The 56,372-nt window shown below is 40.6% G+C and carries 61 protein-coding genes and 2 tRNA genes (1 of these 63 running past the window's edge); 33 read left to right on the top strand and 30 right to left on the bottom strand.

Annotation, left to right across the window (positions count from 1 at the left end):
• The 3 genes from F565_RS0109260 to F565_RS0109250 all read left to right on the top strand — a co-directional run.
• A protein-coding gene (locus tag F565_RS0109260; RefSeq protein WP_020212943.1) for a hypothetical protein crosses the window boundary here: on the top strand, positions 1-139 show its end. The gene continues 218 nt to the left of window position 1, outside the view; only the last 139 of its 357 coding nucleotides appear in the window; its start codon lies beyond the left edge, outside the window; it ends in the stop codon at positions 137-139.
• Positions 140-339: 200 nt separating this feature from the next.
• Positions 340-1,359 carry a phenylalanine--tRNA ligase subunit alpha gene (pheS, locus tag F565_RS0109255; RefSeq protein ID WP_020212942.1) on the top strand — a complete coding sequence of 340 codons (1,020 nt, stop codon included), beginning with the start codon at positions 340-342 and terminating at the stop codon, positions 1,357-1,359.
• Positions 1,360-1,456: 97 nt separating this feature from the next.
• Entirely contained in the window at positions 1,457-1,822 is a 366-nt protein-coding gene (locus tag F565_RS0109250) for a hypothetical protein (RefSeq protein WP_020212941.1), read from the top strand.
• A gap of 40 nt (positions 1,823-1,862) precedes the next feature.
• Here the strand turns inward: F565_RS0109250 and F565_RS21415 are convergent, their stop codons facing one another.
• A complete protein-coding gene (locus tag F565_RS21415) occupies positions 1,863-2,156 on the bottom strand; it encodes a copper resistance protein NlpE N-terminal domain-containing protein (protein ID WP_020212940.1) in 294 nt (97 codons plus the stop codon).
• A 21-nt stretch (positions 2,157-2,177) separates the two neighbouring features.
• Positions 2,178-2,369: a hypothetical protein gene (locus tag F565_RS22340; RefSeq protein WP_020212939.1), complete on the bottom strand. Its 192-nt coding sequence runs from the start codon at positions 2,367-2,369 to the stop codon at positions 2,178-2,180.
• A gap of 187 nt (positions 2,370-2,556) precedes the next feature.
• On the opposite strand from F565_RS22340, the gene F565_RS0109240 reads away from it, so the two are divergent.
• The 8 genes from F565_RS0109240 to F565_RS0109205 all read left to right on the top strand — a co-directional run bounded on the left by F565_RS0109240 (position 2,557) and on the right by F565_RS0109205 (position 8,678).
• Entirely contained in the window at positions 2,557-2,964 is a 408-nt protein-coding gene (locus F565_RS0109240) for a hypothetical protein (protein ID WP_020212938.1), read from the top strand.
• A gap of 121 nt (positions 2,965-3,085) precedes the next feature.
• A complete protein-coding gene (locus F565_RS0109235; RefSeq protein ID WP_020212937.1) occupies positions 3,086-3,439 on the top strand; it encodes an arsenate reductase family protein in 354 nt (117 codons plus the stop codon).
• A 90-nt stretch (positions 3,440-3,529) separates the two neighbouring features.
• Positions 3,530-4,387: a YicC/YloC family endoribonuclease gene (locus F565_RS0109230; protein WP_035642839.1), complete on the top strand. Its 858-nt coding sequence runs from the start codon at positions 3,530-3,532 to the stop codon at positions 4,385-4,387.
• 110 nt (positions 4,388-4,497) lie between these two features.
• Complete coding sequence (gene gmk, locus F565_RS0109225; RefSeq protein ID WP_020212935.1) at positions 4,498-5,073, top strand: guanylate kinase; 576 nt, start codon at positions 4,498-4,500, stop codon at positions 5,071-5,073.
• Between the two features lie 189 nt (positions 5,074-5,262).
• Positions 5,263-5,844, top strand: a complete 582-nt coding sequence (nadD, locus tag F565_RS0109220; RefSeq protein WP_020212934.1) for a nicotinate (nicotinamide) nucleotide adenylyltransferase — start codon at positions 5,263-5,265, stop codon at positions 5,842-5,844.
• A 13-nt stretch (positions 5,845-5,857) separates the two neighbouring features.
• Positions 5,858-6,391, top strand: coding sequence for a hypothetical protein (locus tag F565_RS0109215; protein ID WP_020212933.1), 534 nt, complete (start codon positions 5,858-5,860; stop codon positions 6,389-6,391).
• Positions 6,392-6,687: 296 nt separating this feature from the next.
• Entirely contained in the window at positions 6,688-7,683 is a 996-nt protein-coding gene (locus tag F565_RS0109210; protein WP_020212932.1) for an NAD(P)H-dependent glycerol-3-phosphate dehydrogenase, read from the top strand.
• An 11-nt stretch (positions 7,684-7,694) separates the two neighbouring features.
• The gene (locus F565_RS0109205; protein ID WP_020212931.1) at positions 7,695-8,678 is read left to right on the top strand and encodes a TerC/Alx family metal homeostasis membrane protein; all 984 of its coding nucleotides are present in this window, start codon (positions 7,695-7,697) and stop codon (positions 8,676-8,678) included.
• A 259-nt stretch (positions 8,679-8,937) separates the two neighbouring features.
• On the opposite strand, the gene F565_RS0109200 is transcribed toward F565_RS0109205, so the two are convergent.
• The 3 genes from F565_RS0109200 to F565_RS0109190 are packed head-to-tail and all read right to left on the bottom strand — an operon-like array spanning position 8,938 to position 13,844.
• Positions 8,938-10,401, bottom strand: coding sequence for a DUF5689 domain-containing protein (locus F565_RS0109200; protein WP_020212930.1), 1,464 nt, complete (start codon positions 10,399-10,401; stop codon positions 8,938-8,940).
• A gap of 6 nt (positions 10,402-10,407) precedes the next feature.
• Positions 10,408-11,013: a choice-of-anchor J domain-containing protein gene (locus tag F565_RS21410; RefSeq protein ID WP_020212929.1), complete on the bottom strand. Its 606-nt coding sequence runs from the start codon at positions 11,011-11,013 to the stop codon at positions 10,408-10,410.
• Positions 11,014-11,024: 11 nt separating this feature from the next.
• Entirely contained in the window at positions 11,025-13,844 is a 2,820-nt protein-coding gene (locus F565_RS0109190; RefSeq protein WP_026299978.1) for a TonB-dependent receptor, read from the bottom strand.
• Between the two features lie 142 nt (positions 13,845-13,986).
• Between F565_RS0109190 and F565_RS0109185 the strand changes: the two genes are divergently transcribed.
• From F565_RS0109185 to F565_RS0109170, 4 genes are all read left to right on the top strand, one after another.
• A complete protein-coding gene (locus tag F565_RS0109185) occupies positions 13,987-15,114 on the top strand; it encodes an endonuclease/exonuclease/phosphatase family protein (protein ID WP_035642834.1) in 1,128 nt (375 codons plus the stop codon).
• A gap of 223 nt (positions 15,115-15,337) precedes the next feature.
• Positions 15,338-15,778 carry a hypothetical protein gene (locus F565_RS0109180; RefSeq protein ID WP_020212926.1) on the top strand — a complete coding sequence of 147 codons (441 nt, stop codon included), beginning with the start codon at positions 15,338-15,340 and terminating at the stop codon, positions 15,776-15,778.
• Between the two features lie 87 nt (positions 15,779-15,865).
• Positions 15,866-16,348, top strand: coding sequence for a septal ring lytic transglycosylase RlpA family protein (locus tag F565_RS0109175; RefSeq protein WP_026299977.1), 483 nt, complete (start codon positions 15,866-15,868; stop codon positions 16,346-16,348).
• Positions 16,345-16,719, top strand: coding sequence for a septal ring lytic transglycosylase RlpA family protein (locus F565_RS0109170; protein WP_020212924.1), 375 nt, complete (start codon positions 16,345-16,347; stop codon positions 16,717-16,719). Before F565_RS0109175 ends, F565_RS0109170 begins: the two co-directional genes overlap by 4 nt.
• A gap of 255 nt (positions 16,720-16,974) precedes the next feature.
• Here the strand turns inward: F565_RS0109170 and trpS are convergent, their stop codons facing one another.
• Positions 16,975-17,946, bottom strand: coding sequence for a tryptophan--tRNA ligase (gene trpS, locus F565_RS0109165; RefSeq protein WP_020212923.1), 972 nt, complete (start codon positions 17,944-17,946; stop codon positions 16,975-16,977).
• A 76-nt stretch (positions 17,947-18,022) separates the two neighbouring features.
• On the opposite strand from trpS, the gene F565_RS0109160 reads away from it, so the two are divergent.
• Positions 18,023-18,766: a lysophospholipid acyltransferase family protein gene (locus tag F565_RS0109160; RefSeq protein ID WP_026299976.1), complete on the top strand. Its 744-nt coding sequence runs from the start codon at positions 18,023-18,025 to the stop codon at positions 18,764-18,766.
• Between the two features lie 70 nt (positions 18,767-18,836).
• On the opposite strand, the gene F565_RS0109155 is transcribed toward F565_RS0109160, so the two are convergent.
• From F565_RS0109155 to F565_RS21405, 3 genes are all read right to left on the bottom strand, one after another.
• Positions 18,837-21,296, bottom strand: coding sequence for a ligase-associated DNA damage response DEXH box helicase (locus F565_RS0109155; protein WP_020212921.1), 2,460 nt, complete (start codon positions 21,294-21,296; stop codon positions 18,837-18,839).
• 213 nt (positions 21,297-21,509) lie between these two features.
• The gene (locus F565_RS0109150; RefSeq protein WP_020212920.1) at positions 21,510-23,114 is read right to left on the bottom strand and encodes an ATP-dependent DNA ligase; all 1,605 of its coding nucleotides are present in this window, start codon (positions 23,112-23,114) and stop codon (positions 21,510-21,512) included.
• Between the two features lie 302 nt (positions 23,115-23,416).
• Positions 23,417-24,454 (bottom strand): ligase-associated DNA damage response exonuclease, encoded by a 1,038-nt coding sequence (locus F565_RS21405; protein ID WP_020212919.1) that lies wholly within the window; start codon positions 24,452-24,454, stop codon positions 23,417-23,419.
• Between the two features lie 218 nt (positions 24,455-24,672).
• On the opposite strand from F565_RS21405, the gene F565_RS0109140 reads away from it, so the two are divergent.
• Entirely contained in the window at positions 24,673-25,131 is a 459-nt protein-coding gene (locus tag F565_RS0109140; RefSeq protein ID WP_020212918.1) for a hypothetical protein, read from the top strand.
• Positions 25,132-25,249: 118 nt separating this feature from the next.
• Entirely contained in the window at positions 25,250-25,741 is a 492-nt protein-coding gene (locus F565_RS0109135; RefSeq protein ID WP_020212917.1) for a hypothetical protein, read from the top strand.
• Positions 25,742-25,894: 153 nt separating this feature from the next.
• Here the strand turns inward: F565_RS0109135 and F565_RS0109130 are convergent, their stop codons facing one another.
• Both F565_RS0109130 and F565_RS0109125 read right to left on the bottom strand, forming a co-directional pair.
• Positions 25,895-27,877, bottom strand: a complete 1,983-nt coding sequence (locus F565_RS0109130; protein WP_020212916.1) for a DUF2075 domain-containing protein — start codon at positions 27,875-27,877, stop codon at positions 25,895-25,897.
• Positions 27,870-28,076, bottom strand: a complete 207-nt coding sequence (locus F565_RS0109125) for a helix-turn-helix domain-containing protein (protein WP_020212915.1) — start codon at positions 28,074-28,076, stop codon at positions 27,870-27,872. Before F565_RS0109125 ends, F565_RS0109130 begins: the two co-directional genes overlap by 8 nt.
• 95 nt (positions 28,077-28,171) lie before the next feature.
• Here F565_RS0109125 and F565_RS0109120 point away from each other — a divergent pair, with 95 nt between their 5' ends.
• Positions 28,172-28,477 (top strand): hypothetical protein, encoded by a 306-nt coding sequence (locus F565_RS0109120; protein WP_020212914.1) that lies wholly within the window; start codon positions 28,172-28,174, stop codon positions 28,475-28,477.
• A gap of 11 nt (positions 28,478-28,488) precedes the next feature.
• Here F565_RS0109120 and F565_RS0109115 read toward each other — a convergent pair whose 3' ends face one another.
• On the bottom strand, positions 28,489-28,728 hold the full coding sequence (locus tag F565_RS0109115; protein WP_020212913.1) for a hypothetical protein: 240 nt from the start codon (positions 28,726-28,728) through the stop codon (positions 28,489-28,491).
• 313 nt (positions 28,729-29,041) lie between these two features.
• On the opposite strand from F565_RS0109115, the gene F565_RS0109110 reads away from it, so the two are divergent.
• Positions 29,042-30,391, top strand: a complete 1,350-nt coding sequence (locus F565_RS0109110) for an ammonium transporter (RefSeq protein ID WP_020212912.1) — start codon at positions 29,042-29,044, stop codon at positions 30,389-30,391.
• Between the two features lie 75 nt (positions 30,392-30,466).
• Positions 30,467-30,985 (top strand): nuclear transport factor 2 family protein, encoded by a 519-nt coding sequence (locus F565_RS0109105; protein ID WP_020212911.1) that lies wholly within the window; start codon positions 30,467-30,469, stop codon positions 30,983-30,985.
• A 93-nt stretch (positions 30,986-31,078) separates the two neighbouring features.
• On the opposite strand, the gene F565_RS0109100 is transcribed toward F565_RS0109105, so the two are convergent.
• From F565_RS0109100 to F565_RS0109085, 4 genes are all read right to left on the bottom strand, one after another.
• Positions 31,079-32,014, bottom strand: a complete 936-nt coding sequence (locus tag F565_RS0109100) for an L-threonine 3-dehydrogenase (RefSeq protein ID WP_020212910.1) — start codon at positions 32,012-32,014, stop codon at positions 31,079-31,081.
• A 222-nt stretch (positions 32,015-32,236) separates the two neighbouring features.
• On the bottom strand, positions 32,237-33,589 hold the full coding sequence (gene trhO, locus F565_RS0109095; protein WP_020212909.1) for an oxygen-dependent tRNA uridine(34) hydroxylase TrhO: 1,353 nt from the start codon (positions 33,587-33,589) through the stop codon (positions 32,237-32,239).
• 92 nt (positions 33,590-33,681) lie between these two features.
• The gene (locus F565_RS0109090; RefSeq protein ID WP_026299975.1) at positions 33,682-34,095 is read right to left on the bottom strand and encodes a type II toxin-antitoxin system VapC family toxin; all 414 of its coding nucleotides are present in this window, start codon (positions 34,093-34,095) and stop codon (positions 33,682-33,684) included.
• Positions 34,092-34,337, bottom strand: coding sequence for a hypothetical protein (locus F565_RS0109085; protein WP_020212907.1), 246 nt, complete (start codon positions 34,335-34,337; stop codon positions 34,092-34,094). Before F565_RS0109085 ends, F565_RS0109090 begins: the two co-directional genes overlap by 4 nt.
• Positions 34,338-34,453: 116 nt before the next feature.
• On the opposite strand from F565_RS0109085, the gene F565_RS0109080 reads away from it, so the two are divergent.
• Entirely contained in the window at positions 34,454-35,236 is a 783-nt protein-coding gene (locus F565_RS0109080; RefSeq protein WP_020212906.1) for a glycerophosphodiester phosphodiesterase, read from the top strand.
• A 193-nt stretch (positions 35,237-35,429) separates the two neighbouring features.
• On the opposite strand, the gene F565_RS0109070 is transcribed toward F565_RS0109080, so the two are convergent.
• Positions 35,430-36,017, bottom strand: a complete 588-nt coding sequence (locus tag F565_RS0109070) for a Swt1 family HEPN domain-containing protein (RefSeq protein WP_020212904.1) — start codon at positions 36,015-36,017, stop codon at positions 35,430-35,432.
• Positions 36,014-36,676: a DUF5343 domain-containing protein gene (locus F565_RS0109065; RefSeq protein WP_020212903.1), complete on the bottom strand. Its 663-nt coding sequence runs from the start codon at positions 36,674-36,676 to the stop codon at positions 36,014-36,016. Before F565_RS0109065 ends, F565_RS0109070 begins: the two co-directional genes overlap by 4 nt.
• A 138-nt stretch (positions 36,677-36,814) precedes the next feature.
• On the opposite strand from F565_RS0109065, the gene recA reads away from it, so the two are divergent.
• The 5 genes from recA (at position 36,815) to pdeM (ending at position 41,572) form a co-directional block, all read left to right on the top strand.
• Positions 36,815-37,819 (top strand): recombinase RecA, encoded by a 1,005-nt coding sequence (recA, locus tag F565_RS0109060; RefSeq protein ID WP_020212902.1) that lies wholly within the window; start codon positions 36,815-36,817, stop codon positions 37,817-37,819.
• Positions 37,820-37,927: 108 nt separating this feature from the next.
• Positions 37,928-38,350 carry a hypothetical protein gene (locus F565_RS0109055; protein ID WP_154652579.1) on the top strand — a complete coding sequence of 141 codons (423 nt, stop codon included), beginning with the start codon at positions 37,928-37,930 and terminating at the stop codon, positions 38,348-38,350.
• 19 nt (positions 38,351-38,369) lie between these two features.
• Positions 38,370-38,912, top strand: coding sequence for an RNA polymerase sigma factor (locus F565_RS0109050; protein WP_020212900.1), 543 nt, complete (start codon positions 38,370-38,372; stop codon positions 38,910-38,912).
• On the top strand, positions 38,909-40,780 hold the full coding sequence (locus tag F565_RS22335) for a hypothetical protein (protein ID WP_020212899.1): 1,872 nt from the start codon (positions 38,909-38,911) through the stop codon (positions 40,778-40,780). Before F565_RS0109050 ends, F565_RS22335 begins: the two co-directional genes overlap by 4 nt.
• Positions 40,781-40,927: 147 nt before the next feature.
• Positions 40,928-41,572: a ligase-associated DNA damage response endonuclease PdeM gene (gene pdeM / locus F565_RS0109040; RefSeq protein ID WP_020212898.1), complete on the top strand. Its 645-nt coding sequence runs from the start codon at positions 40,928-40,930 to the stop codon at positions 41,570-41,572.
• Positions 41,573-41,633: 61 nt separating this feature from the next.
• Here pdeM and F565_RS0109035 read toward each other — a convergent pair whose 3' ends face one another.
• Together F565_RS0109035 and F565_RS0109030 are read right to left on the bottom strand one after the other, a co-directional pair.
• Positions 41,634-42,245 carry a hypothetical protein gene (locus tag F565_RS0109035; protein ID WP_020212897.1) on the bottom strand — a complete coding sequence of 204 codons (612 nt, stop codon included), beginning with the start codon at positions 42,243-42,245 and terminating at the stop codon, positions 41,634-41,636.
• Between the two features lie 98 nt (positions 42,246-42,343).
• A complete protein-coding gene (locus F565_RS0109030; RefSeq protein ID WP_051087086.1) occupies positions 42,344-42,709 on the bottom strand; it encodes a winged helix-turn-helix transcriptional regulator in 366 nt (121 codons plus the stop codon).
• A gap of 115 nt (positions 42,710-42,824) precedes the next feature.
• On the opposite strand from F565_RS0109030, the gene F565_RS0109025 reads away from it, so the two are divergent.
• Both F565_RS0109025 and F565_RS0109020 read left to right on the top strand, forming a co-directional pair.
• Positions 42,825-43,427, top strand: a complete 603-nt coding sequence (locus tag F565_RS0109025) for an FMN-dependent NADH-azoreductase (RefSeq protein ID WP_020212895.1) — start codon at positions 42,825-42,827, stop codon at positions 43,425-43,427.
• A 153-nt stretch (positions 43,428-43,580) separates the two neighbouring features.
• Entirely contained in the window at positions 43,581-44,186 is a 606-nt protein-coding gene (locus tag F565_RS0109020) for a DUF1349 domain-containing protein (protein ID WP_020212894.1), read from the top strand.
• A gap of 114 nt (positions 44,187-44,300) precedes the next feature.
• On the opposite strand, the gene F565_RS0109015 is transcribed toward F565_RS0109020, so the two are convergent.
• From F565_RS0109015 to F565_RS0108975, 9 genes are all read right to left on the bottom strand, one after another.
• Positions 44,301-45,128, bottom strand: coding sequence for an HAEPLYID family protein (locus F565_RS0109015; RefSeq protein WP_020212893.1), 828 nt, complete (start codon positions 45,126-45,128; stop codon positions 44,301-44,303).
• A 198-nt stretch (positions 45,129-45,326) separates the two neighbouring features.
• The gene (locus F565_RS0109010) at positions 45,327-46,322 is read right to left on the bottom strand and encodes an aldo/keto reductase (protein ID WP_026299973.1); all 996 of its coding nucleotides are present in this window, start codon (positions 46,320-46,322) and stop codon (positions 45,327-45,329) included.
• A gap of 137 nt (positions 46,323-46,459) precedes the next feature.
• On the bottom strand, positions 46,460-47,680 hold the full coding sequence (locus F565_RS0109005) for an MFS transporter (protein WP_020212891.1): 1,221 nt from the start codon (positions 47,678-47,680) through the stop codon (positions 46,460-46,462).
• 22 nt (positions 47,681-47,702) lie between these two features.
• Positions 47,703-48,701: an alpha/beta fold hydrolase gene (locus tag F565_RS0109000; protein WP_020212890.1), complete on the bottom strand. Its 999-nt coding sequence runs from the start codon at positions 48,699-48,701 to the stop codon at positions 47,703-47,705.
• A gap of 49 nt (positions 48,702-48,750) precedes the next feature.
• Positions 48,751-49,728, bottom strand: a complete 978-nt coding sequence (locus F565_RS0108995) for a 2-hydroxyacid dehydrogenase (RefSeq protein WP_020212889.1) — start codon at positions 49,726-49,728, stop codon at positions 48,751-48,753.
• Between the two features lie 100 nt (positions 49,729-49,828).
• Entirely contained in the window at positions 49,829-50,779 is a 951-nt protein-coding gene (locus tag F565_RS0108990; protein ID WP_020212888.1) for an aldo/keto reductase, read from the bottom strand.
• A gap of 16 nt (positions 50,780-50,795) precedes the next feature.
• Positions 50,796-51,839, bottom strand: coding sequence for a Gfo/Idh/MocA family oxidoreductase (locus F565_RS0108985; protein WP_020212887.1), 1,044 nt, complete (start codon positions 51,837-51,839; stop codon positions 50,796-50,798).
• Between the two features lie 438 nt (positions 51,840-52,277).
• On the bottom strand, positions 52,278-53,363 hold the full coding sequence (locus tag F565_RS0108980; protein WP_020212886.1) for an NADH:flavin oxidoreductase/NADH oxidase: 1,086 nt from the start codon (positions 53,361-53,363) through the stop codon (positions 52,278-52,280).
• A 3-nt stretch (positions 53,364-53,366) separates the two neighbouring features.
• Positions 53,367-53,762, bottom strand: coding sequence for a DoxX family protein (locus F565_RS0108975; protein ID WP_020212885.1), 396 nt, complete (start codon positions 53,760-53,762; stop codon positions 53,367-53,369).
• Positions 53,763-53,978: 216 nt separating this feature from the next.
• Here F565_RS0108975 and rseP point away from each other — a divergent pair, with 216 nt between their 5' ends.
• The 4 genes from rseP (at position 53,979) to F565_RS22850 (ending at position 56,085) form a co-directional block, all read left to right on the top strand.
• Positions 53,979-55,304 (top strand): RIP metalloprotease RseP, encoded by a 1,326-nt coding sequence (rseP, locus tag F565_RS0108970; RefSeq protein ID WP_020212884.1) that lies wholly within the window; start codon positions 53,979-53,981, stop codon positions 55,302-55,304.
• A gap of 167 nt (positions 55,305-55,471) precedes the next feature.
• A tRNA-Asn gene (locus tag F565_RS0108960) sits at positions 55,472-55,545 on the top strand.
• Between the two features lie 57 nt (positions 55,546-55,602).
• Positions 55,603-55,887, top strand: a complete 285-nt coding sequence (locus tag F565_RS0108955) for a GIY-YIG nuclease family protein (RefSeq protein ID WP_020212883.1) — start codon at positions 55,603-55,605, stop codon at positions 55,885-55,887.
• 114 nt (positions 55,888-56,001) lie between these two features.
• A tRNA-Asn gene (locus F565_RS22850) sits at positions 56,002-56,085 on the top strand.
• 103 nt (positions 56,086-56,188) lie between these two features.
• On the opposite strand, the gene F565_RS21395 is transcribed toward F565_RS22850, so the two are convergent.
• On the bottom strand, positions 56,189-56,372 hold a 184-nt coding region (locus tag F565_RS21395; protein WP_020212882.1), incomplete at its 5' end, for a transposase.

Below are 56,372 nucleotides of genomic sequence, written 5' to 3'. Positions count from 1 at the left end.
TTTTGATTATTTTGATGCTGCCGGATGGCCGCATTATACTGTTAAAGAACAATTACCACCACTAAAGGCAGGTGAACAAAGCATACTCATGAAGGATGCTATTGTAAGCTACTTTTTAGAGAAAGGATTGATAAAGTAATTTATATCCTACAAAATGCAGACTCCGCAGGAATAGTGATGCTTTTCCTGCGGAGTTTTTTATTATATCTGCATTTTATATTACTATAATTGCAGTAAAGCCGTATACCGTTTTATAATATGTTTTACAAATTATACAACAAAAAGTAGTGGCATGGCAATTTTAAAATGCCTAAATTTGCAGACTTTTAGTAAAGAGTAATGATAGACAAGATTAAAGAGTATATAGCCGAAGCCGAAGCATTTTCTACACAAAATAAAGAAGAGCTGGAGGCTTTCAGGATTAAATTTTTAGGTAAAAAGGGAATTTTAAATGACTTTTTTGCCGAGTTTAAAAACGTGCCCAACGACCAGAAAAAGGAATTTGGCCAGGTTATAAACAACCTTAAAAAAACAGCCGAAGATAAAGTTGCCGCTATTGCTGAAGCTTTTGAAACTACGGAAGTAGCTAAAGGGGTTTATGGCGACCTTACCCGTCCCGGCGAACCTTTTACAGTAGGCTCGCGCCACCCTATATCTATAGTTAAAAACCAGATTATCGATATATTTTCCACCATTGGGTTTAATGTATCCGAAGGTGCGGAAATAGAAGACGACTGGCATAACTTTACTGCACTTAACCTGCCGGAATACCACCCGGCACGCGATATGCAGGATACCTTTTTTATCCAGACCAACCCCGATGTGCTTTTGCGTACGCATACATCATCGGTACAGGTTAGGTATATGGAGGAGAACAAACCGCCTATCCGTACCATATCTCCCGGAAGGGTGTTTCGTAACGAGGCTATTTCGTCGCGTTCGCACTGCATCTTCCACCAGATAGAAGGTTTATATGTAGATAAAGATGTATCATTTGCCGATCTTAAACAAACACTTTTGTACTTTACTAAAGAGATGTTTGGTAAAAGCAAGATACGCCTTCGCCCGTCATACTTTCCGTTTACAGAGCCAAGTGCCGAGATTGATATTTACTGGGGGCTTAAAACAGAAACTGACTACCGTATTACAAAGGGTACCGGCTGGCTGGAAATAGGCGGCTGCGGTATGGTAGACCCTAACGTACTTAAAAATTGTGGAATAGATGCTACTAAATATAACGGTTTTGCCTTTGGTATGGGAGTAGAGCGTATAGCAATGCTACAATATGGAATAGGAGACATACGTATGTTCTATGAAAATGATGTTCGCTTTCTGGAGCAATTTAAAGCAAGTATATAATACAGAAACCCACCAAATTTGGTGGGTTTTTTGTTTATGATTTAATAGTGTTATAACAAAAGTACCTGGTTGGCGTTTATAAATAAAGTCTCTATTTATGGAACGAGTATTTAAAATACCTCTAAGTTTTCTTTTTTTGTTACCTCTACTTTCATGGTTGTCAATTTACACATTTGTTTTATTTGCAATTATTACAAAAGGAACTCCACAATTTTATGATATAGATCCTAAAGAAATTGGATTCAACGGCTTACAGGACATTGTTTTAGTATTTACTGTTTCTGGAATAATGGTAATCCCTTTTTTAATTGTAGTATTACTAAAAGATTTGTTACAATATAAAATACAGAAGAGGCAAATTTTACTATTGCCGGTTAAATTGCTTTCTTTTATGGGTGTCGCCCTATTAATTTCGACATTCTTTTTTGATCCGGAACGCTATCTCTTTTGGTTTTTTGATTAAGGCACAAAAAAACTCTTTACCTAAGCAAAGAGTTTTTTGTTTACTGTACTTTATGTAAAAAATATCTTGCAGGTGGGCCTCCCTGTTCTTCCGCGCCGAATTTGTCCAGCTTTTGCAGCATGCCATCGGCTCCATCATCAATGATTTTAAATTTCAGGTGATCGCCTTCAGCATCAAGCGTAATAATGCTTGTTGCTTTGTCCAGGTAATAGGTGCCATTATAAAGAGCAGGTTTCGCATCGCGGCCTATAGCCTGAGATGATAACGCATACGTTTTATCAGCCTTTAATGTAATCTCGGTTTTAATTCCTTTGCAATCGCCGCCGCAGGGCAAAACTCCGGAATAATTACCCAGTCACTTAGGTGCAGTCATGCTGTCTACCGCAACAGTATCCGGCGTAGCAGGTTGCACGGTATCCATAGCTGTGGCATCGGGCAAAGTGCCTTGTTCGGTTTGTTCAACAGTAGGATCTGCAGGGGTGTCTTTTTTACAGCCTATGGCAAAGCTTAGCAGTGCCGATAGGCAAAGTATCTGGATGGTTTTCATGGTTTTAAATTTTAAGATTAATTGTAAAGTTACTAAAAATGGGGGCCGGTGTTTATTAACAAAATCACAAAGGTGTCTTAAACCATTCTATACAAGTGTAGGAATACCCTAACTAAAACAAAAATTTTATAGCTTTGTTACCCCTAACATACCCGGATCATTATTCGGGAAAATAACGCTCAGCAAGATGAAGAAAGATATAATAATACCGCAGGTAGAGAACGTATATGTTGCTGCCGTACAGGAATGGAACGACGATTTTATGCAAAAAACCTGGTATGCCTACCTGGTTAACGATGGCGATTATGACCTGGAGTCGGTCCTGGTGGTAAGCAATGCATCAGGCATTATAGATGGCGAAGAGCGCAAAACAAGTATGCTGCGCCACGCTTTTGTAAAAATAGAAGGTGTAAGTGTGGTAAAAATAGAACTGATAGAAGATAGTGTTCTGGTACTGGATAACTCGTTTATGGTTACCTTTTTTATAGGCAACACCCTGTATGATAAAAACTACGTTTTTAAAGCGGGAACCATTAACGAAAACAATACTGTTGAGGTGCCTATCTTATTTAAAGAAGGAGTAATGATTGGGTAGTTTTTACCACGAATTACACTAATTTCACAAATCATAATACTGCATCAAATTCTACAGAGTACTAACTCATCAAAAAAAATTGGTGTTAATTAGTGCAATTCGTGGCAAAAAAACAAAACCGATGAAAAAAATATACCACTTAGGCACCTGCGATACCTGCCGAAAAATAATTAAATCGCTCCCATCTACAAATGGTGTTGTGCTGCACGATATTAAGAAAGAACCTATGAGCGAGGCTGAAGTAGACCATCTTAAAGATATGGCAGGCAGTTACGAGGCATTATTCAGCCGTAAGGCTACCCTATATAAAGAGCGAGGATTAAAAGACCAACAGCTTAGCGAAGACGATATTAAAAAACTTATCATGGAACATTATACCTTTTTAAGCCGCCCTGTAATTGTTTTGGGTGATAAGGTATTTATAGGTAACAGCCCTAAAACGGTTCAGGCTGCCATAGAGGAAATGAACAAATAAGTTGATCTGTTTATTCGGTAATTCGTCTAATTTGCATCAAATAAAGCCACTCGGTTATTTTTATTATCTTTGTGTTATATAACATACTGAATGATACAGTCGATGACGGGTTTTGGGAAAGCATCCCTGCAACTGCCCACAAAAAAAATTACCGTAGAAATTAAGTCGCTTAACAGTAAAGGTCTCGACCTTAATGTAAGGATGCCTTCTGTTTTTCGCGAAATGGAGCTTGGCCTTCGCAACAAGATCGCACTCAAGCTGGAACGCGGTAAAATAGATTTCTCCCTTTTTGTAGAGGCTACCGGCGAAGAAACATCGTCTAAAATTAATGTGCCTATTGTTAAGGCTTACATTAAGCAGATGAAAGAAGTGGTAGACGGCGATGAGACCGAACTGCTTAAAATGGCAGTGCGTATGCCCGATGCCCTTAAAACAGAACGCGAAGAAATAGACGAGAACGACTGGGCACAAATACAGGGTGTTATAGAAGATGCACTTCAAAACATATACAACTTCAGGGTATCTGAAGGGGTATCTCTTGAAAAAGAATTTTTAGTAAGGATTACAAATATCCTTTCGTTAATGAATGAAGCTGTTGCGCTGGATGGCGAACGTATACAAACCGTTAAAACCCGCTTGCTTGCAAGTATAGAGGAACTTAAAGTTAATGTAGACGAGAACCGTTTTGAGCAGGAACTTATCTTTTACCTTGAAAAGATGGACATTACAGAGGAGCAGGTGCGCCTGCAAACCCACCTTAATTATTTTTTAGAAACCGTAGCGGGTACAGAGGCTAACGGGCGCAAGCTTGGCTTTATAACCCAGGAAATGGGCCGCGAAATAAACACTATGGGATCTAAATCTAACCACGCCAAGATGCAAAAGCTTGTGGTGCAGATGAAAGACGAACTCGAAAAAATAAAAGAGCAGGTGCTGAATGTGCTGTAAGGAAAATTTCAAATAGCAATTTTTAAATACCAAAACAACAAACTAAATAATACTGCAACTATACTCCTCTCTTTTTAAGAGAGGCTGTATGGGTCTATACAATACAACTAATGAAGAAAGGAAAATTATTAGTATTCTCGGCGCCTTCAGGGTCGGGTAAAACCACTATAGTACGTTACCTGTTAGAGCATCCGGAGCTTAACCTGGCATTCTCTGTATCTGCCGCCACGCGCGATGCCCGCGATGGCGAAATTCATGGGGAGCATTACCATTTTATATCGCTTGAAGAATTTAAAAAGCACATTAAGTCGGAAGATTTTGTAGAGTGGGAAGAAGTATACCGCGATAATTTTTACGGTACATTAAAAAGTGAGGTAGAGCGCATTTGGGCCGAAGGTAAAAATGTAATTTTTGATATTGATGTGGCAGGCGGACTGCGTATTAAAAAGAAATTTCCTGAGGAAACCCTTGCTGTTTTTGTTAAGCCACCCAGTATAGACGAGCTTAAAATACGCCTTAAAAAACGCAGTACAGAGAGCGATGATAAAATCAACATGCGTATTGCAAAGGCATCTGTAGAGCTTGCTACAGCACCACAGTTTGATACCATTATAAAAAACTACGATCTTGATACGGCCAAGAAAGAAGCATACGAGCTGGTAAAGAATTTTGTGAGTGGAGATTAGTTTTTAGTCGCAGTAGGCAGTAGCTATGGCAAGCATTACAGTTTAGATAATACTATCAGATCTTCTTTAGGAATTTTTAGACTTCGAGTGTCATTCTGAGCGAAGTGCAACGTAGTCGAAGAATCCCTAATTTAAAGAGATTCTTCCTTCGTCAGAATGACATAAATGCACTTAGGTATTTACATAATTATGAAAATAGGCCTTTACTTCGGGACGTTTAACCCCATTCATGCAGGGCATCTTATTATTGCTAACCACATGGCCGAATACAGCGGCCTCGACCAGATATGGCTTGTAGTTACCCCGCACAACCCGCTTAAAAAAAAGAGCACCCTGCTGGATGACCATCATCGTTTACAAATGGTATTCCTGGCTACCGAAGATTACCCTAAACTTAAACCGAGCGATGTAGAGTTCCGGCTACCGCAGCCAAGCTATACCGTAAATACGCTGGCACATTTGCAGGAAAAATTCCCCATGCACGAGTTTTCGCTTATAATGGGGGAAGACAACCTTAACTCCCTGCATAAGTGGAAAAACTATGAAGTACTACTGCAAAATCATGATATTTATGTATACCCGCGCATAAACACCGAAGTTATTAATCCGGATATTGCCGCCGCTGCACGCATTCATAAAGTAGAGGCACCTGTTATAGAGATATCGTCTACGTTTATTCGCAACAGCATAAAAGAAGGTAAAAATGTGCGCCCTTTATTGCCGGAGAAAGTATGGCAGTATGTAGTGCATAACCTTTTTTATAAGAAGTAATGCTAACACTAATATGAAAAGACTATTATTTTATCTGGCGATATTTGGCTGGCTAAGTTCTGTAACAATAAATATTCTTTCTGTTCAAAATATAGATGTCCAGCAAACTATACCTTTTATTTATATATTATATGTTGGCGCTCTTATAGTAATATCAGCCGTCATTTTAGACCAACAAAACGATCCAGATTATATAGCACACAGGCAATCGGGAATTCTTAACCGCATGAACCCGGTCTCACAATATAAAATTCTATTCAAAAATACGCCTGTCTGGATTGTAATAATTACAATGGCATGCGTTGTATATGCATTTATAAACTTTATACAGTTTGATTTTCATCATAGCGGAGTTGTTCACATAAATAATGGACAATATTGCTTAGAAAATCGAGGTGAACTTATAAGGGTGCTGACGGAAAAAGAATACCACTGGTACAGAGCTCAGCAAACTAAGAGTACTTCTTCCATGTGTATGGTATTTTACGGTGTCGCCGTCGCAAAACTCTTTTCTTATGCCGGAAGAATTCGTGTTGGCAAGGTATAATTATGAAATCCTTATCATAAGTGTACACTGCTTTTAATATCTTTATACTATAAAAGGCACTCATGCAAAACATGAATGCCTTTTAAAAAACACCAAAAACAAAAAATTTACTAACCTTGTTATAATCCTCCAGATTGTAAACAAAATTCTATAGGATAACGCTGTGCAAGAAGTATCATTGTATTTCTTTTCATAATATAATGTTAATATTTATTATGATATCATTGCATATAACAACAGTTTATGGAGTTGTGTTAAATTTGAGTACTTTTGGCCTTTAGAAACAACTTAAAATAATGAGTGATACTCCTAAGTTCGCGGTAATAGGCGGTGGAAGCTGGGCAACGGCAATAGCCAAGATGCTTTGTGTTAATGTAGATAAAATTGCGTGGTATATGCGCAACACATCTGCCATTGAGCATATTAAACTACAAAAACATAATCCTAATTACCTGAGCTCGGTAGAATTTGACACCAATAAACTCCTGCTTACTAACGATATTAATGAGGCAATTGCGTATGCTGATTATGTAATTTTTGCCATACCATCGGCTTTTTTAAGTACCGAACTTGAGAAACTTACGGTAAGCCTGGAAGATAAAATTATATTTTCGGCCATTAAAGGTATTGTTCCTGAAACCAGCCTTATTGTGGGCGAGCATTTTCATGACACTTACAACATTCCATTTGATAATATAGGCGTTATAACGGGCCCATGCCATGCTGAAGAGGTAGCCCTCGAAAGGCTTTCGTACCTAACTATTGCCTGTGGCAGTGAAAAAAAGGCAAGCACAATGGCTAAAAATCTTAACAGCCATTATATTAAAACAAAAATATCCGACGATATTATTGGCACAGAATATGCTGCTATGCTTAAAAATATTTATGCTATTGCTGCGGGTATGGCACATGGCTTGGGCTATGGCGATAACTTTCAGGCATTGCTTATGAGTAATGCCGTGCGCGAAATGAAAAAGTTCATTCGCAAGGTGCATAAAATGAAACGTAATATCAATGATTCTGCTTACCTGGGTGACTTGCTTGTTACGGGTTACTCGGTATTTTCGCGTAACCGTATGTTTGGTAACATGATAGGAAAAGGGTACACCGTAAAAAGTGCCATGATGGAAATGAGCATGGTTGCCGAAGGTTATTATGCCGCAAAAAGTGCCTATAAGCTAAATAAGGAATACAAAGCTAAAACACCAATCATCAACGCCGTATACAATATTTTGTATGAAGGCGGCGATGCCAAGCAGGTGTTTAAAAAACTGACCGATAAACTGGATTAAAACTATAAGCTATGAACCACGACCACCTGATAAACCATCCCGGCATTTTAGCTTTATTTGGCATTACAGTAGTGGTTATGCTGTTGCTCGACCTTGGCGTGTTTAATAAACACAGCCATGTAGTAAGCAGTAAAGAGGCTTTAGCATGGTCTGTAGTATGGATATCACTATCCATGGTATTTAGCGGGGTTATTTATTATGTAATGGACTTTGAAGCCTTTACAAAATTTCAGAGTGCCTACTGGATAGAGAAAGCCCTTTCTGTAGATAACCTCTTTGTTTTTATACTTGTCTTCGGGTTCTTTAACGTACCTAAAGAACTGCACCATAAAGTGTTGTTCTGGGGTATAATAGGAGCCTTATTTTTTCGTGCTATATTTATATTTACAGGTGTAGAGCTTATTAACCTTACCTATTTACCACCAATAACCATCTTTGGCGAAAGCAGGCAAATTAATGCCGTTCTAACCATTTTTGGTATCTTTTTAGTTATTGCCGGTATAAAATCTTGGGCATCTCATGAAGATGATGATGAAAATAAAGACTTTACAAAAAGCCCGGGTGCAAGGGTAATTTACAAGCTTTTTAAGGTTACAAAAAACTATGTTGGCGGTCGCTTTTTTGTAAAAGAAAATGGCATACGCATGGCAACGCCACTGCTTGTAGTGGTTGCTGTTATAGAATTTACCGACCTTATTTTTGCGGTAGATTCTATCCCCGCTATATTTGCCATTGCCCCTAACGACCCGCTTATACTTTATACATCAAATATATTTGCCATACTGGGGCTGCGTGCCTTATACTTCCTGTTGGCAAATTTTATGCACATGTTTAGCCGCCTGCATTATGGGTTGGCGGTAATACTGGCGTTTATAGGCGTAAAAATGCTAATAGGGCCTTTTGTACACATTTCTTCGCCCGTATCGCTGGCAATTGTGGGAGGTATATTAATCGTGTCTGTAATAGCTTCATTTTTATTTCCCGTTAAAAAGTAATCTTAGATTTCAGTCTATTTTGCAGAACCTGACCTCAATACCTAATGCAGGGTTTAGGAGGTAATACCTTTTGACGAAATATTATAATATAATATGTTCAGGAAGGTCACTCAAATATTTAGGCTATTAAAACATTTACACCTGTAGAATAAAATAAAAATCGTATCGTTCTGGCAAATGTAAATCCCGCTATAGCCCTAAAAAATAAGTGGCCGGGATTTCTCCCGGCCACTTTTATTATAATATTGTATATCGCAGTTTAGTTAACTACAATATCATCTATTTGTATTGTAGTAGTAACTGCACCACCACCGGCATATTCTAATACAAAGAAACCATTACCTGTTAAGGCAGCCGGTATGCTATAAGTACCTGCTGTAGTAAATGTACTTTCTGATGCTCCGGTTGCAGGATACGTTAAGCCTGTAAAGCTCGATGTAATGTTTGTAAAAGTATTTACATCTATTACACCTCCGGGAGTATAGTTTGCAGCTGTTGCATAATATACTTTAAACGACTGGCCTGCCATATATCTTATCTCTTTTTTAAAGGTAAAAGTGTTTGCTGCTGTAAAATCAACAGGAACTATAAAGTATGACCTTGTAACAACACCTGGAGAGCTACTGCCTACATAAGAAGTCATCTCTATATATTTATTACCTGTATTTGCAGGGAATTGCTTTACCTGCCAGTACCTTGATGCACCAATAAAATCGGTGATATATTTAGGGTATGTATTTGCGTTTAGCGCATAGCTTTCAAAATTTTCTGTAAAGTTACCGCTGTATGTTATAGCAGTACCGCCAAGAGGGCCGCCAGAACCGGGTGCTATAGGCTCTACAACACGAACAAGCCTTCCTGTTTCGCTAATAACTTTAACATCTTCAGAGTAACGCGGAAGAAACTGGTAAGAATCCCTGTATTTTGTAAGTACGCCTCTTACCTTTAAAATCCCCTGTTTTACTTTATCTCCTGCAAAGTTAGCAAAGCTGCTTGTCCTGAATATTATAGTACGGCCATACTTATCTTCCAGGTTATGGTTTGTACTGCCGCCAATAGTTTGTGGGTTACCCGCTGCTGTAGGCGCAGTGCTGTCATAAAGGCTGTAGCCAAAAGAAGCTGTAGTAAACTGAACGCTATCAAGCTCTATAAGCTTGTTAATATTTTCATCGCGTAAAGCCTGAGTAATAGTCATGTGTTGTACAAGTTCTTCTTCGTCTACTTTTGTACAGCCCACAATGATATTTTTAGCATAATCACCTTCGGCTATCCTGCCTACAGTTGTGTCTTCAAAAAGAGCGCCTACTTTAAGGGCATTATATTCGTTAGCATAATACAGGCTGTCCAGCTTTACAAGTACTTTGCGGCCCGGTGTAAAACCTTTACCAAAAAGACCGTTAGCATCTATGGCAATACTAAAACCCTTAACGGCAGACCCATCTGTAGGTTTTGTTTGTAGTGTTACCACTTTAAAGAAAGAACCCCTCTCATCGCTTGATGTTACATATCCTTCTATGTAATCGCTTGGGGCACCTGCAGGTACTGTATATAATCTTGGTGCCGTTGTAGCGCGCGCAGTAAGTGCGGCAACTGTAACATTTGGCGTTATGCCGGTCTCTACACACTCCTCATAAGGAGTGCTGTAATTATCGTCGTTAGCACATGCAGTAAGCAATAGTGCCGCCGTACCAATAAAAAGCGATTTTATTAAAATTGATTTCATAGTCTTTTATTTTAATATTTTAACGTTGTCTATCTGGTAGGCACCATCAAGAGTTAAATCTGTTCCTGAACCTGTTACTTTAAATGCTATATGCACGTTGCCGGAATATGCAGCAAGGCTTATGCGGCCAGAGCTTACAAATAAATACCAGTCTGTAGCAGCTGTAGGGAAAGTAGCCGTAAGCGGTGTCCATGTTGCAGCAAGAACATTAGTACCATCATAATTTGAAGATACAAGTACCTCAATTTTATTAGCAGGAACCTCAAGGTGGTGCTGTGCCGTTTGAAAGGTAAGTACCTTACTTGTACCGTCTATATTTACTGCCGGTGTAATTAACCACCCTACGTTTACAGGGTCTCCAGATCCAAAAGTACTAAACTCTGCATAACCGTTACCGGTAAATACTTCCTCGTTCCATTTTTTACGCCCGGTTTCATTAAAATTAGTCCATCCCGGTAAATCAAGAGTAGTACCATCTACTGCATCCTGAAAACCTTCAGACCATGCAGGCTCATCAAAAGGAGCAAGTTTATAATCGTCATCTCCTACACAACCCGTAGCCAGTACTGCGGTAAACAGCCCAAGCATAATCGTTTTAATATTCTTTTTCATAGTATGTAAAATTAGAAGTTTATATACAGGTTAACAAAGAAAGTCCTGCCGTAGCCATAAAAATATTTAGAACCAAAAGATGGTGTACCGCTGCTCTGGTCCTGGTCAAGTTGTGTGTAATTTGCATTACGCGACTGCTCAAAACCACCTGTTTTATATGTTTTATCAAACACGTTGTTTACACTTGCAAAGAAACCTACGGTTTGTTTACCTAATCTCCATGATTTACCACCCTGAAGGTTAAACAGGTAAAAATCATTAAAACGCTCTTGTTTTAACAGTTCTCTCGCCCTTGGTGTGTTAGCACCATCTATAGTTTGTCCTGTTACAGGGTCTTTAAAAAAGTTTGCTGTTCTTAATAAAGCAGAAACATCTATATAATTTTGTGCAAGGTAGTTAGCGTTAGCACCTATCCACCAGAAATGAGGGTCACGGTACTCTAAACCTAAAGAGTAAGCCTGTTGCGGCATACCTGCAAGTTTATAATCTTTAAGGTAAGCTTTACCAAAATCTACAATTGTACCGGTATTTGCACCTACTACAGATGTACCATCGCCCTCTACAAGGCCTACAGCAAGGGCATCGTTATTAACACTTACGTTAGGGTTGTTTGTATACGTATACTGGCCAAAAGCAGCAGAAGCGTTTACTTTAATAGTCTGGGTAATGTTGTACTCTATACCAAGTTCTCCACCCATCATTTGTTTATTAATACCGGTTACAGTTTCGGCAATAAATGCGTTACCGCCGTCTCCGCCATTATCATCAAATACACCTTCGCCAAAGAAGAATGAAGTCTCTGTAGAATTTTGTATTGTAGAATAGTAACCTGTTATACGTGCCTTAAGCTTAGGAGTCCTTATAACGTAGCTTAAATCTGCGCTCGATACAAGTTCGCTGCCTATGTTGTCTACGATAACATTATTAAGCCTTGCATTAGGAAAAGTGTTCCTTAATGTAGGAGCTTTAGTCATACGTGCGGCATTAACCACGATCATGTTCCTGCCATCAAGCTTATAGGTTAAACCACCTTTAAAGCCATAGTTCTCAAAAACAGCCTTGTTGCTTTTTCCGTAAGAGTTATTAGCATAAAGACCATTCCTGTAAAGGCCTTCTCTTTGATACTCTGAACGTGAGAAGTTTTGTGCAAGGTAAAAATCAATATTACTGTAGCTAAATTTAAATTGTGTAAAAGCATCAATGTTATTAGCAAACAGGTTATAGTTATAACCATAAGTATCGCCTACCCTTACCGTCCTGTTAGGATTGTTAAGGTCGCTCTGAGAGTAAGAACCAGTGTAGTAATTATCAAAATCTTCAAAGAACTGGCCACCTAAAAGGTCTAACAGGTTCTGGAAATTGTGCGATTTTACATGTTTGTAAGTAGCACCTGCATTTAATGAAATGTGGTCTGATAACTGCGAGCGTAATATAGAGTTTGCTGTAAGCGTTTTATCATCTGTACGGTCTTCATACAATACATAAGCACTACGGCCATTTGCAGTATTGCTGTTAGTTTGATAAAGGTTGTTCCAGTCTATTTGCCTGTTAGTTAAAAAAGGTGCATTTTTAGCAAGTGCAACATTTTCATCACTTCCGCCAATGAAAGTAGCCCCATCATACATAGATGTAAAATAGCTTGGCAGGTTCCTGTAATACGTAGGGTCCGGGTTAGGTGCATTTTGGTAATCCAGCCTGCTGTTACCTATTTTACCAAACTGGTAAGCAACGTTAGTGTTTAATGATGTGCTTTCGCTTATGTTCCAGTAGTGGCTAAGCATAAAGATAGGCTCTTCCACATCCTTATCGCGGGAGTTGCGTTTGTCGCCATTTTGGTAACCCCAGTAAGAGTTATATTTCTCGCCGGCTATACGGGTCATCTCATCAGTATTAGGAGAGTTTTTCCCTCTGCTGTTCTGAGCATAAATACCTGTAAAGTTAATACTGTGCTTGTCGTTTATTTTTTTCTCTACACTTGCAAAAAACGAGTTTGCTTTATAGTCTGTACCTTCAAAATAACCTTCGTTAGCCATACGTGTAGAGGCAGATATTACATAAGCCCACCCGTTCTTATCCATACCGGATGCATACGTAGCCATAGCCCTCCAGTTGTAATTTGTATTAGTACCGGAGAATGATATCCTGCCACCCGGGCGAAATATAGAGGCACGTGTATTAATTTCCTGAGTACCCAATATACTACCAAAAGTATAATCAGATGCTGCAGTACCCATTGTAAATTCCTGGTTACGTGTAGCATCGTTAAGGCCACCCCAGTTGCTCCAGTTGGGCCTGCCATCATATAATTTATTCATGGTAACACCATTTATCATGGTTGTACCATATTCGTTATCTAAACCACGAATCCTAAAGCGCGCCATACCCCAGTTAAAGGCAGCGGCCTGCTGGAAAATATCTCTCGATGCCTGTAAAAGACCCGCTGTATTTTCAGATCCGCTGTTGTCATCACCAAGGTCGTTATCTGTAATGGTAATTAAACTTAATTGCTGTTCAGATGTAATATCATATTCAAGAGATACCACACCAATGTCAAGGGTTTGCCCGGCGGCTACCTCTAAGGTAAAAGTTTGGGTAACAAACCCGGTGCTGCCCACGGTTACAACATGGCTTCCTGCAGCAACATCAGGAAACACAAATACACCTTCGGCATTTGTTAGCGCTGTTGCTCCTGTAGCTTCAAGAGTTGCAACAACATTTTCCACGGGTTTTTGCGATTTAGAATCGACCACCTTGCCCTGTACAGATGCTTGTTGTGCCCAGGCACATACTACCTGCATCACAAATAAAAGACTGAGTACTAGTTTTTTCATAAATAAATTTTAATTATTCCAGTTCGGCATTAAGTTAAATATTTCTTAACGGCGGCAAATGTATAACATTTAAAAATATTATCTACTTTTGGCATCCCGTTTGTTACAAAACTTGATGTTAAATTAATATTTGTTATATATAATGAACAAGACACTCAGTATGCTCTTTTTAATCCTGCTTAGCGTAGCAGGTAATGCCCAGGACAAAAAATTTAAGGTGCATACCATTGCCTTTTATAATGTCGAAAATTTATATGATACCATTAACGACCCAAAAGTTAATGATGAAGAGTATCTTCCAGACGGTAAACAGCACTGGACCAGTGCAAAATACAAAAAAAAGCTGGCAAATTTATCGCGCGTAATCGCCGAGATTGGTACAACAAATAACCCAAATTCGCCTACCATATTAGGCGTGGCCGAAATAGAGAACCGCGGCGTGCTGGAAGACCTTATTAAACAACCGCTTTTAGCCGATAAAGGATATGGCATAGTACACTTTGACTCTCCCGATAAAAGGGGTGTAGATGTAGGCTTGCTGTATCAAAAAAAATCGTTTAAACCTACCAGCTACAAGGCATTCCCGCTTATTATTTATGATGAGGCAGGGCTTAAGGCAAAGAAAAAAGCCGAAGCTGATAAAGTTGCAGGTAAAGAAACTGAAGAGGACAAAGAAACCGAAGGCGTAATTATTAATATTGATAACAGCGGAAGGCGCTATACACGCGACCAGTTACTTGTTACGGGTATGCTTGATGGCGAAGAAGTAAGCTTTATTGTAAACCACTGGCCATCGCGCGCAGGGGGCGAAAAAGTAAGCAGCCCTTTTAGAGAAGCGGCAGCAGCGCTAAACAAAAAGATAATAGATTCTTTATATGGTGTTAACCCCAAAGCTAAAGTTATTACAATGGGCGACCTTAACGATGGCCCTTATAATAATAGCATTAAAGTTGTTCTTGGTGCCAAGGCTCTTAAAGAAGATGTAAAACCGGGCGGATTGTACAACCCTATGGAAGAAATGTCTAAAAAAGGTATAGGTACGCTTGCTTACCGCGATGCCTGGGATTTGTTTGACCAGATGATCATGACAGAGCCACTTGTAGAAAAAGACTACAGTTCATACCGCTTTTGGAAAGCCGGGGTTTATAACAAAACATTTATGACCGAAGTAAGCGGTGCTTATAAGGGTTATCCGTTGCGAAGCGGTAACGGCAAAGTAGGCTTTAGTGACCACTTTCCGGTATATGTTTACCTTATAAAACAAATATAAAAAGCAATATTATGCTTGTAAAAGGTTAGCTTAGGCTAACCTTTTTTGTTTTACCATTTTAGTTAAATGACTTTATGTAATTATTTATTTATCAAAGTATTGACTCTAAAAAACTATCTTTAGATTCATTCTAAACAATGCTTTACTTGCCTTTTAGCATAAGTTTAGTGCACTTTCTATTACAGGTTTTGTTTATATTTGCTTTCTTCAATATCACAAAACTATGTATTCATCCATTAAAGAACTGCACTCTTATTTTGCTTTTGCAGTACTGGGTTTATTAGTACTAACAATTTTAAATTCGTTTGTAGGGTTATCAAGAAAGAGGCCTTTTAACCTGCAGGACAGGCGTATTGCCATGATAACACTTATTTTCTCGCACATGCAACTGGTGTTCGGGCTTATATTACTTTTTACATCACCTTACTTTGATGCTGTTAAGGCAGGTGGTATGGGTGCTGCAATGAAAGACAGCACTTTAAGGCTGTATGTGGTAGAGCACCCGCTTATAAATATTATTGCCATTGCCCTTATAACCATAGGTTGGTCCAAACACAAAAAAACAGAGGAAGACACAAAGAAATTTAAATCTATTGGAGTTTTTTATGTCATAGCATTATTATTACTGCTAAGCAGGATTCCATGGTCACAGTGGTTAAATTAACCTTATAAGCCTCGATAGAGGCTTTTTGCTTATATGGCATATTTGTTGGTAAGTAAAAAAAATACGAACACAAAAAAATATAGTATTATGAGGAATAGTAGTATTATTTTCAGTACAGCCGTATTGTTATTTATTATCTCAGGGTTTTCGCAGGGTAGTACACCTATCCCGCAGAAACCAAAAGGAGTAGTTGCAGCCGTAGCCGCAGACTCCACAGAAACAAATGCGAAAATTACAAAATTAAGCACGCCAAAGCTTACGCTCTATAAAAAAGGCGCATTGGCTACTTACTACGCCGATAAATTTAATGGCAGGAAAACCACCAGCGGTGAACGTTTTCATAATGCAAAATATACTGCGGCCCACATGAAACTGCCATTGGGTACCTTAGTAAGGGTAACTAACGAAAATAATGGCAAATTTGTTGATGTTAAAGTTAACGACCGTGGCCCTTACAGTAAAACGCTCGAAATAGACCTTACCAAAAAGGCATACATGGAAATTGCTTCCAATAAAAATTCAGGCAGCTTTAAAGTAAAAATTGAGCTTTTAGATAAAAAACAGTCATGATAAAAAGGATTGCATTTTTACTGCTTATAGCAGCCGTACTTGTTGCCTGCTCGTCGCGTAAAGGTTCTTTTAGCTCTTACGATAAGAAAGCGGTTGCAAGCTATTATGCCGATAAATTTAACGGCAAAAAAACGGCCAGCGGAGAAACCTTTAGCAATAATAAACTAACGGCTGCGCATAAAAAACTACCTTTTGGCACTAAAGTAAAGGTTACTAATTTAGCAAACGATAAATCGGTAATTGTAGTGGTAAACGATCGCGGGCCCTTTGGCGGCGGGCGCGATATTGATCTTTCTAAAAAAGCCTTTATGGAAATTGCCGACAACAAAAACCATGGCGAGTTAAAGGTGTCTCTTGAGATAGCTAAATAGTGACCGCATAACAGTATTCAGTGGTCAGTCACAGTTTACAGTCGCAGCCACAGTTTTTCCGACCTACATCAAAATAAACAATCCTTTCTTCAGGTGCCGTCATTGCGAGGCACGAAGCAATCTTATTAGTCATCATAGTCAAAACAATAAGCCACGAATTACGATAATTCCACACTTATGTGTGGTAATTATGTAATTCGTGGCTTATTATATTATGGTTGCGGCTAACCGCGACTGATCACTAATCACTATAATTTACTCATACCCCATTTTCTCTCTTACCCTTCCAAGTACTTCATTGGCTACAACAGCAGCTTTTGCAGCACCGGTTTTAAGTAAAGCATCTACCTCGGGTAGGTTATTAATGTAGTAATTATATTTCTCGCGTTCGGTTTTAAACTTCTCTATAATCAATTCGAACAATGCCTGCTTGGCATGGCCATAACCGTAGTTGCCACCCGTATAATTGGCACGCATTTGTTCTATTTGTTCCAGTGTACCTAATAGTTTGTAAATAGCAAATACATTATCGGTATCCGGGTTTTTAGGCTCTTCCAGTGGTGTACTGTCGGTTTGTATGCTCATAACAGCTTTGCGCAACGCTTTATCATCAAGAAAGATATTAATAAAGTTATTGCGCGATTTGCTCATCTTCTCGCCATCGGTGCCGGGAATTATCTTGGTATCCTCATTAGATATTGCTTCGGGCAATACAAACGTTTCTCCCATCTGGTGGTTAAAACGGCTTGCCACATCGCGTGTAATCTCTATATGCTGTAACTGGTCCTTACCTACGGGTACAAACTCGGCATCATATAAAAGTATGTCGGCGGCCATAAGCATGGGGTATGTAAACAAACCTGCATTAACATCATCCAGCCTGTCTGCCTTATCTTTAAACGAATGCGCCAGTGTAAGTCTCTGGAACGGAAAAAAGCAGCTAAGGTACCATGACAGCTCTGCCGTTTGCGGTACATCGCTCTGGCGGTAAAAAACCACTTTATTAATGTCCAGGCCGCAGGCCAGCCAGGTTGCTGCAACGCTATAGGTATTTTCGCGCAGGCTTTTGCCATCCTTAATCTGCGTTGCAGAGTGTAGGTCGGCTATAAACAGGAACGATTCATTTTCGGGTTTGTTGGCCATTTCGATGGCCGGCAGGATAGCACCCAGCAGGTTGCCCAAATGCGGGGTTCCTGTACTCTGAATGCCGGTTAAGATTTTTGCCATTGTTTACAAATAGAATTTGCACAAAGGTAACGGTTTTGATATTATATTAAGGTTTGAATTCTTACATTTGGGCTATATGAAAGTGGTAAAGTATTTTTTATGGACGCTATGGCGCATTTGGTTTTATATAGTTATGGCTATACCCATACTTCTGCTTTCTCCATTTCTTATTTTATCGGTATCGTTTGATGCTACCTATCCCATTTTTTTTGTACTGGCACGCTTTTGGGCAAAGTTCATACTGTATGGTATGGGCTTTTACTATAAAATTGAACGCGAACAGCAAATGGTAAAAGGCAAAAGCTATATGCTGGTGGCTAACCACACCTCTATGACAGATATTATGCTGATGCTTGTAATATCTAAGAACCCATTTGTTTTTGTGGGCAAGGCAGAGCTGACAAAGATTCCCGTTTTTGGCTTTTTTTACCGCAAGAGTTCTATACTTGTAGACCGCAATAACTCTAAAAGCAGGGTAGATGTATTTGCCCAGGCGCAAAACAGGCTAAACCGAGGGCTAAGCGTTTGTATTTTTCCTGAAGGCGGTGTGCCTGAAGATGAAAATGTGTTACTGGACGAGTTTAAAGACGGCGCGTTTAGACTGGCAGTAGACCACCAGATACCTATTGTACCTATGACATTTGCCGATAATAAAAAACGTTTTTCGTTTACCTTTTTTAGCGGAAGCCCCGGCATTATGCGGGCTAAAGTGCATCATTTTATAGAAACTAAAGGTTTAACGACCGACGACAGGAAAGAACTTAAAGAAAAGGTAAGGCAGGTTATTTATAACCAACTTGTGGAATACACAAAGCAATAATTTGAAAATTTGAGGCTTGTTTTATGATAATAAAGAGAATTTGACAAGTTACAAACGCAGCAACCTAAATTTACTTCATATAACTCGCCGTCATTTTTTTAATTCTGTCTGCAAGTGTTTCGCTTGATAATTTTTCGCGAAGCCTGTCAGTAATTACAGGAAAACTGAAAGGTGTGGGCTTTTGGCACGGTTTCCATACAATTTCCTGACGCTGAATGCGCTCCAGTGCCAAAAGCAAACGTCCTTCTTCGAGCTGGTGTTCAAAAGTTTCGCGGTATGCCTGCCGGAATAAAAGATTGTCCGGCTCATAATCCCTGAATACTTCAAATATCAGTTGCGACCCGCTTTGCAAATGTTTCGTTTTAACCACCTTGCCGGGATAACCTGTAAATACCAATCCTGCAATTACGGCAATATCCCGAAACTTTCGGCGTGCCATCTCAGTTGCGTTAAGGCTGTGCTGCAAATCGGCATGCAGGTGGCGGGGTGTAAAAAGGTCGTTATCCAATACCTGCTGCATGTCTATTTCCTGGTCGCTCAGTAATTCAAAACCATAATCATTATATGCCAATGAAAATGTGATGGGAGTAAGCAAACTTATGCGGTAAGCCATTAAGCTCGCCAGCGCCTCATGTACAAAACGCCCTTCAAACGGGTAAAATATAGCATGGTAACCCTCGCGGGTCTTAAACGTTTCAATTAAAAATTGGTCGGCATTGGGCACTATACTTTCTTTGCGCTGTCGGGTAAACATGGGGGTAAGCGCGCGGAGTTCGCGGGTCATGGTATCGGTATTGGCGGCATACAATTCTTCCCGCAGCAGTTCGCTCATTTGTGCAGATAGTGTTAGCCTCCCTCCCATCCAGCTTGCATGCATTGCCTTAGCACCGGGGCTTGCCATGCGTACCAGTACTTCCATATTTTTAACACGGTAAAGCTCCAGTTTTCTTCCGGCAAAAATAAAGGTATCGCCCGGGTTTAGTTTAGATATAAACCATTCCTCTATACTGCCAAGGTAACCGCCGCCAAGAAACTTTACATTCATTACAGAGTCGCCCACAATAGTACCCATTTGCATACGGTGGCGCAGCGCAATGGCCTTGCTGTTTACCTTAAAGGTACCGTCGGCCTCTATCTCTACCTTCTTGTATTCGTCATACGCCTGCAGGCTCTGGCTTCCCTGCGTTATAAAGTTGAGGCAAAACTGCCAGTCATCTTCGTTCATCCCCTGAAAGCAGAAGGTACTTTTTACTTCATGAAATATCTTATCGGGATAAAACCCGTCCGACACTGCAAGGGTAACAAGGTACTGCACGAGTACATCCCAGCTATTAAGGTAAGGCACGCGGTCTTCTACTACCGTTTCCTGCACGGCACGGCGTAATGCAGACGCTTCTACCAATTCTATGGCATGGGTTGCCAAAAAGTAAATGTTGCTGTCTTTACCGGGGCTGTGCCCACTACGGCCGGCGCGTTGTAAAAATCGCGCCACACCCTTAGGCCCGCCTATTTGCACTACTGTTTCTACAGGGGCAAAATCTACCCCAAGGTCAAGGCTTGATGTGCAAACCACCGCACGAAGCTGCTCATCGCGAATGGCCTGCTCTACCCACTGCCTGCTGTCGCGGCTTATGCTGCCGTGGTGCATGGCAAGGTCGCCTGCAAATTCCGGGTGCTTGTCTAACAATGCCTGGTACCAAAGTTCGCACTGGGCGCGGGTATTGCAAAACAATAACGTAGTGCGGCTCCCTTTAATTATCTTCGCCGCCTCGTCTATCAGGTGTAGCCCCATGTGCCCGCGCCACGGGTAGGCATCCATTTTATCTGGTATTACAGATATTACATTTATTTTTTTATTGATGTGCGCCCGTATCATAACGGCATTGTTTAATGCTTGAGAATGCGGGCCTAACAATACTTCCATTGCCTGCTGCAGGTTACCAATGGTTGCCGATATCCCCCAAATGCGCATTTTAGGTGCGATGTTACGTAAACGGCTTAGGCCTAATTCTGTCTGCACACCGCGCTTGGTCCCCAATAGTTCATGCCATTCGTCTATTATAATCGCACCACAGGTTTTAAAAATGGTTTCGTAACCCTTTGTTGCTAACATAAGTTGCAGGCTTTCGGGCGTGGTAACGAGCAAATCGGGCATTGACTTTTTTTGTTTGGCACGCTCAGCGGCAGATGTATCTCCGGTACGAATTCCTACGGTTAGTCCTGTGCCCAAATCGTCAGCCACACGTTCGGCCGCCTGTTTAATCTCTACTGATAATGCCCGCAGCGGAGTGATCCAGATGGCTTTAAGCCCGGGAGTACGTTTGGTTTTATAGTTGGGGTTCTTTTTAATATAGTCGAGCACCACAGGCAGCCACAAGGCATACGTTTTCCCGCTGCCCGTAGGGGCATTAAGAAGTCCGTGTTTGCCCTGCAAAAAAGCCGTCCACGTTTGGGTCTGGAACGGAAAAGGTTTCCATCCCCGGCTCTCAAACCATCCGGCTGCTATATCAAAAAGCTGTTCCCTGTTCATATTTGTTGTTGGTTGATGGTTGTAGGGCTTACTCTGCCGCAGTCACCTCAAAAGAAGAAGCGGTGTTCCATGTCGAATGAAGTGCAACGCAATTGAGACATCTCTTATAGGCTAATCTTGGACTTTAGAGATTTCTCGACTTCGCTGCGCTGCGGTCGAAATGGAAAACGCACTCATCATTAATTGGTGCAATTCGTGTAATTCGTATCTGATTTATTTCGGAATCATATCCTTCAAATCCTGTATACTGTTTGCCTCATCTATCTTTTTGTCGTGCCGCCAGCGGAGTATCCGCGGAAAGCGTGTTGCTACGCCGCTCTTGTGCCTGCCGGAAAAAGCAATGCCTTCAAAACCTATCTCGAAAACCAGTTTAGGGGTTACGCTTCGCACGGGTCCGAATCTGTCCAATGTATTTTTCTTGATATAATCGTCTACCATCCTGAATTCGGCATCGGTTAAACCGGAATAGGCTTTTGCAAACGTAACCAACTCGCGGGTGCCATCTTCTTTATCTTCCCAAAGCGCAAAAGTATAATCGGTAAAGAGGGTAGCACGGCGGCCGCTGCCCCGCATAGCATACGTAAGCACAGCATCGATACTAAAAGGTTCGAGTTTCCATTTCCACCAGTCGCCTTTTTTGCGGCCCACGAGGTAAGGTGAATCCAGCCTTTTAAACATCAGCCCCTCGCTGCGCAGTTCGCGCGATTTTGCTTTTTCGTGCATGGCATCATCCCAACTATCAAATGTTATTCTTTCAGATAATTGGATGGGTAACTCGTAATCCTTAATACCTTCGTAGAGTTGCTCTAAAATCTTTCTGCGCTCTATATAAGGTTTCTGCCGAATGTCTTCGCCCTGCCATTCTAAAATATCGTAGGCTTTAATAATAACCGGGGTCTTTTTAAGCAATGCTGCCGATACGGTTTTTCGGCCGATACGTGTTTGTAAATCGTTAAACGTACCCACAGCACCCTCTACCCACGGCAGTATTTCGCCATCTATAACTGTACCATCAGGAATAATGCCCAGCAGTTTTTCAAATTCAGGATATTTATCGGTTACCAGTTCTTCTCCGCGGCTCCATACATACATGTGACCATCGCGAATGATAGTTTGCGACCTGATTCCATCCCATTTATGCTCGGCACTCCATTGGCTTACATCGCCCAGGCTTTCGGGTTCGCCCTCCAAACCATACGCCAGATAAAACGGGTACGGTTTAGAGTATGCATCCTGCGACCTTTCGTCTATAACAAGGCTTTGAAAACTGATGGCTTTCGGATCCCAGTCGCCCATAAGCTTATAGGCCAGTATATCTTCGTCTACCCCCGTTGCTTTGCTAAGGGCTCGGGTCATTAATTTCTGACTCACACCAATCCTGAAACTTCCCGTTATGAGCTTGGTAAATACAAAACGTTCGTAATAATTAAGCGCCAGCCAATTGCTGTGCAGGTAATCGCGCTTTTCATCGTCGGTCTTTTTTTTAAGGGATATCATTTCCTCCACAAATTCCGTAAGGCTTTTGTCTGATTGGTTTTTTGTGGTAGGAATAACCAATGCTATAGTCTCGGCAAGGTCGCCTACAATATGGTACGACTCCTCAAACAACCATAGCGGAATGTTAGCCAGCTCAGTTGCCCACATGCGCAGCAGCGTAGTGTTAACCGGCCTTGGCGGGCGGCGGTGCGAAAGGATCGCTATGGTCCACACCCTGTCGGTATCGCTGGCATTGCGAAAATACTCTGTAAGTGCATCTACCTTAACCGATGTTTTGTTAGAGCTGTCGAGGGCTTTTATAAGTTGGCTGAAATTTTTCATTTATTTAGACCTCACCCCCAACCCTCTCAGAAGGAGAGAGGAGAGAGCTACATTGAGTTAATTCTATTTTATTAAACCTCACCCCCAACCCCTCTCCGAAGGAGAGGGGAGTAAGCTGCATAGTGTGTATTTCATTCTAAGCGAAGCGGAGTCGAAGATCTCAACAAAGATGCTTCCTTCGTCAGCATGACATAAATGCTTGAAGTCCTCTCCCCCAGCCCCTCTCCGAAGGAGAGGGGAGCGAGCTTCACTTATGGTGGCTTAAGCATCGGACATCAAACTTTTTAAACATCCGACTTCAATTACAACTCTTCATCAGCTATTTCGGCCGGGGCTCCACTGTTATCTGTTTCGCCCTCATCACCTTCATATTGTGTTTTTTCGGTACGTGCATCATAGCCCTGCTCCCGCAGGTAGGCACTAAAAATGTCGCTGTAGCCGTGGGTGCAAATAATCTTTTCGGCACCGGTAGCCTTAATGCTTTCCAGCAGTCCCTGCCAGTCGCAATGGTCGCTCATTACAAAGCCTTTATCTATAGCGCGCCTGCGCCTTGCACCGCGAAAAGCCATCCACCCGCTTGCCGACCCTGTTACGTAAGGCGTCATTTTTCTAATCCATGTACTGCCGTGTGCGCTGGGCGGGGCAAGCACTATACTGCCCGGAAAAGTATCTTTCTTTGTTTCGCTGGTTATCCTTTCGGTAGCAGGAAAATCAACAAATTGCCGCAGCACCTGCGTCATGTTCTCTACCGCACCGTGGGTATAAATCTTGCCAATATTGGGATCAAGATATTTAAGCAAACGCTGTGCTTTGCCAAGGGTATAGCCAAAAAGCACCGATGTTTTACCTTCGGCCCTGTTTTGTGCCCACCAATTGTTTACATCGTCCATAACCTCAGCCTGCGGAAGCCACTTAAACGCCGGCAGCCCAAAGGTATTCTCTGTTATAAAAGTGTTGCATTTTACGACTTCATAGGGTACTGAAATGCCATCGTCTTCAGTCTTATAATCGCCCGTAAATACCCAAACCTCGCCTTTATATTCTACCCTTATCTGGGCACTGCCTATAATGTGGCCGGCAGGATGCAACGAAAACATAACCCCGTTTATGGTAAAGGTTTCGCCCCAGTTTTTACCGGTAACGTTAATTTCGCCCAGGCGGTGCCTAATAATGGGCACATTAGTATGATGCGTAATATAATTTTTATGGCCCCAGCGTGAGTGGTCACTATGGCCGTGAGATATTATGGCATTATCTACCGGGCGCCACGGGTCGAGGTATACGTTTGCCTGGGCGCAGTAAATGCCTTTATCGTTAAAAGCCAAAAGGGGCTGTTTCATATTATGAAATATATACTTATAAAGTTACACAGTCCTTCTTTTTAATGGTGTGGGATTGAGGGAAGTTTAACGTTTGTGGAATAGGATTTCTATGTACAAATATTAAAATTTTCTTAAACAGGAGCTTTGCCCAAAAAGTGGCGCAGTTTTAGGTAGGGTGTAAGAAAGACTTACAATTACATTTTACAAAGTTTAATAACCTTAAAAACAGAAAGGCCATGAAATCAGTCAGAAAATTACTTTTAGGTTTAGCGCTCTTTATGGGTGCTCTTGCACAGGCACAGGTATCTGTAAATGTAAATATAGGCGCGCCGCCGGTGTGGGTTGCCGAAGCCGCCCCTACCGCCCGCTACTATTACCTGCCCGATATTGCTACGTATTATGATGTTAGTGCTAACCAGTATGTGTATGTAAGCAATAAACGATGGATACGTTCACGCGCCCTTCCCCCTACCTACAGAACTTATAACTTTAGGGGCCCTAAAGTAGTTGTGGCTAATTATAATGGCAATGCGCCTTATATACACCATGCTGCTTATGTAAAAAGATACCCACGCGTTTACAGAACCGGCAGGCCTGTTGCCTACGTTTCTGGCCCAAGGCATCATTACAAAGCTGTAAAGCATCATGGCAATCCCGGCCATGGTTATGGACATGGCCACCACGGAAGGCATTAAAAATAGCAACCACTCATTTACATATTAAGCAAGTTCTTACTAATTTTTAGAGAACTATAAAATTTAAAACTTAACTTCATACTGATTTTCACACAGTACAACTAACAAAATTATTATTATGAAAACTTTTAAGTATTTAATTTTGGGGTTGCTTTTTATAAGTACTTCCTTGTCTCAGGCCCAGGTGTCTGTTAATGTTAACATAGGTTCGCCACCGGCATGGGGACCTGCCGGATACAGCGATGTGCGCTATTACTACCTGCCCGACATAGATACTTACTACGATATTAATACATCTCAGTATATTTATGTAAATAACGGAAACTGGATTCGCGCCACTGCGCTGCCGCCTGCCTATAGAACATATAACCTTTATAATGGTTACAAGGTTGTAATTACTGATTACAGAGATGCAACACCTTACGTATATTACAAGACCCATAAAGCTAAGTACCCTAAAGGATATAAGGGTCCGGCACAAAAAAATATTGGAGTACCTCCGGGACTCGCTAAAAAAGGTGTTACCCACCACCCCGGTAACGTAAATGCAAATAAAGGCAACGGCAAGAGCAAAGGAAATGGCAATGGTCACGGAAAAGGCAAACATTAAAATATTTATAAACCGGCGAGAGCTGGTTTTTTTGTGCTAAACGCTAACCGAAAGGTTGGCGTTTTTTGTTTATGCCATGTTTTCTTACAGTAAATTTTGTTGATATATAAATTTTTATGAGGCCAATAGTAGGCGGGCCGATTGACTCATTGTTTAAACTTCTTCAATACCTATATTCTTAAAAAACTCAAAGGTACCATCATATATGTAATTTGGCCTTGTGATATCTTCCGGGTTACCATCTGGAATGTAAATTATCATTCCCTGTCTCGCTCTTGTTAGCAGCACTCTGTATGAATTTATAAGATAATTTATAATATCAGGACTACTAATATTTTGCCATTTCGTACCCTTAAATTTTCTATAATTCCATTTGCTATTATCATAGAAAAGATCACCGTCCCAAGCTACACAAGTCCAGTCAAGCTCTAATCCTTGTATATCAAATTCTGTAGCAACCTCTTCAAGAAAATAGGAAGATCTGATATCGTCTTTATCATTAAGAAACCAGATAGGTGCATCTATTTTAGCTTTGACATTTAAACCAAATGGCCTTAAGCGTATTGCTCCAGAAGATGCTACAATACCTGTACGCTCCGTACCTTTTGCTTTATTTCTTAACCAATTTCTTGCAGTATCTAAATTTCTCGTTATAGCTATTGGATAATCTTTTTTAATAAATTTATTGTAAATATCTAAAGCCTGAATAGCGTTGTTGCTTATAATTTCTTGAATAAAATTTGAAAGTTGAGCACTCCTGAATGATCGTAATGATACTGATAAATGCAATTCAGCTTTTTTTGTAGCATTTCTGTTTTCTAATATAGTAAGTGTATTTCCGTCTCTGATATAATTTGCATCTTCAGTTATCTTAGAGGAATAGTAAATGTTCCAATCAACAAATGACTTTCCAAATGGCCTTATCCACTCTTCTAATCCTGCCTCACCCGTATTTATTTCCTGACCGCCACCAATCAAGCAAACTATTGTACACCAATCTTTATGTCTGTTCATTACATCTATAAGAAATTCGGGTTCTGATTTATTAAAATCAGGAATTCCTTTATTTCGCTTCATGAAATTAGATGCCTGCTCTTGTGTCCATGCCCGTTGTGCTTCATCAAAAATTGTTACTTTTTCAATTGGAGGATTTAGCATATCTCTAATTGATGCATCCCTAAAATGATGAATGTTTTGTATAAATGATTTTACCTGGGATGATGCAGCAGATTTTGTAATTGTAAGATTCTTTTCTTTACCTGTTTTAACTTTATCTCTTGCTAATGCTTCTCTTAAAACATCAACAAGAGGACCGTTACCCGATAAAAACACAGCATGTTCTTCATCATTGTAGTTAGTTCGCAAATTCGCAATGTTTAATCCTGCTAACGTTTTGCCTGCGCCAGGAACGCCAGTTATAAAGCAAATTGATTTCCTATTATTGACTTTTGAAAAATCAATGATCTCAGATATACATTCTGATGTAACTGATAAATTTTCGGCTCCCGCATCACTCCTTGAGATTTCTTCTACATTATGTTTTTTGTAAAGCGCCGTAGCTGCCTCTATAATAGTTGGAGTTGGTTTGTATATTGAGTTTTCCCAATAATCTACATCAATCGTTTCACTATCTTTAAAGTATGATAATGTATCACTTATAATTTTAGATAAATTGGCCGAATTAGAATTAATAGTATCGTATAAATTATCGAAACTTCTATAATAGTTATTATGAAATTCCGGAGCTATGTCGGCTACGAGAATAGGAACTATAATTTTATTATGGCTACCTTCATGAAAGTTATTCATATCAAGCCCATAATTAAAAGCTTGTTCTTTGGCGTAATTATCGTAGACAGCCGAGCCAATTTTAAACTCGATTATAAAAATACAATTATCAATTATAACGATGTTGTCAACACGCTTGCCCATGCGCGGAATGGTAAACTCAAAATAAATCTTTCCTTGAAAACCCTCAAGAGCACCTTTAAGTATTCTTATCTGACTTTTCCATGCGTTAGATTGCTGAATAGACTGGCTATTTAAATCGAAATTTCCAGAGATTTTTCCGTAAATATTATCTGAATCTTCATTGAAAAAGTCAATTATCGGAGCAATATAGTAAGCCCTATTCATCAAATAAGTCTCTAATTGTTACACCTAAAGCATTGGCTAATTTTTCAATGACTATAATTGAGACATTACGTTCACCTTTTTCTATTGTTGGTAAGTATGTCCGGTCAATCTCAGCCAAGTTAGCAAGTTTCTCTTGAGAAATGCCTTTTTGCTTTCTTAGCTCTTTTATTTTAAGTCCGAATTTTAGCTTTACATCCATATTAACAAATGTTGAAAAATGCAGACTATAAAACAACGGAGTCCAGTCAGGGTATTTCGTATCTTTGATGGATATAATATAAAGTAAGAACAGCCATGCCCACCAATATAAAATTCAATTACCTATACAGAGACACAGGTAACTACAAGCAGTTTGGCAATATCATTTTATCAAATCCAAATAACATATCTACAGCTTTAATTACAGATATAGTTAAAAAGAATTTGATTGACAGAGAATTTTTTGAGACTACTAAATGGGGAGTGCCATCTTTATTTTTCGATACGAAAAATGAAGATGATCATGAATGGCATGAATTTGAAAATATAGAAATAACAGAAGAGCCGCCTTATTCAGGTTTAGCTATTGAAGACTTATTAGACAGGATATTATTAGATTAATTAATCTTTCCCTACTGCAAATCAATCCTCAACTTGTTCAATGTAAAAGCTTCCATAGCGGTAACGTAATCTATTTCGTCCCAGTTGGTGTCTTCGTGCACGGTTTCAAACTCGTGGGCCCAACGGATAAATTCGGCAATATCTTCGCGGGAGTCGCCCGATGCAAAACCTTTTTGCCCGGCAATAAAGGCAATATCGGCAATAGCTTCAAATAGTTTATTAGCTTCTACGGTGTTTAGTAATTCGTCCATACCTACATTTATTTGATTGCAATAATTACGTGCAATATTGTAAAAAAATCGACATAAAACGTAACCATTTTGTTAAGTTATTAACTTTTTTATGCACGCATAATACAGATGTATTCTCTTACGAATTTGAAATTTAAATGGTTAGCCTGAATATCACTAAAAATTCGTTAACTTTATTCATTCGTCAGTGATATTCCTGAATCTAAAAATCCAATAATATACAACTATAAATTTAGACCCCATAAATTTTACCACTACTGCAACTCTTTAACTTAATTTTTATATTTTTGACCCCATAAATTTATAGGGTATAATGGAAAAACAACTTGAAAAACGCTGGATAGTAGCTTTTGCAATTACTGCAGCCGTAGCCATAACAGGTTTATTTTGGGATCACGCCGCAATTAGTGCGCCAAATGCTGATTTTAACAGCACCGATACTATTGTTCCTGCCGATGTTGCCTGGCTGCTTACGGCTTCGTGCCTTGTGCTGCTCATGACACCCGGCCTTGCCTTTTTTTATGGCGGTATGGTGGGCCGAAAAAACGTAATAAGCACCATGCTTAAAAGTTTTATCTGCCTTGGTGTTATCAGCCTGCTGTGGGTAACAGTTGGTTTTAGCCTGTCATTTGGCAGTCCACTTGGTATCACTATAGACGGTACACATTATGGCCTTATAGGCAACCCTACCGACTTTGCTTTTTTTGATTATGTAGATGAGCACCCCAATTCTAAAATGGCAACTACAATTCCGTTTATATTGTTCGCCCTTTTCCAGATGAAGTTTGCAATTATTACTCCTGCAATTATTACAGGTGCCCTTGCCGAACGTATCCGTTTTGTATCATTCCTGTTATTCATTTGCCTGTTCTCTATATGTATATATGCACCGTTGTGCCACATGGTTTGGCACCCTAACGGGCTTTTAGGCAGCTACTTTCACGTTAAAGATTTTGCCGGAGGTACCGTGGTACACATGAGCGCCGGGTTTGCCGCCATTGCCGGGGTACTTGTTATTGGCAAGCGCAAGCATTTAGAATATATACCTACTAACATTCCGTTTGTGCTGTTGGGCACCGGTTTGTTATGGTTTGGGTGGTTTGGGTTCAATGCCGGTTCGTCATTAGCGGCAAACCATACTGCGGCTATGGCATTTGCTACAACAACCATAGCATCGGCTTCGGCAATGCTTACGTGGGTGTTTTTTGACCGTATTAACGGGCGCAAGGTTTCGGCACTTGGGGCTTGTATAGGGGCAGTGGTAGGGCTTGTGGCTATTACACCCGCTGCGGGTTTTGTATCGGTGCCTAAAAGCATGTTTTTTGGCTTTATTGCTGCGATTGTAAGCAACATGATGGTAAACTGGAAGAGCCTGAAACGTTTTGACGATACCCTCGATGTTTTTGCCTGCCACGGTGTGGGTGGTATTATGGGAATGATACTTACCGCTATTTTTGCAGAAGGCGAAAACGCAAGCCTTATGCATGGCGGCTGGGATATCTTTGGCCACCACATGGTAGCTTTGGTACTGGTTGCTACCTTCTCGTTCTTTGGGGCAATAGTATTGTATAAAGTAACTAACTTCTTTATTCCGCTACGGGTATCGGAAGAAGCCGAAGAGCAGGGCCTTGACCTATCGCAACATAATGAAATGCTGGGGTAAATAGAGGCAAGAATTTGAATAATTACCACGAATTTTTTTGTGTAAATTTGTGAAATTAGTGTCAACACTTATATTATGAAAAAACTAATCCTGCTTACTTCAGCCTTATCCATAGCGGCAACATTGTACGTAAACCAACCGTCGGCTACTAATACTAAAGACGAAACTGCAACCATAAACACGCTGCTAAACGATTGGCATGCGGCAGCAGGAAAAGCCGATTATAATGCTTATTTTGATAAGATAGCTGCCGATGGACATTACATGGGCACTGATGCTACCGAGAACTGGAGTAAAGAACAGTTTAGTGCTTTTGCAAAACCGTACTTTGACAAGGGCAAGGCGTGGAACTTTAAAGCACTGGAACGCCATGTATTTTTTGATAAGGACGGAAAAACGGCCTGGTTTGACGAGCTGCTTGATACCCAAATGAAAATTTGCCGTGGCAGTGGCGTTTTAAAAAAACAGGGTAAGGACTGGAAAATAAAACACTATGTGCTTTCTATGACGGTACCAAACGAAGTTTTAAAAGAGGTACTGCCTGCTAAAGCTAAGTATGAAGATGCGATTATAGAAAAGCTACGCTCAAAGTAATAGCTCTATTTAAATTTAAAAGGGGATAATGTATGCATAGCATAGACATTATCCCCTTTTTTTACTGCTGCGAACTGCGACTGCGACTGAAAACTATCTTAAATGCTCCAGCATATCTTTAGTCATTGCTTCCAGGTCAAAATCATGCTTCCAGCCCCAGTCTGTACGGGCGCTGTTATCATCAATACTTTGCGGCCAGCTATCCGCAATTTTCTGGCGGAAATCAGGCGCGTAGTCTATAGTAAAGTTGGGGATTTCTTTTTTAATAGCATTGGCAATCTCGGCAGGTGTAAAATCCATAGCCGATAAATTATAAGCCGAACGTATCTTTATGTCTTCTGCCGGGGCTTGCATAATTTCTATTGTAGCGCGAATGGCATCATCCATGTACATCATTGGCAAACGGGTTTCTTCGCTTAAAAAGCAGGTATATTTACCATCTGCCAGGGCTTTGTGGTAAATATCAACAGCATAATCTGTAGTGCCACCGCCGGGAGGCGTACTCCAGCTTATAAGGCCGGGGTAACGTATGCTGCGCACATCTACCCCATAAATATTGTGGTAGTATTCTGCCCAGCGCTCACCACTTTGCTTAGATATTCCGTACACCGTGCTTGGTTCCATAACGGTAAACTGCGGTGTATTTTGCTTAGGCGTAGTAGGCCCAAAAACGGCAATGCTGCTTGGCCAGAAAATCTTTTTAATCTTACCGGCTTTGGCAAGGTTAAGCACATGGAAAAGCGAATTCATATTCAGGTCCCATGCAAAGGCAGGATTTTTCTCGGCAGTAGCCGAAAGTAATGCCGCCATTAGGTACACCTCATCTACACCATGTTTTTCTATTACGTGTTCTACCTGATTATAGTCGAGCGCATTAACCACTTCAAACGGACCTGAAGCCACAAAAGCAGGGTCGCCTTTACGTACATCGCCCGCCACAACGGCATCGCTGCCATAAATACTGCGTAGTTTTTTAGTAAGCTCTGTGCCTATCTGGCCACATGCACCAATAATAAGAATTTTAGACATGGTAATAGTGTGTGTTTTATGATGCAAATATAAGCGATTACAATTATCAAATTCATTTTTATATCATCCTATTATAACAATGTATTGAAAGATTGTGATGCATAATAGAGTATTTGATTGAAATCTATAAAATTGAGATTCGTAACACCTATATTTCTATATAATTTTCAAACATAAAAAAACCTGCACAATGGCAGGTTTAGTAACTATGTATGTTATAAATTATTCTAAAATTTTAAACAACTTATCTGATAACCTTATCCTGAAAGGTAGGTTAAAAGTAACTTTATCACCCGCGGTGGCAACGCTGCCCTCCTGCCCGTTTACACGAAGCGCGGCAACAATTAGCTGTTGCTCTCCGGTGCTTGGGCCGGATATAAGTATACGGTCGCCTATTTTAAGCTCGCCCTGCTCTATGGTAAACTGCCCCACCTGTGCTTTAGGATAATAGTGTTCGCCTTTGCCTATAAGGGTTTTCTTAATCCTGGTGCGGGTTCCTTTAACTTTTGGAGCAATGGCAAGAGCCACATCGCTAAGTTCGCCACTTTGTTTAAACTGAAGTTTGTCAGATTTTCCTTTTCTAAAAATCATATTGCCTTTGTTAATGCCACGGCGCAGTGCCTTTTGCTCCTCTTCCGGCAGCTGCACAATTTCAAGACATTCGGTACTACAGGTATTGTGCATGGCATCTTTGCACTCGTCGCACTGAATAAACAGTAAATGGCATGCCTCGTTAGCGCAGTTAGTATGGTTGTCGCATGGTTTGCCGCACTGGTGGCACTGGGCAACAATATCGTCGGTAATGCGCTCGCCAAGGCGGGCATCAAACACAAAGTTTTTACCTATAAATTTACTTTCAAGCCCTTCGGCCTTAACCTGGCGTGTATATTCTATAATACCACCGTCAAGCTGGTACACATTTTTAAACCCTTTGTGCTTAAAAAAGGCAGATGCCTTTTCGCAACGAATACCCCCTGTACAGTACATCAACAGGTTTTTATCTTCTTTATAATCGGCAAGCTGGTTCTCTATAACCGGCAGCGACTCTCTAAATGTTTCCACATCGGGCGTAATGGCATTTCTAAAATGTCCTATCTCGCTCTCATAATGATTACGAAAATCTACAACAATAGTATTTGGGTCTTCCAGCATCTGGTTAAAATCCTTTGCCCCAAGGTGAATACCCTTATTGGTAACATCAAACGAGGCATCGTCCAGCCCGTCGGCCACCACCTTATCGCGCACCTTAATGGTAAGCTTAAGGAAAGACAGGTCGTCCTGCTCTACCGCAACATTAAGGCGGATATCTTTTAAAAACGGAATGGTATCTAAGTGGTCTTTAAACTGGTAAAAATGATCTGCCGGTAGCGATAGCTGGGCGTTAATACCTTCTTTGGCAACGTATATCCTCCCTAAAACCTCAAGTGGGTTCCAGGCAAGAAAAAGCGAATCGCGAAATTGTTTGGGATCTGTAATGTGAGAATAGGCGTAGAAAGACAGCGTAAGGCGCTGTTTGCCGCTATCTTCTATAAGAGCGGTTCTTTCTTCTGCGCTTAAAGTGTTGAACAGTTGCATGCTATACAATTTTTAAGTAAGAAATATCAATATGTATGGCTCCTGATGGCGGAACCGCTGCAAAGGTAGAAATTTTTTAGGATGGGGCAAATTTAAATTGTACCGGCAATTTCAGAAGTCCAGTCCTCTAAATTAATGTTTGTTATTTGCCTGAAATGTTTTGTATTATTAGTAACCATTGTAAGCTTATGAGTTACTGAAGTTACACCAATTAAAAGATCGAAATCATCAATAGGAGTTCCCGCTTTTTGCAGCCTTGCTTTTTCATCTGCATATAAATCTAATGAATGAAATATTGGGAGTATCTGTACACCAGTTAAAAAGTCATTTAAAGCTTTTTTATTCTTTTCCGGCTTTTCACTTTTTGCAACTCCAAATTTCAATTCTGCCAGTGTGATTTCTGAGATGTAGCAATCGTCAGATGATAACGCATCAAACTTTTTATTAAGGCTAAATTTGCCTTTCATATAAAAGATAGCAATATTAGTATCAATAAGGTATTTCAAAACTCTTCAATCTCTCTGGTTGATAATCTGCTTGCCCGAATTTCTTCAATAATTTGTTCTGCACTTTTTTTAGAATCAAATGCGCCAAAAGCCTTCCCAAACGAAGTTTTTTTCCTGGTAAGGTCGGTTTTTATAGATTTGGTTAGTTTAGATATAAGGTCAAGTTTATTTGCTGTGCTTAAGTTGTCTAAAAGCCCAACATAACCTTCTATAATACTTGTATTTATTTCTGCAGATTTCATATAACGAAGATACAAAAAATATTTATTGCCAGATTAAGTATTTGCACCCTCTCCTTAATCCTGTCTTAACACCCAAAACTAAACTTTTTCCTATTTTTGAATTTCACATTTTTCACATGAAAAACCTTAAACTCTTTATAACCGCCTGTCTACTATTTACCCTTACAGGCTTTGCGCAAAATAATAACTGCGTTATTGCCCACCGTGGTGCGTGGAAAACCAACAACCTGCCCGAAAACTCTATAGCATCTTTAAAGCAGGCAATAGCTTTGGGTTGTTATGGGTCTGAATTTGATGTACACCTTACTAAAGACAGCATTATTGTAGTGAACCACGACCATACCTTTTATGGCCTACCCATAGAAACCAGCGCCTATGCCGAACTGCTTACCAAACAACACCCCAACAGCGAAAAGATACCCACACTTGAAGCCTACCTGCGTGAGGGATTAAAGCAGAAAAAGACAAAGCTTATACTGGAAATTAAAACATCTGAAGTTAACCCGGAGCGTTCCTCCCTGCTTACTAAAATGAGTGTTGCCGTGATAAAAAAACTAAAAGCCGAAAAGCAGGTAGAATACATTTGCTTTAGTTATGATGTAGGCAAACTGGTGCATCAGCTTAGCCCCAAAGCTCAATTGGCCTACCTAAACGGAGACGTTGCTCCTGCACAGGCCAAGCAGGATGGCTATACCGGCCTTGATTATCATTACAGCGTTTACAAAGAACACCCCGACTGGATTAAGGAGGCTAAAGCGTTAGGCTTAACCATTAATGCCTGGACGGCTAACGACAAAACCCAAATGGAAACATTATTAAACCAAAAGGCAGACTATATCACTACGAACGAACCGGAGTTGTTGTTTGAGGTGATGAGGGAAAAATATACTAAACCGTAAAAGTTTTGTGTTTAAATGTACCAAATTTTATTTCTCAAAATTGAATATCATTAAATTTTTCGTTCATTCTGCATCCGGCATGCTACCGATGCAAAATCAAGCAATAAGTCAATTTCTAATAATGATATTTTTTATTCTTCAAACTGACAAAGCTCAATCTGCCATTGAGTGCATTAAAATATTCCGATTGTATTTATTCTAATAACCTAAACCAGTCTCGAACACTCAATTGTAATCTTAATTGCTCATCTTCAGCTAAAGAAGTACAATGTGCGATTGGACCTCTTAAAGTATTTAAACTAGACATTACTTTTTCAACAGCCCTTACACTTTTAAAAAGCAATGAAAAACTTACCCAATTAGATTTTATTATATCTGTTAATTCACCAAAAGTAGTAAAATCTAAAGGCTCTCTTGATCTTAAAGTAACACCGGAGTCGATTTCTTTCTGCATTCTTTTTTTAACTTCATCTTTAACAACCTGAGTTACTTTTACATCCCACCAATTTTCACCATATGGAGTTTCCATAGTCGTAGTAATCAAATCTCTAATAGATTTTTCTAAGCAATAAAATATCTCGTAATGTTTTGCCATAGATTGCGCTTCTTTCCTAATTTCAAAATCAAATTGCGGGTAATATGTTGTATCTTTCTTTATCTTGGCTTTTTTGCGACCCAAATCAATATTATATTTTTCCTCAATTTTGTCAAGTTCAAGCTCAACAAACTGATTAGTAACACCAAACACTTTGATTAAATTTTCTTCTCCTAAGTTTTTCATTTTTTAAGTAGATGTTCTTTTAAACTTTTAAAAATCGCATTGAATACAGCAATATCCGAAGTTTCAGGCAGGTTTAGATTAATAGTGTATGACAGATTAATAGAATCAATGCTATCATCCTGATGTGAAATTTTTGCTGTATTTTTTTTTACTTGAGGTTCTGGCTCTGGCTCTTTATTTTCCAATTCAGTAACAACCTCATTTAGTTTTTGAGATAAATTTTCAAAATCAGTGTATTTCTTAAGAGTTTCAATCGTACTTATTAATTTTTTTAACGCTTCATTTTTAGTATCTAATTCTAACTTCTCGACTAAGAAATTTTTTAAATCTTCCTTTGATAATTTGTGCCAATATTCATTTCGAGAATATAAATCCTTATATGCAATCGTAAATGCCTGAGCCATTGCATTACCGGAAATTTTTATATCTGGATTTCTAAATTGTTTGTAAATTTCTGTGGGAGTACCATCATTACTTATAAATCCTATTCTTTTCAGAAATGGTATAAAAGGTATTGTACTGCCGGATTTATTAAACTTTAAATTAGTAAATAAAAAGTCTTGACTAAATCGTGATGGTGGCGGAGCCTCTTGTATTTTTTTAAATAGTTCTTGAAGTAGTCCTGTTGCACTCACATACGGAGGAAGTTCTTTTGCCATGAATTGTTAATTTGATTTTGTTAAATTAACAAAAAAATCCTACTAAAATACATACACACAAATATTTATTCACACACCTTAATCTGCTTTGCCACCCCAAATAAAATCCTTAATTTTACATAAACTAATGTAAAAGAAATGAGCGCAGAAAAAGAAGCGAAACTAAAGGCATTACAGCTTACGCTGGATAAATTAGACAAGGCTTACGGTAAAGGAACGGTTATGAAACTGGGCGACCAGGCTGTAGAAGAGGTAGAAGCCATCCCTTCCGGCTCTCTTGGGGTAGACCTTGCACTTGGTGTAAACGGGTACCCTCGCGGCAGGATAATAGAAATATATGGCCCGGAATCTTCGGGTAAAACAACATTAACGTTGCACGCAATTGCAGAGGCTCAAAAAGCCGGTGGCATTGCTGCTTTTATAGATGCAGAGCACGCTTTTGATCGTGGCTATGCCGAAAAACTGGGTGTAGATGTGGTTAACCTTATCATCTCGCAGCCGGACAATGGTGAGCAGGCACTGGAAATTGCTGAGAACCTTATCCGCTCCGGCGCGATAGACATCGTGGTAATTGACTCTGTTGCGGCCCTTACCCCAAAAAGTGAGATAGAAGGCGAAATGGGCGACTCTAAAATGGGCCTTCATGCCCGTTTAATGAGCCAGGCATTGCGTAAGCTTACAGGTACAATTAGCAAAACTAACTGTACGGTTTTCTTTATTAACCAGCTACGCGAAAAAATAGGTGTTATGTTTGGTAACCCGGAAACTACTACGGGTGGTAACGCGCTTAAGTTTTATGCATCGGTACGTATAGATATCCGCCGTTCGTCTCAAATTAAAGATGGCGAGAATGTTATTGGTAACCGCACTAAAGTTAAGATCGTAAAGAACAAAGTAGCACCACCGTTTAAAACTGCCGAATTTGACATTATGTATGGCGAAGGTGTAAGTAAAACAGGCGAAATACTGGATCTTGCGGTAGAGTTTGAAATTATACGTAAAGCAGGTTCATGGTTTAGCTACGGCGACACCAAGCTTGGCCAGGGCCGCGATGCGGTTAAGGCGCTTATTAAGGATAACCCCGAAATGGCCGACGAGCTGGAACTGAAAATAAAAGATGCCATTAAGCAAAATATGGCTTAATACTAAAACCCGATTTATTTCGGGTTTTTTTATACCTTGTAACGCAACCTTTTAGTTTTTTTGCATCTAATGCTTGTAAAGGAAACTATATTACCATTGAAACGATTTATGAAAAAGTGTTTACTTCTCCTTGCCGTGCTGCTAATGCTAACTTCATGCTCTGTAGATAATGAGCCCAAGGTAAATTTTGACATTGTGTTTATACCTGCAGATAGTATTACCACTCCCGCATCGGTCACGCCCGGGCGCACCTATGCTATGGATATGTATTACAAAAAACCAAACGACTGCTTTTATGTTACCGATTTGTACAAGGAACCAAGCGGTTACACATTAACGCTTGCCGTACAGGCGTATTTTATACAGGATGCCACCTGTGCAGAGTCGTTAAATGTAGTGCCGGAAAAGGCTACCTATAATTTTCAGTGCCCATTAAATGCTACAGATAGTTATAAGTTTAAGTTTTACAAAGGAGATGATGCAGCAGGCAACAGTCAATTTATAGAGGTTGATATACCTGTAAGACAATAATATATAAACAGGAAACTAATTGGGTTTAGAACAGCTCATAAAAGATTGTCAGGAAAACAGTATAAAAGCACAGGAACAATTGTACCGCCTGCTTGCCCCCAAGCTGTTTGCGGTGTGCTTAAAGTACTCCCGCAGCCGCGTTGATGCCGAAGATAATTTACAGGATGGTTTCCTTTTAATTTTTAAAAAAATAAACCAGTACCGTTTTGAGGGTTCTTTTGAAGGATGGGCAAAAAGGGTAATGGTAAACAATGTATTGCAAAAGTACAGGACAGAGGGTATCTTTGAAATAATAAGCGAGAACATGCCCGAAGAGGCCGAAGTGGAAATAGAGGCTGATGATATACCAATGGAGTACCTCATGGCTATTATACAACAACTGCCAGACAGGTACCGTATGGTATTTAACCTGTATGTTATAGATGGGTATTCGCACAAAGAAATTGCTGCAATGCTTAATATTACAGATGGCACATCTAAATCTAACCTTGCAAGGGCGAGAATGATACTTAAAGAAAAAATTGAAACCCGCCAGGGTAATACCATACCTACCGCAAAATGAGCGAGAAAAAAAATATAGACAGGCTTTTTCAGGAAAAGTTTAAGGACTTTGAAGCCAACCCGCCCGAATTTATCTGGGATAATATACGGGAAGAGCTGGAAGAGAAGAAAAAAAGAAGAGTTGTCCCCATCTGGATAAGGCTATCCGGTGTAGCTGCTATTGTAGTAGTAGGGCTGCTGCTTGGGCTTTTCTTTAGTAATGGCAATACTGGCACAACAAACAACCCTGTTGTTTTAGATAATGCATCTGATAAACCGGCAGCATCACCATTTAAAACATTGCCTACAGATAAGTCTTCGGGACATGATATTAACTCGGGCAATGTATATGACCGTTCTAACAGGCCAACGGTAAATGACAACATTGTTGTAGATGCCAATAAAAAAGACACAAAAAACAATAATGGTTATGATAATGCAGGTAATGGTAAAACTGTAAAATCAGAAACAGAAGATGCGAGCACCAAACCTTTTAGCACCCCTGCAAAAAACGCTGTGGTTTATGGCACTAAAAACAACAAGGCTAACAGCACTAATACAACCGGTATTGTTACACAACCCGGCAAAGCCGTTGTAAGCAATACATCGTTTAAAAATAATAATGGCAGTAAGAACGGTGGTGCAGCTACATCTGCTTCAGGCAAAATTGCTAACCCTGATACCTATAAGCAAAATAATGCGGTGGCAAATAATCAATCGGCCACTGCCAAAAATAAGGCTGCCTTAAACAAGGGCAATAAAAACAGGTTTAACAATAATGCTGGTCAGCTTAATAATAGTGCTGTAGCAAACAATACGCCACCTGCAGGTACATCTGGCAAAGCTTCAAATAATAATAGCGGCACTGCACTAAATAACCTTACTCAAAAAAACAATGCTGTTGCAGGTAATGCGGCGGCATCTGTAAAAAATAACAGCAGTAACAATAATAACAATAATAACAATACTGCTATAGCAGCTACAGGCACAGATAAAGAAATACAGCCTTTAAACAATATAACACCTCCTGCAACTGTAAATAAAGACATCCCTTTAACCGAAACTGCCATTGCAGCTAATGATACCGTTAAACCGGAAAACGAGCTTGAGAAGCTTTTAAGAGAGAAAGAAGCAGGTAAGAAGGAAGAGAAAGCCCTTGCCGAAAATGCTAAAACCAATAAGTGGAATGTAAAGCCGCAACTGGCTCCGGTATTTTATAATTCATTGTCGCAGGGGTCGCCTATAGACGGGCAATTTGCAGGCAATGCCAAGAGTTACGAGAACGACCTTAGCTATGGTGTAGGCGTTAACTATGCCGTTAGCAAAAAGATTACAATACGATCTGGGGTTAATACCCTTAACCTTAATTATGAAACCCAGGGTGTAGAGTTCTATGCCTCGCTTAATAAGTCTACAACAAACGTAGCTGCCCGCACCAATGGAAACATCGTAGTACAAAACCAGGGCACCGGTAGTAACGCTACCCCTAACGCCTTTAATGAAAACCAGATGCCTGCAGGAACCTTTAACGGCTCTATGATGCAAAAAACGGGCTATGTAGAAGTACCTGTAGAAATGGCTTATGCCCTACTCGACAAAAAATTCGGGATAGACATTATAGGTGGTGTGAGCACGCTTTTTCTTAATGATAACAATGTAAGCGTAGTTTCTAATCAGGGATATGCAACTAATGTGGGCCAGGCCCAAAATCTTAATAGCATTCACTTTAGTACAAACATAGGTGTAGGTTTTAAATACCGTTTCTTTAAATCGTTTGAAGCTAATTTTGAACCCATGTTTAAATACCAGGTAAATACATTTAGCAGAGATTCCGGTAATTTTAAACCTTATTTTATAGGCCTTTATTCAGGCATAAGTTTTAGTTTTTAGGCTCTTGTTGGTTAGAGCTTAAGTTAAGTTAAAAGCATTCCGGGAGGGAGTGCTTTTATTTTTTTATACCTTTCTAAACATGGCTGTAGAGGCTGCTGCAAAGTATTTAAAATAATTATCTTTGCAGTAAAGAATGAAAGAGATTAAATGACTTTAGAAATTCAAATTAACCACCGCGACTTTGTACTGCATTGCTCCGGTGCATTATACTGGGTAGAAAAACGCATGCTGCTTATATCTGATGCGCACTTAGGCAAGGTATCACATTTTCGTAAATACGGTTCGGCGATACCGGGCGGTGCTATCCACAAAAACTTCCTGAAACTTAACGAAGCTGTAGCCTATTTTGAACCCGAAAGTATTTGCTTTTTAGGCGATCTTTTTCACAGCACGCTAAATAACGAGTGGCATTTGTTTAAAGAATGGGTAGAAGGCGTAGCTATTCCCATAGTACTTGTAGCCGGCAACCATGATATTATTTCGCCCACTAAATACCACGATATCAATGTAACAATAGTAAGCGAATGGTCTCTGGACGGTTTCCTGCTTACCCACCACCCCGAAGAGCGCAAAGATTTCTTTACCCTTTGCGGGCATATTCACCCATCTATACTATTAGCCGGTAAGGGGCGGCAGTTTTTAAAATTGCCCTGTTTTTTTCGTTCCCCGCATCAAATGATCCTTCCTGCCTTTGGAGAATTTACAGGCACGTATACCATGGAACCTGCAGAACATGATGTTGTATATGTAATTACTAAAGACGATGTGGTAGAAATAAGAAAGAGTTTATAAATGCAAAACTCCGGCAGGCGCTTATTGCACCTGCCGGAGTCCATATTTTTAACATGCTTATCTATTTCAATTCGCCGGCTTCGGCAATCCTTATGCCACCTGATGCCGAATTAGTAACCAATTGAAAGTAAACTATAGTACCATCTTTCTTTTTAAGGGCGTACACTTGTACAGGATTGTTCCAGTAGTCTAACGTGCTACCCAGTTTACCATCATATTTGTCCAGCTCTGCTTTCTTTATCTTGTCATCAAAGATCCTGACAGCACCTAAATCTGTGATTTTTTTTGCGTAGCTATCTTTAGCATAGGCCTGGCTCCATGGCTGTTCTTCCTTTACTTGTAAACCGGCATTAAATACTGGCCCTTTTACAGATACAAATACGCCATTTAAAGGTACAAATGTTTCGTCATAAATTTTTTGTTCGCCTTTTCCGTTCATATATTCAAGTCTTTCCGGCAGGGTTACATACGGGAAATCACCTACATCCTTAGTAGTAACCGGAATAGTTGCAGAATCAAAATCCGAACTCGCGGTATCAGCTTTCTTTTCTGCTGCAGGGGTCTCGGTAACAACAGTCGTAGAATCGGTTACAGTTTTGGTCTCACTCTTTTTATCTTTGTTGCAGGCCACTAATAATGCCATGGTAAGGGCACATAAAAATAATTTTTTCATTGTGATTGGTTTTGATCAAATGTAGGATTTTTAGTGCTTTGAGATAAGTTCAATTAACAAGGGTTTAACGGTTTTTACTCCAGGCGATACTGGTGATATTAACCTTCCCTCCTCAGCTTTTCCCTATGCATGGTTCCCCAATCGGCTAAAGAGCTAAGGACGTCGCCAAGCGTATGTGTATAATCAGTTGGCTCATACTCAACAACCACAGGTGTACCTGTATGTACAGTACGTTTTACAAAGCCATTTATTTCGAGGTCCTTTAACTCGTTGCTAAGCATCTTTGCCGAAATACCCTTTATAGCGCGCTGTATTTCGTTAAAGCGCCTGTGCCCTTCAGATAGAGCAATGATAATACGCAGTTTCCACTTACCGCCTATTACATATAGGGCATCGCCTACAGCATTTAATTTGCCATTACATTCCTCTACCGGCCCGCGAGGAAATCCTATTTGTTCTTCCATCCTTTTTAAGTTTACTAACCTGAATGTTACTAGTAACCTAAAGTATACTACTAACATTTGGTTAGTAAATGTACGTAATTTTGGCCTGTAATTAATACAAACTAAAATTTAAACCATGAAAAATATATTGCACATAATCAGCAGCACACGTGGAGAAGAGTCTGTAAGTACACAACTTGGCAACGCAATTGTAGAAAAACTAAGGGCAAGCGATGCAGGAATATTGACAACAACAGACCTTGAAAAATTCCCGTTATCGCACCTTAACGCGAGCCGTACAATTGCCATGCGCACACCGCAGGATTTACGTACTGCAGAACAAACAGAACTTTTAAAAGAATCTGACCAGGCTGTAGCTACTGTTTTTGCGGCCGATATAATTGTTATAAGCACACCACTTATAAACTTTAGCATCCCGTCATCATTAAAAGCATGGCTTGATAACATTGCCCGTGCAGGTGTTACCTTTAGCTATAGTGCCGAAGGGGCAAAGGGCCTTGTTACCGGCAAAAAAGTATATATAGCACTGGCATCCGGCGCCATTTATTCAGAAGGGCCCATGCAGCCGTACGACCATGCGGTACCTTACCTAAAAAGTATGCTGTCCTTTATTGGCATGACAGATATAACGGTTCTTCGGGCAGAGGGCACCAGCATACCCGGCATTCAGGATATTGCTTTAGAGAAAGCCATTGAGAGTTTTGCGGTTGCAGTGTAACCATATCTTAAAATGCATTGAAAAGCTTTTATTACCTATATGTGGGTTGTAAAAGCTTTTTTTGTTGAGGCATCCTATGGTATTATAAAATAATTATAGGATGCAACCAATATTTATATTTAATTTTGGATTATAACGATTATCAATTCTAAAATGAAAAACACCTTTCTATCCATCCTGTTCCTTACAACCACTTTTGCTTTTGCCCAAAAGCAGGAAATGCAATGGCTTAACAAACCAAAGAATATTGAAGGTAAAGCCGATAAGCTAACATTTACTGTAGAACCTGGTACTGATTTTTGGCAGGTTACACATTATGGTTTTAAGCGCGATAACGGGCCCTTTACGTATATTGAGGCAGATGGTAATTTTGAAGTAAGCGTAAAAGTTACCGGAAATTATAACGAGCTATTTCATCAGGCGGGATTGATGATTCGCATCGACGAAAAAAACTGGATAAAAACCGGGATAGAATTTGTAGACGGCAAACAGAATGTAAGTGCCGTGGTAACGAGGGATGTGTCCGACTGGTCGGTTATTACCCGTAAGGACAGCCCAAAATCGGTTTGGTTAAAGCTTTTGCGCAAAGGCGATTATGCTGAAATAAAATATTCGTTTGACGGTAAAAATTATGAGATGCTGCGGCTGGCTTATTTTCCGCCAAATGTAAAAGTGCAGGTCGGCATGGTAGCGGCTGCTCCGGGCAAGCTTAGTTTTCCTGTAACTTTTGAGAATTTCGAAGTTAAGAAAGTGGAGTAAGGATGGACACGTACGCTTCCATTTCGATTGAAGCGCAGCGTAATAGAGAAATCTTGATGAAATATAGAGATTTCTCCTTCGTCGAAATGGAACACCAACTATTTGATAGATTAACTACGGCACCCATATCATTCGAGTCATAGCGCTAATGTTACGGTTATCTCCAGATGCCGGTATGCCCGCTACAATACCTAAACTTACCTTTGGCGAGAACGCCACTTTAAATTGAGGGCGTACTACAAAAGAGGGTTTTTGTTCAGAGAATTCCATATTGGTTTCCAGCCCTATAAAGTTACCGTTAGTAAACACATAGTGCAGGTTGGCGTTTACTTCCATTACGGTATTCCATGTTTTGGTTTCAAAAAGCTGTTCCATAACGGGGCCGGTATACAGCAGGGTATGTATGTGCGGTGTAAGCCTTTTGGCTGCAATAAAAATGGGGTTGTAGGTGGTGCCTTCAAACAATTTTCCATGATGGCCAATATCCGGCAACGAAGAAAATTCCATTTCCTGAATGTACCCCACAGCCATAGAGGTCTGGTATTTTTTAGATACCAAAAATGTGTATTGCGTGGCAAGTTTAATACCCTCTACACGATTGCCGGGTAGCGGGTCACGTGCATCATTAGCGGTATGCCCGTACATTTCGAAAGGAACTTCCACTTCCAGTCCCAGCCTGTTGGCTACGGCAAACTCATATTCGGCAAAACCTTTATAGGCTACGTATTCTTTTTCGTCGTTTATGCCAAAACCCACATTAAGTTCGTGCTCGCCTTTGCGTGCACCAAGATCTCGGATGAGGTCTACATACAGCGGTTCGGCATGGTGTAGCTTTAATGGTTTCGCAGAAACATCGTTTTTAGCAATGGTGTCGCCCAGGACTTGGGCATGAGTATTTATCGAAATTAAAAGGAGCGTTATGGCAGTAAATAAAATCTTCATAATCGTTGTATTTGCTCCAAAACTATGGTTGCAAATAGGAAACAATTAGGAAAAACGAGCTATCCCTAAAAAATGGGAATTGTTTAACACGCCTGTTTTTAAATTCTGAAAGGGTTATAAAATCGTAGTACTTTTAAAATTTACACAAAAAACCTGCAAAATTTCTAAAAGCTTGCAGGTTGATTTATGTTTGATAGACTACTTAACCAAATGAAGTTCGTTAAGTAAAGTAGTAATAAAACTAAGTTCTTCTTTGTTGAGTTTAACATCTACCGCCCTTGCATTTTGCACCGATTGTTCGGCATTACGTGCTCCGGCCAAAGCAATGGTAATGGCGGGCTGCTCTATTGTCCAGCGCAGTACAAGCTGCGATAATGTTGCATTTTTCTCTGCGGCAAGCGGACGTAGTTTATCTAAAAACTCATTCGTTCGTTTTAGGTTCTCGTCGTTATAAAAGTAAATGTTAGCACGATGGTCGCCTTCTTCAAAGGTGTAACCGGGTTTCATTTTGCCGGTAAGCAAGCCTCGTTCCAGCGGGCTGTAAGCAATTATTGATTTTACAGCTTCGAGCGAATAAGGCACTAATTCCTTTTCTATATCGCGCTTTACCATGCTATATGGCACCTGGTCGCTAACAATATCTACATACTTATTAGCTTCTGCAACCTGCTCTGCAGTATAATTACAAACCCCTGCATGGCGCACTTTACCCTGTTTAATAAGTTCGGCAACGGTTTCCATGGTCTCCTGAATGGGAGTGGTTACATCCGGCCAGTGAATTTGGTACAGGTCAATATAATCGGTCTTTAACCTGCGCAGGCTGTCTTCGCACTCTTTTATAATGCTTTCCCGGCCTGCATATTTGTAAATATCAATATCGTTGCCGCTGTTGTCTTTGCTTTTCATGGCAAGGGTGCCTTTGGCAAGATCCCAGCGCATACCATATTTGGTAATTATCTGTACTTTATCGCGTGCAATACCCTGCAGTGCTTCGGCAACAATTTCTTCGCTGTCGCCCTGCCCGTAAACAGGTGCGGTATCTATAGAGGTTACACCCTCGTCGTACGATTTGCGAATGGCATCAATAGAGCCGCTACGTTCTGTACCACCCCACATCCATCCTCCGGCTGCCCATGCGCCAAAGGTTATTACTGATAATTCAAGATCACTATTCCCTATTTTCCTGTATTCCATTTTATTTAGTTTTCAGTCTCAGTCCCGGTAGGCAGTCGCTACAGGGAGACTAAGAATTATTTATATGTATTTTATCTGAGTGAAGTTCCTGTAAACTGCGACTGCGACTGTGACTTTCTGCCTACTGCCACTAATCACTATTCTATCGCCTTAACCCTGTTTACTAAAAAGGCAATGCCTATGCCAAATATTCCTATCAGCGCAAATGACATTTTAAGCCCTACTGCGTGGGCAATGTACCCAATAACAGGCGGACCTATTAAGAACCCTAAAAAGCTAACGCTCGATACTGCCGTTAGTGCCTTACTTGGCTCTATGCCCGGGGTTTTACCTGCAATGCTGTATACGCCCGGTACCACGGTACTAACACCAAGCCCCACCAGCATAAAACCTATAGCTGCCGGAATTATATAAGGCAAAAATACCGCAAGGTACATACCACCCGAAATCAACACACCACTTACCTGCAATACCCTTTTGCGGCCAAAACGTGCCGTTACCTTATCGCCTATAAAACGGCCCGATGCCATCATGATCATAAAGGAAGTATAACCAAGAACTACAAGCGATTCCGGTGCTTTTACCACTTCTTTAAAATATACACCGCTCCAGTCGAACATTATACCTTCGCTTACCATACTGCAAAAACCTATAACTCCAAGCCATACCAACGCGGGGTTAAGTTTGGGCAGGAAACTCCTTTTTTTCTCCGCTTCTATTGCCTGTGGTTTTGCAGGCCTTGTTTTTACAAGATGGCGAAAGTTTAAGGCAATAACGATATATAGTATTAGTGCTACTATGGCAAAGTGAATACGCGGTGGCAGGCCAATATTCATCATTAGTAAACCTATAAGCGCACCTGTAAAACCGGCAAGGCTCCACGCGCCGTGAAACGACGACATGATAGGTTTATTGAAAATACCCTCGGTAAGTAAACCCTGTGTGTTGACAGATATATTAGTAAAATTACTAAATACTCCAAAAAAGAACAAAGACAGCATAAGATGCCAGCGCTCATGGCCAAACCCAAGCGATACCATGGCAGCTATATACATAATAATGCCCGCAACAACAGTTTTACTGCTGCCATACCGCACTACAATTTTAGCAGAAAAGGGCATCATGAGCAACTGCCCACAGGGTATAGAAAATAATACGGTACCAAGATCGGCCTCGCTAAGGTGCAGCGTTTCCTTAATATCGGGTATTCGGCTTGCCCATGTGGCAAACGTAAGCCCCATAGAAAAATAAAAAAGCGATACGGCCAGGCGCATGCGGTTAAGGTAGCTTTGTTTTGCCTCTTTGTAAGCTTTAAGCGGCTTGCGAACCTTGCGTGATAAGTTTATTTCGGTATCCATAATTTGCAAATATACAACACCCTTACTTCTTTAAAAACTCTTTAAACGGGCCAATAAATTTATCGTAAGCCTCTATGTGCGGCAGGTGGCCCACATTGTCTATTTCTACTAAGGTAGCGTTTTTTATTTTCTTTGCAGTCTCGCGGCCTAAAACGGGATAGTTGCCCAGCTTTTCCTGAACGTCTTTTGGCGCTTTGCCTTTTCCTAAAGCCGTACGGTCGCGCTGGCCTATAATCAGCAACACCGGCATTTTAAGATTCTCAAATTCATATACTATCGGCTGGGTAAAGATCATGTCATAAGTAAGCGCTGCATTTTTTGCAATTACAGGATACTCTTTATTCAGCGTCCACCCGGCATTAATGTTTAGCCAGCGGTCATATTCCGGTTTCCATTTGTTATCGTAGTAAAATTTAAGCTGGTAGTCTTTCATTTTTTGGTAATCCTGTTTTAGCTCGGCGGCATACCAGTCGTCTACGCTTTGGTACGGCACAACGGTTTTCCAGTCTTCCAGCCCAATGGGGTTTTCCAGGATAAGTTTTTCTACCGTGTCCGGATACATCAATGCAAAGCGGGTAGCTACCATACCACCCATCGAGTGCCCCAAAAGGTATATTTTAGATACTTTAAGCTCATCTAATATGGCTTTTGTATTTTGTGCCAATAGCTGAAAGCTGTACTGTATATCAGTAGGTTTGGACGATTTACCAAAACCTATCTGGTCGGGCATGATAACGCGGTAGCCATCTTTAGACAGTGCATTTGCAGTTTGCTCCCAGTATGCCGCGCTAAAATTCTTGCCATGCAAGAGCACCACGGTTTTACCATTAGGCGTGGCAGGCTGTATATCCATATATGCCATAACCAGTTTTTGTCCCTGTATGCTGAGGTTTATCTCTTTAACCGGAAATGGGTATTTAATATTTTCGAGCATAAGCCCCGATGCTTCAAGAGGCTTGTCCTGTGCGTGAGCCGATATGGCCATTGCCACAAGGAGGATAAGGTTTAGTATTGTTTTCATTTTTTAATAATTTGCGCAAATGTTGTGATTGTTCACGTAGTTGCCAATGCTATTTATCATACACCTCCGGGTTAACACATTTAACCAGTTTCTCACCTTTAAATGCTGCTATAACATTTTTTGCAGCGAGCACTGCCATAGCATCGCGCGTTTCCTGCACCGCCGACCCTATATGCGGCAGTACCGATACATTAGGCATATCAAGGAGTGGATTATTTTTATCCATAGGTTCGGGGTTGGTAACATCCAGCCCTGCTCCCCAAATGGTGCCGTTCTCTAAAGCCTCTCTAAGGTCGGCTTCATTGTGTATTCCACCGCGTGCTGTATTGATAAATATAGCATTAGGTTTCGTTTTGGCGAAAGCTTCCTTATTGAAGATGCCTTTAAGTTCATCGGTTAAATTAGCATGTACCGATAGTACATCACTTTGCTGTAATAGTTCTTCAAATGAAACCTTTTTCGCATCCAGTTCTTTTTCGGCCTGTTCGTTATTGCTGCGGTTATGGTAAATAATGTTCATACCGTAAGCACTTTTACAAAGCTTCGCCATTTCGTAGCCTATATTGCCAAGGCCTAATACGCCCAGTGTTTTACCATGAATATCGATACCCAAATCGGCAGTAGGGGAAAAGAAATCCCAGTCGCCCTTAGCAATCCTTTTATGATGGTAAAATGCTTTGCGCGATGTAGCCAGCAACAGTAAAAAAGCAGTATCGGCAGTAGCTTTGCTCAGTACATCGGGCGTATGCCCAATAGGAATCTTAAACTTGGTGGCCGCAGCTACATCTACATTATCATACCCAACAGAAAATAACGAGATCACTTTTAAATGGCTGCAAGCTTCTAAAAAAGCCGTGTCAACCTTTCTGCGCCCCGATAGTAGTATACCATCGGCAACTTTGCAATCGTCTATAAGTTCTTCCTGCGTAAGTTCCCTGTCTTCGCTCCATTGGGTTACTTTATAACCTTCAGCTTCTAAGAGGTCTATGCCTGCCTGCGGCATTTTGCGTGTTGTAAATACTTTCATAATCGTTAGTTCCTGCAAGGTTTCTAAAACCTTGTGGGTGTTTTATAAAATGAATAATGTTAAACCTACAAGGTTTTAGAAACCTTGCAGGTTGGAAGAGTTACCACGCACTCTCCTGCGTTAACAGCTCAATTTCGTGGGCGGTTATAGCAAGGTCTGGTGCCTGGATGATGCTTTGCAGCTGCTCTATACTGGTAGCACTTACAATAGGCGCTGTAACCGACGGGCGGTGTATAAGCCACGCCAGTGCAACGGTTGCCGGATTAGAGTTCAGGGTTTTAGAAACCTCATCTAACGCTGCAAGGATTTTAAAGCCACGGTCGTTAAAATGTTTATCCATATCGCCGCCGCGTGCACTTTTGCCAAGATCAGCTTTTGTGCGGTATTTACCGGTAAGGAATCCGCTGGCTAAAGAAAAATAAGTAATAACCCCAAGGTTATTGCCGAGGCATAGAGGCTCTATTCCATTCTCGAACTTTTCCCTTTCGTACAGGTTATATTCCGGCTGAAAAGTCTGGTACAGCGGCAGGCCGTTTGCAGCAGCAATTTCTAACGATTCTTTAAGCCTGTTCGGCGAAAGGTTAGAGGCACCAATGTGGCGCACTTTGCCTTCTTTAATCAATTGAGCATAAGCTTCAAGCGTTTCTTCAATAGGTGTGCTTTCGTCGTCAAAATGGGTTTGGTACAAATCGATATGGTCAGTCTGTAACCGTTTAAGCGAATCTTCGGCAGCCTGCAAAATGTATTTTTTGGCAAGGCCTTTTTTACCGTTGCCCAGGTCGCTGCCCACTTTAGTGGCAATAATAACCTCGTTGCGGTTCTTGTTCTTTTTTAACCAGTTGCCTATAATGGTTTCACTCTCTCCGCCTTCGTTACCCGGTTTCCAGCGTGAATATACATCGGCGGTATCTATAAAATTAAAGCCTGCGCCGGTAAAGGCATCCAGTATTTCGAACGATTTTTTCTCGTCTATGGTCCACCCAAAAACATTACCGCCAAAGGTTATAGGGTATACGTGCAAATCGGTAGTGCCTAATTGTCTTTTTTCCATGATAATAAATCTTATATTATAACTTAATCACGCGTTTTTGTTCGCTGCTTGCGCTGGCAGCATCTATAATTTTCATTACCCTCAAGCCATCCTCGGCAGTAACGGGTTCCGGTTTATCTTCGGTAATAGATTGGTACAGTCCATCAAACAAATCGTAGTAATTGCCTTGTAGGGTAGGGATAGTTTGTCGTATTACCACACCATCAACCTCTGTATGTAACAGGCCCGATTTTTCTATGGGTTCAGTACCCCAGTCGGTCAGGTTAGGTTTTGCTCCTGTTTTAAGAGTGTCTTCCTGTATGTCTCCGCGGTCTTTAAAGAAACTGCCTTTACGCCCCTGGATGATGTAAGCCGGAAGTTGCTCACGGTTAAAGAAACCCGCATGCAGGCGAACGCGCTTATCAGCATAAAATAATGTAATATCTATATTGTCATCTACCAGAGATCCCTCCCTAAGTGTACGAATATCTGCCGAAACCGCTTCCGGATACCCGAAGAGGTAAATGGCCTGGTCTATAATATGCGGGCCAAGGTCTTTTAATACACCCGCACCGGCATTGGCGCCCTCTTTCCATGCTTTAGGGCTAAGGTTAGGATTATAACGATCAAAACGTATTTCGGCTTCCACTATCGCACCCAGAAGTTTCTGGTCGAGCACACTCTTAACCGTTTTAAGGTCAGAGTCCCAGCGCCTGTTCTGGAAAACGGTAAGCTTGAGTCCCTTTTCTTTGGCAAGGTTAAGCAGCTCTTCCGCTTCGGCGGCTGTGGTGGTAAATGCTTTTTCTACCAGGGCATTCTTTCCTGCCTCCAGTACTTTTTTGGCAAATTCGTAGTGGGTATCTACCGGTGTGTTTACTATTACAAGTTCGGCATCGCTGGCTAAAACTTCCTCTAAAGTGGCATAGCTTTTAACTTCGGGATAATCCTGCTGAATAAGTTGTTTACTGCGTTCCCAGCTTCCTAAAAGTTCAAAACCTTCATGGAGTTGTAAAAATGGTGCATGAAACACTTTGCCCGACATGCCGTAAGACAGCAGGGCTGTTTTGATTTTTTTTTGCATTGTAATTTATTTTAGGTACACCGTGATCCCTTTAAGGATGTTGGTGGACATATTATGGCATATAAATTTTACCACATAGATGCATAGGTTTTATAGTTTATCTGTTGAAGAAAAACATAGCTGAAGCTACGCTTCTGCTCCTCCCTATGTGAAAAATTTATTTCTATCTAACCTTTAATACAGTTTGGCCTATGTATCTATGTGTTAAAAATTATTCAGTTGTATGATATGTTCACTTGCTATAATGAACTAAATTTCTATAATGAATCCCTGATAAAGCAAGAATCTTAGAGATTTTTCGACTTCGTTGCACTTCGCTCAAAATGACAATCGCTCATTAAATTATTTTATAAATATGCTATGTCATTGTAGCGACGGAAGAATCTATTTTAAAAATTCGCCGCTATTGTTCATTAATAAATAAGCATTCCTTGAAAACTAAAACGCCCTGCCCTGTTTTTGCATGGCTCTTTCGTATTGCTTAGGCCAAAGTACATTTACATCGAGCTCATGGGCAAACCGTAGCGGAAGGTTAGGGTCGCGTAACGATTCGCGGGCGAAAAGCACAAGGTCGGCTTCACCATTATTAATGATGTCTTCGGCTTGTTTAGCATCGGTAATAAGGCCTACGGCACCCGACAATAATCCCGACTCATGTTTAACACGTTTTGCAATAGGTACCTGGTAGCCCGGGCCAACAGGGATTTGCTGGTGCGATACCGCCCCGCCCGATGAACAGTCTATAACATCTACGCCGGTATGTTTTAACCTTTTGGCTAATTCAACCGATTCGTCCTCGTTCCAGCCGCCCTCAGCCCAGTCGGTTCCGCTTATACGAACAAATAATGGTAAATCTACAGGCCATTCGCTTTGCACAGCATCTATAATTTCCAGTAAAAAACGGATTCGGTTATCAAAACTTCCGCCATATTCGTCGGTACGCTGGTTACAAAGCGGCGACAAAAACTGGTGTATAAGATAACCGTGTGCAGCATGAATTTCTACAACTTTATAGCCCGCTTCAAGTGCCCTTTTGGCAGCAGCCTTAAAATCGGCTATTACTTTCGCAATACCTGCCTTATCTAACTCTAATGGTGGGTGCTCTTCATCTTCGCTATAGCGAATGGGGCTTGGGGCAACGGTGCGCCAGCCATTTTCTTCGAGCGTAAGCTTGCGGCTGCCCTGCCACGGGGCCGTTGTGCTTGCTTTACGGCCTGCATGTGCGAGCTGAATACCGGGGAATGCGTTTTGCGCCTGTATAAAAGCAGTTATCTGTTTGTATTTTTCAATGTGCTCATCGCTCCATATACCCAGGTCTTCGGGCGAAATCCTGCCTTCGGGCGATACTGCCGTGGCTTCCTGAATAATAAGGGCAGCCCCACCCACAGCACGCGCACCAAGGTGTACCAGGTGCCAGTCGTTAGCAAAACCGTCTTCGGCGCTGTACTGGCACATAGGCGATATAACAATCCTGTTCTTTAATATAATACTCTTAAGCTGGAGGATAGAAAATAGTGATGACATAATTTAGTGTTTTAGTTTATGGTCTATAGATAAACGGTTGGTTTCAATATGGTTTAGTAAGTAAGCAGCAATAGCGCCGTGAATAAGCTGCGAGGGTATGGCGCTCCATTCCTCAATCATAGACGAGCCAAATATCAGCACAAGCATAATACCTGCCGCCGCTACAAGTGCTGTGCGGGTAAACAATCCTGCAAGTAATAGTATGCCAGTTAGTAATTCGGCTACCGGCAAGACGTAACTAAAGGGAGTAACCAAAGCCTGAGGCAGCATCGATTTAGAGAACGACTGCACCATCCACTCACTAAATTTGGTAAGTTTGGGCAGGCGCACCAGCCCGTGGCCAAAAAAGCTCATGCCCAGTAACAGCCGTAATAATAAGTAAGGTAAAGGCTTTATCATAATAGCAGGGATTTAAGGTGAAACCCAAAATATTTCCGCATGAATAATCTTACGGATTAAATTTAATAATTGTAAAGTTACCCCGCAATGTTTAATTGCAAATTGCATTCGTCATTATTAACAAACATTTAAATATCTGCTTCAAAATTTAAATAGTAGTAAGTAAATCAGAAAACACTATTTTTGTGCGTTACTTTGTTGAATTAAAACTTAAAAATGGATACACTTATTCAGATTGCCCAGTTGGTATTAATGTTGTCTATACTGGTAATACTGCACGAATTTGGTCACTACATAACCGCAAAAATGTTTAAAGTAAGAGTAGAGAAATTCTACCTTTTTATGGATGCGGGATTTTCATTATTCAAGAAAAAAATAGGCGAAACAGAGTGGGGCTTAGGCTGGCTGCCGTTAGGAGGATATGTTAAATTATCCGGAATGATAGACGAAAGCATGGATACGGAGCAGCTAAAGAGCGAGCCACAGCCGTGGGAATTTCGTTCTAAGCCGGCCTGGCAGCGCCTTATAATCATGATGGGTGGTATTATTGTAAATATATTGCTTGCATGGTTAATATTTACTGTAGTATACAGTACGTATGGTAAAAAATATATTTCTACAGAGGTTACCCAGCAGGATGGCCTTGCCTTTGGCGAAACCGGAAAAAAAGTAGGTTTTAAAGACGGCGATAAAATTATTAAGGCCGATGGCAAATACCAGCCGCGTTTTGACAGGATGGTGCTTGATGTGCTGCTTGGCGATAATGTTGAGGTACTGCGCGACGGTAAGCCCGTTACCATACCGCTTAGCGATGAGAGTAAAAAAATGATACTGGAAACCGAAGGCCGCGATTTTATGCACCCTATGGTTAACAGAGTAACGATAGATTCTGTTTCTCCATCATCTGGCGCTGATAAGGCCGGCCTTAAAGTGGGCGACCAGATAGTCGGAGTGCAGGGTAAAAAGTTTATGTACATAGGGCAGCTTAGCGAGCAGGCTTTTAAACACAAAAAAGGCGCTATAGAGCTTGATATAGTAAGGGGCGGGCAGCCGCTTAAAGTTAACACCGGCGTAGATAGCCTGGGTGTAGTAGGCATCATGCAAAAACCTACTGTAGCGAAAGAATATATAATTAAAGAGCACTACAACTTCTTTTCGGCCATTCCGGTTGCTATGCGCGAGTCTTACGACCTTATAGTGTATAATATTAAGCAGTTTAAATTAATCCTTCGCCCAAGTACGGGTGCCTACAAGCAGGTAACAAGTGTTGTGGGTATAGCATCTAAGCTGCCTACTTCATGGAACTGGGAGTTTTTCTGGAACTTTACCGCGCTTTTTTCTATAGGGCTTGCCTTTATGAACATCCTTCCTATACCGGGCCTTGACGGTGGCCATGCCATATTTACCATTGCCGAAATGGTTACAGGGCGCAGGCTGGGAGACAAAGCAGCGGGCGTTGTACAAACCGTTGGTATGGTTATCTTGTTAAGCCTTATGGCTTTAGTTTTTGGTAAAGACATCTACCAATTGATCGTGAATTAGGCCTCGAAAAAAAGTTTAATTTTTTTTGATATTTTTTTTGCGAAACTGAAAAATGGTTATATATTTGCACCGCAATAAAGGCGAAACATTAGCCTTTAAGAATGAGAAAAACCAGGTAATTTTAAAGAGGTTTTAACCTTATAAAAGTTACGAAACAATATACAGTTTCCTCCTTAGCTCAGTTGGTTAGAGCATCTGACTGTTAATCAGAGGGTCCTTGGTTCGAGCCCAAGAGGGGGAGCTTAAAAGCCTTACAGCAATGTAAGGCTTTTTTTATGCTTATGATTTTCGCTCAATTATGCATTACGTTTATATTTTACATTCCGATAAATTAAACAGATACTACACGGGTTATACATCAGATATAAATACCCGCTTAGAATTTCACGAAAATTCAGATTCGCGAAAGTTTACGTATAACGCAGATGATTGGGTACTCGTATTTTCTTTAGAGTGCGAGAACAAAACACAGGCTCTGGCAATAGAGAAACATATTAAGCTCATGAAAAGCAAGACATACATTCAAAACCTGTTGATATATCCTGAAATGGTTACAAGGTTGAAGGAAAAATATAAACCTTAGTCCAATTGGTTAGAGCATCTGACTGTTAATCAGAGCCCCGATGAAAAGCAAGACATACATTCAAAACCTGCTAATATATCCTGATATGGCTACAAAGTTGAAGGCAAAATATAACCCTTAGTCAAATTGGTTAGAGCATCTGACTGTTAATCAGAGCCCCGATAGCTATCGGGGTTGGTTCGAGCCCAAGAGGGGGAACTTAAAGAAGCCGTCTCAATATTCAATTGAGGCGGTTTTTTCATTTTTAGCATTATTATATTAGGCTATTATATTTTTCAGGTCAGGATATTTTTCAAGTGGCTTACGCCGCTATTTTCTTTCTCAGATTGTGTGCTAAGGCCATTAATCCGAACTCTAATTCTACTTTTTCAAGTCCTTTTAAAGTAAACCTCTTAAAATTGTTATTGTGTTTGAGATGTGCGAACACAGGTTCTACATCGGCAGAGCGCTGTTTTCTTTTTTGTAACCCTTTTTCGCTTAAAAGC

The sequence above is a fragment of the Flavobacterium rivuli WB 3.3-2 = DSM 21788 genome (assembly GCF_000378485.1).
GTDB lineage: Bacteria > Bacteroidota > Bacteroidia > Flavobacteriales > Flavobacteriaceae > Flavobacterium > Flavobacterium rivuli.
The sequence above is the reverse complement of the archived record's forward strand: the minus strand, read 5'-3'. Positions and strand labels throughout refer to the sequence as shown.

What these genes read in the sequence shown, in the direction of transcription:
- F565_RS22340 (WP_020212939.1), bottom strand. Translation starts at nt 2,369, where the DNA reads ATGAAAACCATCCAGATACTTTGCCTATCGGCACTGCTAAGCTTTGCC.
- F565_RS0109150 (WP_020212920.1), bottom strand. Translation starts at nt 23,114, where the DNA reads ATGAAAAATTTCAGCCAACTTATAAAAGCCCTCGACAGCTCTAACAAA.
- nadD (WP_020212934.1), top strand. Translation starts at nt 5,263, where the DNA reads ATGAAAATAGGCCTTTACTTCGGGACGTTTAACCCCATTCATGCAGGG.
- F565_RS0109035 (WP_020212897.1), bottom strand. Translation starts at nt 42,245, where the DNA reads ATGAAAAAATTATTTTTATGTGCCCTTACCATGGCATTATTAGTGGCC.
- F565_RS0109125 (WP_020212915.1), bottom strand. Translation starts at nt 28,076, where the DNA reads ATGGATGTAAAGCTAAAATTCGGACTTAAAATAAAAGAGCTAAGAAAG.
- F565_RS0108980 (WP_020212886.1), bottom strand. Translation starts at nt 53,363, where the DNA reads ATGTCATCACTATTTTCTATCCTCCAGCTTAAGAGTATTATATTAAAG.
- F565_RS0109205 (WP_020212931.1), top strand. Translation starts at nt 7,695, where the DNA reads ATGAACCACGACCACCTGATAAACCATCCCGGCATTTTAGCTTTATTT.
- F565_RS0109210 (WP_020212932.1), top strand. Translation starts at nt 6,688, where the DNA reads ATGAGTGATACTCCTAAGTTCGCGGTAATAGGCGGTGGAAGCTGGGCA.
- F565_RS0108995 (WP_020212889.1), bottom strand. Translation starts at nt 49,728, where the DNA reads ATGAAAGTATTTACAACACGCAAAATGCCGCAGGCAGGCATAGACCTC.
- F565_RS0108985 (WP_020212887.1), bottom strand. Translation starts at nt 51,839, where the DNA reads ATGCAAAAAAAAATCAAAACAGCCCTGCTGTCTTACGGCATGTCGGGC.
- F565_RS0109160 (WP_026299976.1), top strand. Translation starts at nt 18,023, where the DNA reads ATGAAAGTGGTAAAGTATTTTTTATGGACGCTATGGCGCATTTGGTTT.
- F565_RS0109020 (WP_020212894.1), top strand. Translation starts at nt 43,581, where the DNA reads ATGAAAAACACCTTTCTATCCATCCTGTTCCTTACAACCACTTTTGCT.
- F565_RS0109015 (WP_020212893.1), bottom strand. Translation starts at nt 45,128, where the DNA reads ATGAAGATTTTATTTACTGCCATAACGCTCCTTTTAATTTCGATAAAT.
- F565_RS0109100 (WP_020212910.1), bottom strand. Translation starts at nt 32,014, where the DNA reads ATGTCTAAAATTCTTATTATTGGTGCATGTGGCCAGATAGGCACAGAG.
- F565_RS0109130 (WP_020212916.1), bottom strand. Translation starts at nt 27,877, where the DNA reads ATGAATAGGGCTTACTATATTGCTCCGATAATTGACTTTTTCAATGAA.
- F565_RS0109170 (WP_020212924.1), top strand. Translation starts at nt 16,345, where the DNA reads ATGATAAAAAGGATTGCATTTTTACTGCTTATAGCAGCCGTACTTGTT.
- pdeM (WP_020212898.1), top strand. Translation starts at nt 40,928, where the DNA reads ATGACTTTAGAAATTCAAATTAACCACCGCGACTTTGTACTGCATTGC.
- F565_RS21410 (WP_020212929.1), bottom strand. Translation starts at nt 11,013, where the DNA reads ATGAAAAAGAATATTAAAACGATTATGCTTGGGCTGTTTACCGCAGTA.
- F565_RS0109085 (WP_020212907.1), bottom strand. Translation starts at nt 34,337, where the DNA reads ATGAAATCTGCAGAAATAAATACAAGTATTATAGAAGGTTATGTTGGG.
- F565_RS22335 (WP_020212899.1), top strand. Translation starts at nt 38,909, where the DNA reads ATGAGCGAGAAAAAAAATATAGACAGGCTTTTTCAGGAAAAGTTTAAG.
- F565_RS0109120 (WP_020212914.1), top strand. Translation starts at nt 28,172, where the DNA reads ATGCCCACCAATATAAAATTCAATTACCTATACAGAGACACAGGTAAC.
- F565_RS0109055 (WP_154652579.1), top strand. Translation starts at nt 37,928, where the DNA reads ATGAAAAAGTGTTTACTTCTCCTTGCCGTGCTGCTAATGCTAACTTCA.
- F565_RS0108975 (WP_020212885.1), bottom strand. Translation starts at nt 53,762, where the DNA reads ATGATAAAGCCTTTACCTTACTTATTATTACGGCTGTTACTGGGCATG.
- F565_RS0109185 (WP_035642834.1), top strand. Translation starts at nt 13,987, where the DNA reads ATGAACAAGACACTCAGTATGCTCTTTTTAATCCTGCTTAGCGTAGCA.
- F565_RS0108955 (WP_020212883.1), top strand. Translation starts at nt 55,603, where the DNA reads ATGCATTACGTTTATATTTTACATTCCGATAAATTAAACAGATACTAC.
- F565_RS0109000 (WP_020212890.1), bottom strand. Translation starts at nt 48,701, where the DNA reads ATGAAAACAATACTAAACCTTATCCTCCTTGTGGCAATGGCCATATCG.
- F565_RS0109135 (WP_020212917.1), top strand. Translation starts at nt 25,250, where the DNA reads ATGAAAACTTTTAAGTATTTAATTTTGGGGTTGCTTTTTATAAGTACT.
- F565_RS0109230 (WP_035642839.1), top strand. Translation starts at nt 3,530, where the DNA reads ATGATACAGTCGATGACGGGTTTTGGGAAAGCATCCCTGCAACTGCCC.
- F565_RS21405 (WP_020212919.1), bottom strand. Translation starts at nt 24,454, where the DNA reads ATGAAACAGCCCCTTTTGGCTTTTAACGATAAAGGCATTTACTGCGCC.
- F565_RS0109080 (WP_020212906.1), top strand. Translation starts at nt 34,454, where the DNA reads ATGAAAAACCTTAAACTCTTTATAACCGCCTGTCTACTATTTACCCTT.
- F565_RS0109190 (WP_026299978.1), bottom strand. Translation starts at nt 13,844, where the DNA reads ATGAAAAAACTAGTACTCAGTCTTTTATTTGTGATGCAGGTAGTATGT.
- F565_RS0109070 (WP_020212904.1), bottom strand. Translation starts at nt 36,017, where the DNA reads ATGAAAAACTTAGGAGAAGAAAATTTAATCAAAGTGTTTGGTGTTACT.
- F565_RS0109180 (WP_020212926.1), top strand. Translation starts at nt 15,338, where the DNA reads ATGTATTCATCCATTAAAGAACTGCACTCTTATTTTGCTTTTGCAGTA.
- F565_RS0109105 (WP_020212911.1), top strand. Translation starts at nt 30,467, where the DNA reads ATGAAAAAACTAATCCTGCTTACTTCAGCCTTATCCATAGCGGCAACA.
- F565_RS0109010 (WP_026299973.1), bottom strand. Translation starts at nt 46,322, where the DNA reads ATGGAATACAGGAAAATAGGGAATAGTGATCTTGAATTATCAGTAATA.
- F565_RS0109155 (WP_020212921.1), bottom strand. Translation starts at nt 21,296, where the DNA reads ATGAACAGGGAACAGCTTTTTGATATAGCAGCCGGATGGTTTGAGAGC.
- F565_RS0108990 (WP_020212888.1), bottom strand. Translation starts at nt 50,779, where the DNA reads ATGGAAAAAAGACAATTAGGCACTACCGATTTGCACGTATACCCTATA.
- F565_RS0109065 (WP_020212903.1), bottom strand. Translation starts at nt 36,676, where the DNA reads ATGGCAAAAGAACTTCCTCCGTATGTGAGTGCAACAGGACTACTTCAA.
- F565_RS0109115 (WP_020212913.1), bottom strand. Translation starts at nt 28,728, where the DNA reads ATGGACGAATTACTAAACACCGTAGAAGCTAATAAACTATTTGAAGCT.
- F565_RS0109250 (WP_020212941.1), top strand. Translation starts at nt 1,457, where the DNA reads ATGGAACGAGTATTTAAAATACCTCTAAGTTTTCTTTTTTTGTTACCT.
- pheS (WP_020212942.1), top strand. Translation starts at nt 340, where the DNA reads ATGATAGACAAGATTAAAGAGTATATAGCCGAAGCCGAAGCATTTTCT.
- F565_RS0109110 (WP_020212912.1), top strand. Translation starts at nt 29,042, where the DNA reads ATGGAAAAACAACTTGAAAAACGCTGGATAGTAGCTTTTGCAATTACT.
- recA (WP_020212902.1), top strand. Translation starts at nt 36,815, where the DNA reads ATGAGCGCAGAAAAAGAAGCGAAACTAAAGGCATTACAGCTTACGCTG.
- rseP (WP_020212884.1), top strand. Translation starts at nt 53,979, where the DNA reads ATGGATACACTTATTCAGATTGCCCAGTTGGTATTAATGTTGTCTATA.
- trhO (WP_020212909.1), bottom strand. Translation starts at nt 33,589, where the DNA reads ATGCAACTGTTCAACACTTTAAGCGCAGAAGAAAGAACCGCTCTTATA.
- F565_RS0109175 (WP_026299977.1), top strand. Translation starts at nt 15,866, where the DNA reads ATGAGGAATAGTAGTATTATTTTCAGTACAGCCGTATTGTTATTTATT.
- F565_RS0109240 (WP_020212938.1), top strand. Translation starts at nt 2,557, where the DNA reads ATGAAGAAAGATATAATAATACCGCAGGTAGAGAACGTATATGTTGCT.
- F565_RS0109235 (WP_020212937.1), top strand. Translation starts at nt 3,086, where the DNA reads ATGAAAAAAATATACCACTTAGGCACCTGCGATACCTGCCGAAAAATA.
- F565_RS0109215 (WP_020212933.1), top strand. Translation starts at nt 5,858, where the DNA reads ATGAAAAGACTATTATTTTATCTGGCGATATTTGGCTGGCTAAGTTCT.
- trpS (WP_020212923.1), bottom strand. Translation starts at nt 17,946, where the DNA reads ATGGCAAAAATCTTAACCGGCATTCAGAGTACAGGAACCCCGCATTTG.
- F565_RS0109140 (WP_020212918.1), top strand. Translation starts at nt 24,673, where the DNA reads ATGAAATCAGTCAGAAAATTACTTTTAGGTTTAGCGCTCTTTATGGGT.
- gmk (WP_020212935.1), top strand. Translation starts at nt 4,498, where the DNA reads ATGAAGAAAGGAAAATTATTAGTATTCTCGGCGCCTTCAGGGTCGGGT.
- F565_RS0109025 (WP_020212895.1), top strand. Translation starts at nt 42,825, where the DNA reads ATGAAAAATATATTGCACATAATCAGCAGCACACGTGGAGAAGAGTCT.
- F565_RS0109030 (WP_051087086.1), bottom strand. Translation starts at nt 42,709, where the DNA reads ATGGAAGAACAAATAGGATTTCCTCGCGGGCCGGTAGAGGAATGTAAT.
- F565_RS0109005 (WP_020212891.1), bottom strand. Translation starts at nt 47,680, where the DNA reads ATGGATACCGAAATAAACTTATCACGCAAGGTTCGCAAGCCGCTTAAA.
- F565_RS0109200 (WP_020212930.1), bottom strand. Translation starts at nt 10,401, where the DNA reads ATGAAATCAATTTTAATAAAATCGCTTTTTATTGGTACGGCGGCACTA.